This is a genomic window from Plantactinospora alkalitolerans (assembly GCF_015690345.1).
In the GTDB taxonomy this organism is placed as follows: domain Bacteria; phylum Actinomycetota; class Actinomycetes; order Mycobacteriales; family Micromonosporaceae; genus Plantactinospora; species Plantactinospora alkalitolerans.
The window spans coordinates 1-56,568 of sequence record NZ_JADPUN010000032.1 but is presented as its reverse complement, the minus strand read 5'-3'; the positions used below and the strand labels follow the sequence as shown (position 1 = coordinate 56,568).

General features: G+C 69.7%; 54 protein-coding genes and 1 riboswitch. Of the genes, 20 read left to right on the top strand and 34 right to left on the bottom strand.

Features of this window, described 5'->3' with window-relative positions; translation table 11 throughout:
• Positions 1-447 precede the first annotated feature (447 nt).
• From I0C86_RS01235 to I0C86_RS01220, 4 genes are all read left to right on the top strand, one after another.
• A complete protein-coding gene (locus I0C86_RS01235; RefSeq protein ID WP_196199291.1) occupies positions 448-1,155 on the top strand; it encodes a hypothetical protein in 708 nt (235 codons plus the stop codon).
• A complete protein-coding gene (locus I0C86_RS01230; RefSeq protein WP_196199290.1) occupies positions 1,152-1,517 on the top strand; it encodes a transcriptional regulator in 366 nt (121 codons plus the stop codon). Before I0C86_RS01235 ends, I0C86_RS01230 begins: the two co-directional genes overlap by 4 nt.
• Entirely contained in the window at positions 1,514-2,695 is a 1,182-nt protein-coding gene (locus I0C86_RS01225; protein ID WP_196199288.1) for an alpha/beta hydrolase family protein, read from the top strand. Before I0C86_RS01230 ends, I0C86_RS01225 begins: the two co-directional genes overlap by 4 nt.
• A gap of 124 nt (positions 2,696-2,819) precedes the next feature.
• Positions 2,820-3,521, top strand: coding sequence for a DUF998 domain-containing protein (locus tag I0C86_RS01220; protein WP_196199286.1), 702 nt, complete (start codon positions 2,820-2,822; stop codon positions 3,519-3,521).
• Between the two features lie 61 nt (positions 3,522-3,582).
• Here I0C86_RS01220 and I0C86_RS01215 read toward each other — a convergent pair whose 3' ends face one another.
• Positions 3,583-3,807, bottom strand: coding sequence for a helix-turn-helix transcriptional regulator (locus I0C86_RS01215; protein WP_196199285.1), 225 nt, complete (start codon positions 3,805-3,807; stop codon positions 3,583-3,585).
• Between the two features lie 248 nt (positions 3,808-4,055).
• Here I0C86_RS01215 and I0C86_RS01210 point away from each other — a divergent pair, with 248 nt between their 5' ends.
• Both I0C86_RS01210 and I0C86_RS01205 read left to right on the top strand, forming a co-directional pair.
• Positions 4,056-4,337: a hypothetical protein gene (locus I0C86_RS01210; protein WP_196199284.1), complete on the top strand. Its 282-nt coding sequence runs from the start codon at positions 4,056-4,058 to the stop codon at positions 4,335-4,337.
• Positions 4,338-4,820: 483 nt separating this feature from the next.
• Positions 4,821-5,870: a nucleoside/nucleotide kinase family protein gene (locus I0C86_RS01205; protein WP_196199283.1), complete on the top strand. Its 1,050-nt coding sequence runs from the start codon at positions 4,821-4,823 to the stop codon at positions 5,868-5,870.
• A 126-nt stretch (positions 5,871-5,996) separates the two neighbouring features.
• Here I0C86_RS01205 and I0C86_RS01200 read toward each other — a convergent pair whose 3' ends face one another.
• The 12 genes from I0C86_RS01200 to I0C86_RS01145 form a co-directional block, all read right to left on the bottom strand.
• On the bottom strand, positions 5,997-6,494 hold the full coding sequence (locus I0C86_RS01200) for an NUDIX hydrolase (RefSeq protein WP_196199282.1): 498 nt from the start codon (positions 6,492-6,494) through the stop codon (positions 5,997-5,999).
• 100 nt (positions 6,495-6,594) lie between these two features.
• A complete protein-coding gene (locus I0C86_RS01195; protein WP_196199279.1) occupies positions 6,595-8,850 on the bottom strand; it encodes a TIR domain-containing protein in 2,256 nt (751 codons plus the stop codon).
• A 38-nt stretch (positions 8,851-8,888) separates the two neighbouring features.
• Entirely contained in the window at positions 8,889-10,685 is a 1,797-nt protein-coding gene (locus I0C86_RS01190; RefSeq protein WP_196199278.1) for a B12-binding domain-containing radical SAM protein, read from the bottom strand.
• A gap of 458 nt (positions 10,686-11,143) precedes the next feature.
• On the bottom strand, positions 11,144-12,259 hold the full coding sequence (locus I0C86_RS01185; protein WP_323373399.1) for a phosphotriesterase family protein: 1,116 nt from the start codon (positions 12,257-12,259) through the stop codon (positions 11,144-11,146).
• The gene (locus tag I0C86_RS01180) at positions 12,256-13,230 is read right to left on the bottom strand and encodes a shikimate dehydrogenase family protein (RefSeq protein ID WP_230393323.1); all 975 of its coding nucleotides are present in this window, start codon (positions 13,228-13,230) and stop codon (positions 12,256-12,258) included. Before I0C86_RS01180 ends, I0C86_RS01185 begins: the two co-directional genes overlap by 4 nt.
• Before the next feature lie 28 nt (positions 13,231-13,258).
• On the bottom strand, positions 13,259-14,230 hold the full coding sequence (locus I0C86_RS01175; RefSeq protein WP_196199276.1) for an NAD(P)-dependent oxidoreductase: 972 nt from the start codon (positions 14,228-14,230) through the stop codon (positions 13,259-13,261).
• Complete coding sequence (gene xylB, locus I0C86_RS01170; protein WP_196199301.1) at positions 14,227-15,732, bottom strand: xylulokinase; 1,506 nt, start codon at positions 15,730-15,732, stop codon at positions 14,227-14,229. The genes I0C86_RS01175 and xylB overlap by 4 nt, the downstream gene beginning before the upstream one ends.
• A gap of 2 nt (positions 15,733-15,734) precedes the next feature.
• Positions 15,735-16,847, bottom strand: a complete 1,113-nt coding sequence (locus tag I0C86_RS01165; protein ID WP_196199275.1) for an ABC transporter permease — start codon at positions 16,845-16,847, stop codon at positions 15,735-15,737.
• Positions 16,844-18,400: a sugar ABC transporter ATP-binding protein gene (locus I0C86_RS01160; protein WP_196199274.1), complete on the bottom strand. Its 1,557-nt coding sequence runs from the start codon at positions 18,398-18,400 to the stop codon at positions 16,844-16,846. The genes I0C86_RS01165 and I0C86_RS01160 overlap by 4 nt, the downstream gene beginning before the upstream one ends.
• Positions 18,401-18,442: 42 nt before the next feature.
• A complete protein-coding gene (locus tag I0C86_RS01155) occupies positions 18,443-19,480 on the bottom strand; it encodes an ABC transporter substrate-binding protein (protein ID WP_196199273.1) in 1,038 nt (345 codons plus the stop codon).
• Between the two features lie 12 nt (positions 19,481-19,492).
• A complete protein-coding gene (locus I0C86_RS01150; protein WP_196199272.1) occupies positions 19,493-20,224 on the bottom strand; it encodes a glucose-6-phosphate isomerase family protein in 732 nt (243 codons plus the stop codon).
• 180 nt (positions 20,225-20,404) lie between these two features.
• The gene (locus tag I0C86_RS01145; protein ID WP_196199271.1) at positions 20,405-21,196 is read right to left on the bottom strand and encodes a GntR family transcriptional regulator; all 792 of its coding nucleotides are present in this window, start codon (positions 21,194-21,196) and stop codon (positions 20,405-20,407) included.
• 86 nt (positions 21,197-21,282) lie between these two features.
• Here I0C86_RS01145 and I0C86_RS01140 point away from each other — a divergent pair, with 86 nt between their 5' ends.
• Entirely contained in the window at positions 21,283-21,606 is a 324-nt protein-coding gene (locus tag I0C86_RS01140; protein ID WP_196199270.1) for a nuclear transport factor 2 family protein, read from the top strand.
• A gap of 18 nt (positions 21,607-21,624) precedes the next feature.
• On the opposite strand, the gene I0C86_RS01135 is transcribed toward I0C86_RS01140, so the two are convergent.
• The 4 genes from I0C86_RS01135 to I0C86_RS01120 form a co-directional block, all read right to left on the bottom strand.
• Positions 21,625-23,187: a toll/interleukin-1 receptor domain-containing protein gene (locus I0C86_RS01135; RefSeq protein ID WP_196199269.1), complete on the bottom strand. Its 1,563-nt coding sequence runs from the start codon at positions 23,185-23,187 to the stop codon at positions 21,625-21,627.
• Positions 23,188-23,358: 171 nt separating this feature from the next.
• Positions 23,359-23,949 carry a hypothetical protein gene (locus I0C86_RS01130; protein WP_196199268.1) on the bottom strand — a complete coding sequence of 197 codons (591 nt, stop codon included), beginning with the start codon at positions 23,947-23,949 and terminating at the stop codon, positions 23,359-23,361.
• Between the two features lie 11 nt (positions 23,950-23,960).
• Entirely contained in the window at positions 23,961-24,836 is an 876-nt protein-coding gene (locus I0C86_RS01125) for an ATP-binding cassette domain-containing protein (protein ID WP_196199267.1), read from the bottom strand.
• A 250-nt stretch (positions 24,837-25,086) separates the two neighbouring features.
• Entirely contained in the window at positions 25,087-25,860 is a 774-nt protein-coding gene (locus tag I0C86_RS01120) for an IclR family transcriptional regulator (RefSeq protein ID WP_196199266.1), read from the bottom strand.
• A 276-nt stretch (positions 25,861-26,136) separates the two neighbouring features.
• On the opposite strand from I0C86_RS01120, the gene I0C86_RS01115 reads away from it, so the two are divergent.
• The 3 genes from I0C86_RS01115 (at position 26,137) to I0C86_RS01105 (ending at position 29,232) form a co-directional block, all read left to right on the top strand.
• Positions 26,137-27,102, top strand: a complete 966-nt coding sequence (locus tag I0C86_RS01115; protein ID WP_196199265.1) for a MerR family transcriptional regulator — start codon at positions 26,137-26,139, stop codon at positions 27,100-27,102.
• Between the two features lie 81 nt (positions 27,103-27,183).
• The gene (locus tag I0C86_RS01110; RefSeq protein WP_196199264.1) at positions 27,184-28,311 is read left to right on the top strand and encodes a hypothetical protein; all 1,128 of its coding nucleotides are present in this window, start codon (positions 27,184-27,186) and stop codon (positions 28,309-28,311) included.
• A gap of 48 nt (positions 28,312-28,359) precedes the next feature.
• Positions 28,360-29,232: a tetratricopeptide repeat protein gene (locus I0C86_RS01105; protein ID WP_196199263.1), complete on the top strand. Its 873-nt coding sequence runs from the start codon at positions 28,360-28,362 to the stop codon at positions 29,230-29,232.
• 13 nt (positions 29,233-29,245) lie between these two features.
• Here the strand turns inward: I0C86_RS01105 and I0C86_RS01100 are convergent, their stop codons facing one another.
• Positions 29,246-30,103, bottom strand: coding sequence for a hypothetical protein (locus I0C86_RS01100; RefSeq protein ID WP_196199262.1), 858 nt, complete (start codon positions 30,101-30,103; stop codon positions 29,246-29,248).
• Between the two features lie 139 nt (positions 30,104-30,242).
• Here I0C86_RS01100 and I0C86_RS01095 point away from each other — a divergent pair, with 139 nt between their 5' ends.
• Positions 30,243-31,679, top strand: coding sequence for a hypothetical protein (locus I0C86_RS01095; RefSeq protein ID WP_196199261.1), 1,437 nt, complete (start codon positions 30,243-30,245; stop codon positions 31,677-31,679).
• On the opposite strand, the gene I0C86_RS01090 is transcribed toward I0C86_RS01095, so the two are convergent.
• The 6 genes from I0C86_RS01090 to I0C86_RS01065 form a co-directional block, all read right to left on the bottom strand.
• The gene (locus I0C86_RS01090) at positions 31,655-32,326 is read right to left on the bottom strand and encodes a hypothetical protein (RefSeq protein WP_196199260.1); all 672 of its coding nucleotides are present in this window, start codon (positions 32,324-32,326) and stop codon (positions 31,655-31,657) included. The two genes, I0C86_RS01095 and I0C86_RS01090, sit on opposite strands and share 25 nt — an antisense overlap.
• A complete protein-coding gene (locus I0C86_RS01085; protein ID WP_196199259.1) occupies positions 32,323-33,024 on the bottom strand; it encodes a DUF4352 domain-containing protein in 702 nt (233 codons plus the stop codon). Before I0C86_RS01085 ends, I0C86_RS01090 begins: the two co-directional genes overlap by 4 nt.
• The gene (locus I0C86_RS01080) at positions 33,021-33,536 is read right to left on the bottom strand and encodes a hypothetical protein (RefSeq protein ID WP_196199258.1); all 516 of its coding nucleotides are present in this window, start codon (positions 33,534-33,536) and stop codon (positions 33,021-33,023) included. The genes I0C86_RS01085 and I0C86_RS01080 overlap by 4 nt, the downstream gene beginning before the upstream one ends.
• A 202-nt stretch (positions 33,537-33,738) precedes the next feature.
• Positions 33,739-34,653 carry a cation diffusion facilitator family transporter gene (locus I0C86_RS01075; RefSeq protein WP_196199257.1) on the bottom strand — a complete coding sequence of 305 codons (915 nt, stop codon included), beginning with the start codon at positions 34,651-34,653 and terminating at the stop codon, positions 33,739-33,741.
• Positions 34,654-34,815: 162 nt separating this feature from the next.
• The gene (locus tag I0C86_RS01070) at positions 34,816-35,832 is read right to left on the bottom strand and encodes a coiled-coil domain-containing protein (protein WP_196199256.1); all 1,017 of its coding nucleotides are present in this window, start codon (positions 35,830-35,832) and stop codon (positions 34,816-34,818) included.
• 3 nt (positions 35,833-35,835) lie between these two features.
• Positions 35,836-35,967: riboswitch (cyclic di-AMP (ydaO/yuaA leader) on the bottom strand.
• Positions 35,968-36,317: 350 nt separating this feature from the next.
• A complete protein-coding gene (locus I0C86_RS01065) occupies positions 36,318-37,343 on the bottom strand; it encodes an SDR family oxidoreductase (RefSeq protein ID WP_196199255.1) in 1,026 nt (341 codons plus the stop codon).
• Between the two features lie 203 nt (positions 37,344-37,546).
• Between I0C86_RS01065 and I0C86_RS01060 the strand changes: the two genes are divergently transcribed.
• The gene (locus I0C86_RS01060; RefSeq protein WP_196199254.1) at positions 37,547-38,281 is read left to right on the top strand and encodes a polysaccharide deacetylase family protein; all 735 of its coding nucleotides are present in this window, start codon (positions 37,547-37,549) and stop codon (positions 38,279-38,281) included.
• A 34-nt stretch (positions 38,282-38,315) separates the two neighbouring features.
• Here the strand turns inward: I0C86_RS01060 and I0C86_RS01055 are convergent, their stop codons facing one another.
• On the bottom strand, positions 38,316-39,431 hold the full coding sequence (locus tag I0C86_RS01055) for a glycosyltransferase family 2 protein (protein ID WP_196199253.1): 1,116 nt from the start codon (positions 39,429-39,431) through the stop codon (positions 38,316-38,318).
• Positions 39,432-39,564: 133 nt separating this feature from the next.
• Entirely contained in the window at positions 39,565-40,098 is a 534-nt protein-coding gene (locus I0C86_RS01050) for a hypothetical protein (protein ID WP_196199252.1), read from the bottom strand.
• Between the two features lie 103 nt (positions 40,099-40,201).
• Here I0C86_RS01050 and I0C86_RS01045 point away from each other — a divergent pair, with 103 nt between their 5' ends.
• Positions 40,202-41,458, top strand: coding sequence for a GNAT family N-acetyltransferase (locus I0C86_RS01045; protein WP_196199251.1), 1,257 nt, complete (start codon positions 40,202-40,204; stop codon positions 41,456-41,458).
• Positions 41,459-41,496: 38 nt separating this feature from the next.
• Positions 41,497-41,811 (top strand): hypothetical protein, encoded by a 315-nt coding sequence (locus tag I0C86_RS01040; RefSeq protein ID WP_196199250.1) that lies wholly within the window; start codon positions 41,497-41,499, stop codon positions 41,809-41,811.
• 32 nt (positions 41,812-41,843) lie between these two features.
• On the opposite strand, the gene I0C86_RS01035 is transcribed toward I0C86_RS01040, so the two are convergent.
• From I0C86_RS01035 to I0C86_RS01025, 3 genes are all read right to left on the bottom strand, one after another.
• Complete coding sequence (locus I0C86_RS01035; RefSeq protein WP_196199249.1) at positions 41,844-42,320, bottom strand: ribose-5-phosphate isomerase; 477 nt, start codon at positions 42,318-42,320, stop codon at positions 41,844-41,846.
• A 112-nt stretch (positions 42,321-42,432) separates the two neighbouring features.
• The gene (locus I0C86_RS01030) at positions 42,433-43,686 is read right to left on the bottom strand and encodes a DUF1015 family protein (RefSeq protein WP_196199248.1); all 1,254 of its coding nucleotides are present in this window, start codon (positions 43,684-43,686) and stop codon (positions 42,433-42,435) included.
• 129 nt (positions 43,687-43,815) lie between these two features.
• The gene (locus I0C86_RS01025; protein ID WP_196199247.1) at positions 43,816-44,442 is read right to left on the bottom strand and encodes a mycothiol-dependent nitroreductase Rv2466c family protein; all 627 of its coding nucleotides are present in this window, start codon (positions 44,440-44,442) and stop codon (positions 43,816-43,818) included.
• A gap of 215 nt (positions 44,443-44,657) precedes the next feature.
• On the opposite strand from I0C86_RS01025, the gene pepN reads away from it, so the two are divergent.
• On the top strand, positions 44,658-47,207 hold the full coding sequence (gene pepN, locus I0C86_RS01020; protein ID WP_196199299.1) for an aminopeptidase N: 2,550 nt from the start codon (positions 44,658-44,660) through the stop codon (positions 47,205-47,207).
• 156 nt (positions 47,208-47,363) lie between these two features.
• Here the strand turns inward: pepN and I0C86_RS01015 are convergent, their stop codons facing one another.
• The 4 genes from I0C86_RS01015 to I0C86_RS01000 form a co-directional block, all read right to left on the bottom strand.
• Positions 47,364-47,729 (bottom strand): DUF5130 family protein, encoded by a 366-nt coding sequence (locus I0C86_RS01015; RefSeq protein ID WP_407676251.1) that lies wholly within the window; start codon positions 47,727-47,729, stop codon positions 47,364-47,366.
• 64 nt (positions 47,730-47,793) lie between these two features.
• Positions 47,794-48,090, bottom strand: coding sequence for an aa3-type cytochrome oxidase subunit CtaJ (ctaJ, locus tag I0C86_RS01010; RefSeq protein WP_456319940.1), 297 nt, complete (start codon positions 48,088-48,090; stop codon positions 47,794-47,796).
• Between the two features lie 442 nt (positions 48,091-48,532).
• The gene (kynU, locus tag I0C86_RS01005) at positions 48,533-49,828 is read right to left on the bottom strand and encodes a kynureninase (RefSeq protein WP_196199245.1); all 1,296 of its coding nucleotides are present in this window, start codon (positions 49,826-49,828) and stop codon (positions 48,533-48,535) included.
• Between the two features lie 71 nt (positions 49,829-49,899).
• Positions 49,900-50,802, bottom strand: coding sequence for a tryptophan 2,3-dioxygenase (locus tag I0C86_RS01000; RefSeq protein WP_407676249.1), 903 nt, complete (start codon positions 50,800-50,802; stop codon positions 49,900-49,902).
• Positions 50,803-50,982: 180 nt separating this feature from the next.
• Between I0C86_RS01000 and I0C86_RS00995 the strand changes: the two genes are divergently transcribed.
• The 3 genes from I0C86_RS00995 (at position 50,983) to I0C86_RS00985 (ending at position 52,975) form a co-directional block, all read left to right on the top strand.
• Positions 50,983-51,435 (top strand): Lrp/AsnC family transcriptional regulator, encoded by a 453-nt coding sequence (locus I0C86_RS00995; protein WP_196199244.1) that lies wholly within the window; start codon positions 50,983-50,985, stop codon positions 51,433-51,435.
• Between the two features lie 175 nt (positions 51,436-51,610).
• A complete protein-coding gene (locus I0C86_RS00990; protein WP_230393321.1) occupies positions 51,611-52,132 on the top strand; it encodes a hypothetical protein in 522 nt (173 codons plus the stop codon).
• 96 nt (positions 52,133-52,228) lie between these two features.
• Positions 52,229-52,975, top strand: coding sequence for a class F sortase (locus I0C86_RS00985; protein ID WP_196199243.1), 747 nt, complete (start codon positions 52,229-52,231; stop codon positions 52,973-52,975).
• Positions 52,976-52,999: 24 nt separating this feature from the next.
• Here the strand turns inward: I0C86_RS00985 and I0C86_RS00980 are convergent, their stop codons facing one another.
• Positions 53,000-53,533 carry an HNH endonuclease gene (locus I0C86_RS00980; RefSeq protein ID WP_196199242.1) on the bottom strand — a complete coding sequence of 178 codons (534 nt, stop codon included), beginning with the start codon at positions 53,531-53,533 and terminating at the stop codon, positions 53,000-53,002.
• Between the two features lie 362 nt (positions 53,534-53,895).
• On the opposite strand from I0C86_RS00980, the gene I0C86_RS00975 reads away from it, so the two are divergent.
• Positions 53,896-54,936, top strand: coding sequence for a mechanosensitive ion channel family protein (locus I0C86_RS00975; protein WP_407676250.1), 1,041 nt, complete (start codon positions 53,896-53,898; stop codon positions 54,934-54,936).
• A gap of 327 nt (positions 54,937-55,263) precedes the next feature.
• Positions 55,264-56,568: MFS transporter (locus I0C86_RS00970; RefSeq protein ID WP_196199240.1), on the top strand; the 1,305-nt coding region annotated here is incomplete at its 3' end.

Below are 56,568 nucleotides of genomic sequence, written 5' to 3'. Positions count from 1 at the left end.
GGATCAGGGGTGTGTCACGACATCCGGTGGGGCCGCGCGGGCCACCACCCGGAGGTTAGAAAGACGTCAGAATCACCCGGTGCCGGGACTGGGGAATGGTCACAGCGGTGCGGTACTGCACGGCCGGCTCCCCTCACTGGTCGTCTCGCGCGCCGTCACCAGGTGACAAGATCGCGCTTGGTTCGTGCTGAGTGTACTGAAACCCGCGCCCTCGCGTAACCCGGTTTCGGGCCGCTACTGCACCGTCCCGGCGGCGAGCCCCTGGACCAGGAACCGTTGCAGCACAAGGCATCCGGCCGCGACCGGAGTTCCATCGAACGACGTGGTCAAACGTCCGGGTGTGTCCCGTCCGTGCCTTCGGTCCGCGCTCGCCCGGCTTGTCGTGACCCCGTCGCGGCAGCGAAGTCGCCACTAGCGCCAATTGATTTGTTATGGAAACCTGTTGGCATGACTTCCGATGCGGTTCCTGCCGGCGGTGACCCCCGCCGGCTACTGACTGAGGCGCGCGACCTCGCGCACCGGGTGCGGCTCGCCCAACGGGTGACCTGGCTGCCGTTGCTGGTGCTGGGCCTGGTGACCCTCGGCGCGATCCCCGCCTACCGATACGGCCACACGGTCGTCAGCAACTGCAAGCCGATGGGCGACGGCGGCCAGGCGTGCCAGGTGTGGTTCCAGACCGCGACCTTCTACTGGTGGACGGCGCTGGTGCTGGGATACGTGGTCAGCGCCGTCGGATACCTGCGGGTCGCCCGGGCCCGGGGCCTGGAGACCCGGATCGCGCCGTACGCCATCGCGGGCATCGCGATGCTCGCCCTGTTCACCACCCTGCATGTGTTCGTGGCGCGCGAGCTCCTGCCGCCGCCGGACCTTGAGCGCCCCCTGCCCTGGGTCGTCCTCGCGCTCTTCCGCCTGACCGACTTCTCCGGCTCGGTCGGGCTGGCGCTGCTGGTGCTGGCCTGGCTGGAACGCCACCCCGCGCTGCTGCTGTTCGCCCTCGGGTACCTGGTGGTCGTGATCGTGCCGATGAACTTCGGCTGGGGGAACCACTGGGGAGACAAGTGGGGGTTCGCGCCGATGCTGGTGATCAGCGGCGGCGTGCTGCTGCTGGGCAGCGCCGGTTTCGCACTGGCGCAACGGCTGCGGCGGCCCCGGTGACCGGACCCGTCGACACCCCCGCGCCGGACCAGACCGAATCCCCGCATCCGGTCACCGGGCTCGACGACGTGGTGCACCAGCGGGTCCGGCTCGGCATCCTCACCATCGCGCACGAGGCCCGCCGGGTGGAGTTCGGCTTCCTGCGTACCCAGTTGGCGCTGACCGCCGGCAACCTCTCCCAGCACCTGGCCGTCCTGGAGACGGCCGGTCTGGTCGAGGTCGAGAAGGGCTACGCCGGGCGGCGTGGCCGGACCTGGATCACCCTCACCGCAGCCGGCAACGCCGCACTCGCCGAGGAGATCGCCCGGCTCAAGCAGCTCATCGCCCGCGTCGAGACGACCGACATTCCGGAGGACCGATGACCACCGCCCTGACCCGCCGACACCTGCTCGCCACCGCGCTCGCCACCGGGGTCGTCGTACCGCTCGGCGGCGCCGGCCGCGCGTCGGCGGCCCCGGCGTCGGCCACGCCCGGCCCGGCACGGCTCACGCTTCCCCGGCCCACCGGGCCGCACCGGATCGGCACCGTGGCGCTGCACCTCGTCGACAGATCCCGCCCGGATCCGGTCGCCGGCCCGGGGCACTACCGCGAACTGATGGCGAGCGTCTGGTACCCGGCCACCCGGGACGCCCGGCGTCATCCGGTGGCGCCGTGGATGCCCGCCGCACCGTTTCGCGCACTGCTTGAATCCGTCGGGTTCGACGCCGATGTCGCGGCGGCGCCCCCCACGTCCGGCCACCAGGGAGCTTCCGTACTGCGGACATCCGGACGGCTGCCCGTGCTCGTGTACTCCCACGGCAACGACGATCACCGCGCCGAGGCCACCATCGTGGTCCAGGAACTCGCCAGCCACGGGTACGTCGTGGTCACCGTGGATCACACGTACGACGGGTTCAGCGAGTTCCCCGACGGCCGGCTCACCGTCCCCGGCGAGCTGTCGTTCACCCCCTGGGACTCCTGCTACGACATCCGGTTCGTCCTCGACCGCATCGAGGACCTCGCCGCCGGCCGCAACCCCGACGCCGAGCACCGCCCGCTGCCGGCCGGACTCGGTGCCGCGCTCGACCTGCGCCGGATCGGCATGTTCGGCTGGTCGAAGGGCGCGACCGCGACCGCCCTCGTGATGAACGAGGACCGGCGGGTCCGGGCGGGGCTCGGCTTCGACGGCCCGATGGAGTCGAATCCACGGGTCGGCGAACTCGACCGGCCGTTCATGCTGATGACCGCGGAGTTCACCCGGGCCACCGAGCCCGTCGAGGAGTTCTGGGCGAAGCTGCACGGATGGCGGCTCAACGTGCAGGCCGACGGCGCGGCCCACGGGTCGTACATCGACCAACAGTGGCTGGTCCCGCAACTGGCCAAAGTCATCGGGATGAGCGACGAGGAACTCGCCGGCTGGGTCGGCACCCTCGACCCGGTGCGGGGGGTACGGATCCAGCAGGCGTACCCGCTGGCGTTCTTCGACCTGCACCTACGCCACCGGGGACACCTGCTCGACGGGCCGAGCCGGGCCTTCCCGGAGGTACGGTTCATCCCCTGACGCGCCTCGATCGGGACTGTCAGGTCCGGTTGCCGAGCCGGTCACCCCCGCTGCTGCCGTAGAAGGCGCTGTTTGTGGGGTGACCGGTGATGGCGGATCATGGGTCGATGGCCCCGGAGGACGCATGTCGACCCATCGCCTGACCCGGACACTGCTCGGCTGCGGGGCGGTCGCCCCGGCGCTGTTCATCCTGATATTCCTGGTCGACGGCGCCACCCGGGCCGGCTACGACCCGACGTACCACCCGGTGAGCGCGCTGAGCCTCGGTCCGCGCGGCTGGATCCAGATCACCAACTTCGTCCTGACTGGACTGTTGCTCCTCGGCTTCGCCGTCGGGCTCCGCCGCGCCCTGTACCCCGGCCGCGCGAGCCGGTGGGGACCGCTCCTGATCGGTGCGTACGCGCTCGGCCTGCTGCTCTCCGGCACCTTCGTGATGGATCCGACCCGTGACTACCCGCCCGGCGCCTCGGGCGACGGCAGCGCGGGCACCAGTTGGCACGGCGTCCTGCACGACAATCTCGGCATCGTGGTGTTCCTGTCGGTGCCGATCGCCTGCTTCGTCCTCGCCCGCTGGTCCGTCACCCGTCCGTACGGTCGCGCCTGGGCCGGGTACGACATCCTCACCGGACTCGCCGGCCTGGCCCTACTCGTCACCTTCGGTACGGCGTGGGAGACGGCTCATCCGTCGGCCGGCCTGATCCAACGAGTGATGATCGCCGTCGACTGGGCCTGGATCACAATGCTCGCCCTGCGGCTGCTCGCCGAGACCCGTAGTCGGGCCGACGAGCCGTCCACGGCAGGCCATCGGCTGTCTGAGGGTGTCTAACGCCCGGGTGGCCGTCTGGACGATCCCTTAACCGGGTAGAGGGTGTCGGGACCCCGCTCCCTCAGCCTGGCTCGTCCTCGTCGTCGGCGACTGGCGGTCGAGGCTGGCGGTGCTTCTTGATCCATGCTTCGACCTCGGCTCGGACCCAGACGGACCCGCCGATGAGTGTCTGGTACGGCTCCGGGAAGTTTCGCTGATTGATGATCTGCCGCGCCCGCGACCGCCCAACACCCAGCATCGCCTGTATTTCCGCAGGTCCGACGAGAGGACCGGGCAACTTGGCCATGGGCGCGATCGTACTCACCAGCATGGCCTACCCGATCTGCTCCGGTAGATTCATCTGACACATCGCTCTGTACACTTGCGCAGTGGGCATGACTCGCGAGACGATCGGGCTGGCCCTCGTCCGGGTAGCCATCGCAGGCGGTCGGGCGGGGTGCTGAACGGGGGCTGCCGCCGGTCCTTTCCCAGTTCCTCCGGCGCCCGGTGGCAGCCCCCACCGCCTACCTACCTACCTGCCGAGGAGGGCAGCCCGTGCGAGTGGACGCGTACAGCTCCGACCCGCCACCACCCATGACGCTCGAACAGCGAAACGAGCGACTGAAAGCTGAACTTGCCTCCTGCAAGCAGGCCCTGTGCGACCTTCAATCACGGCTGGCCGAGGCCAAGGCTCGGCTCGCGATGGTCAGCCGGATCGTCCGGGACGTCGAACGAACCAACCGCGCGCCTGGAGTGTCCTTCGCCGCCGTCCGAGCGGCGCTGTACGCCCGAACGGACCGGCTCCGCGAGTTCGGGGCCGACCTGCCCATCCTTTAAGCCAGGCAAACACGTCCACACCGAGCCGGCCCCTGCGCCGACAGCAGGCACTATCGCCCGCATGAGGGACACACATCCGGCCACCGCTAAGGGCCGCGCGACCGCGGCAGGCATACGCTGGTGATTAGCCTCGTACCCCAGAACGATGACTAATGGTCTCTACCGCGCACACGACCCGCCTGGGTGATCTGGTATAGCAGCCTTTCATCCCGATCCGGTCACTATGGCGGCGGCTAATGCGCGGACGCCAGACCCTGCTGGTGCTCGCCCACCCACAGAGCGGCCGGACCTTCACACGTTTGGTCGAGGGATCCGGGCCGGGCAGGTCACGGCGTTCCGGCATGTTCGGGGAGCCGCCAACCTGCTCGCCACACTGGCACCGACGCTGAGGAGGCCGGCTGCGGGGGTGCGGGCGCGTAGTGCTACGCCGGGCGGTAGTCTGCTTGCACAACACCAGACAACGCATCGAGCAGGGAGCGAATCATGAGCCGCCCGTACGTCTTGCTCAATATGAGCGGCCCATACGGCGTGGGCAAGGATACGATTCTGAACTCCATCTTGCGTGCGCATGCTGAGAGCGTTCACCGGGTCTCGACGGTCACGACCAGACCCTCCTCACCGGACGCCGATCCCTCCTACCGAAGTGTTTCGCAGCAGGAGTTCAACCGTGTGACGGCGTCGGGCCAATGGGTAATTACCCACCAAATAGGCGGGCAGGTTCTTTATGGCACAAGCCTGGATGAGATCGACAAGATGGCGAGTGGCGATCGGATCTCCATCCATAGCGTGTATCCGTCAGACGAGGGTGCCGGTAGCCTGCGAAAAGCATATGGCAACCGCCTGTACTCGATCGGCGTTCTAGCGTCCAAGGGCGATCATGACTCGCAAATCGCAGTGCTGCGTAACCGTTTGCTTTCGCGGGGGCGCGACGAACCAAAGGTTATTGACGCGAGATTGCGATACCAAGCTGATGCCATCGACTATCTTCTCCTTAATCCCGTTGTTCCAACGCCAGACGGTCCAATGAGGGTCTTCGACAAAATACTCATCAATGATGATATCGCCACTAGCGAAGAAGCCGTTCAAAAAATCTGGGAAGACCACATCACGCCAACTTTGAAGAGAAGTCCACTCAGGCCGGACTTCGAGATCATGCTGGCCGCGGAGACACGCGTTGACTTTGGAGGAGGGTACTTCAATTCAGCGCGTGATCTAGAGTCGGTAGGCGAGCCTATCGACATAGGCGATCTTGGGACGGACCTGGACGGATTGAACCTGTCCAACGAGGGCGAGCCCACTTACAGGATATCGAAACTATTTAGAGAACTCAATCGGTCGCTTGAGCCGTCGAAGCTTTTGTTCGGCCTTTATGAGCGCGGGATCTACAGGCTTGCGCCGTATATCTACGACGAGGAGAGGCTTTTCAACTTCGAAGAGCAGGTCGCACGCGGCACATTGAGTAGAGTTGCATACTTCGCAGTGTATCGAGATATCGCAGACGAAGGCCTCAAGCGCGACTTCATACCGGAATAGAAAGGCCGCCGTTCGCGGTCACCTGGAACCCCGCTTATGTGAGCTGTGACTCCTTGGGCATGGAACTGAGGGGCTCATCATGCAGATGAGGCATGCTCTAGCTGACGAAAACCCGCGGAACAGCGCCTAGCCTATCGTTTCCGAATCTGGCTTCATGGCGCTCGGTTCAGGTATCCATACCTCGCTGCGGAGGAGACTATAGGGGTTGGAGCGAAAACCTCGAAAGGCGACTCGGCCGTCCTCGGCCAGTGCATCAAGGAGACGACTGCGAGCAGGTTCGGCGCTTACGAGGCGTCTGGCCTCTTCAGGCAAAAACCAACGGGCTTCTTCTGAACCCACAACTTTACGCGGACCTGACCCATTGGGCTGGCATCGAAACTGAAGGACAAGCGTCTCGTCGTCAAGGTCGAAATACATACCCACGAAACCGTTGACAGCGACCGTGTAACCGGTTTCCTCCTGCACCTCCCTGACGAGGGCACTCACACCGTCCTCGCCGAACTCGATCGCACCTCCGGGGACCTCCCATCCTCGTTTCGGGTGTCTGCTCAGCAGGACATTTCCGTCGTCGTCGACGACATATCCGATGACAGAAATTATGAATCTGAAATGCTTGTTATCCATCTTTTGTGTACCTATCCAATGGTATCCTCGGGGATTGCTCACCCGGTTGACTAGCCCGCGAAGCGCCGTCTGTAGGAAATGCAGCCCGAGCTGGCTTCGGTTAGTAGCCCGGGCTTGCTTCGGTCAGTAGCAGGTCACGAGTCGCCGCGATCGCGCAAGCACGATCCGTTGACCTGTCTCCGCACAGCATACCCTTCAGCACCTCTATCTCCGTAGCGGACAGAGCATCGTTAGGCCTGCTTCTAAAGAATGACAGCAACGTCTCCATGTCCCACCATCGCAGACCCATCTCACGAACGCCGCTTGTAACGAGTCGTTCGAAGATGTGATCTCGGGTCCGTCTCCATGAGACAGAGCCCAGGTCTCGGTAGTTATGGAAGTCTCCCTTGTCGTCGTTAAAGTATATAATTTGGACAGATCGATTCAGCAGGTCCTCTGCCGGGTCAATACGTAGTCTCGTAAGGTAATCTCTCTCGATTTCCTGGTCGCCTTGCGAGATAGCGCCCAGTGCTGCACTTCGTCGGATGATTGGCGCAGTCTCGGCGGCATAAGCGCGCCGAAGAAACTTCCGGCTCGCCACTGAAGGCAGCCGCCCAATGTAGTAGACCAACTGCTCGCGCATCGCGTCGTTCTCGGCATATGACATCTGACCGCTGCCTTCGGCAAGGCGCTCGACAAGCAGCGCCTCATAACGAGTGACGAGATTCTCAAGAATGTGCGACGCTCGAACGGCCGCACGGAACTCTAAGCCACTACGCACAAACCTGTTAATGTGGCTGCCATACGTCACGGCCAGCGCCTTGTCTATCGCGTACCCACCTTGCTCAAACGCGCTGATCACGGACCTAGATATTACAAACTCTGCGAATGTCTCGTGCCGGAAAGCGATAACGACTTCGACGCCGTCGTCGTCGAGCCGGGTATCAATCAGTCCACGGAAGGCCGTATCTTCGAGAACTGCATCTAGCGAGTCGCCCATCGCTGCAGCAATGGCATCACGCAATCGAGGGGGGGAGTCGCCTCGTGTTGCATCGAGGGCTTTCGCCACCGCCACGTGGGCGCTCTCGACAGCGAGGGCGGAAACTTGGCCTGTTCCCCGATGCCGCTCTCTGTGTTGCCAGTGACGGTACACCACGCCGTAAAGGGCGTACGGGTAGGTGACCTCTTGCTGCGATATGTGGACCCTGGAGTGGAGTAGATACAAGAGCAGGGTTAGTTGCAGCGGGTTGCGCCAAAGTGGTGACGGGCTTGGAATTCTGTCAAGCAACTCGATTGCCCTTTGAAGAAGTGTGGGATCGCCAGCTTGGTTCGCATATCGCTGGGTAAACACCTCCGCATCGCTGCGTGTCCATTCCAGAAGTTCGACTACCTCACCGAAGAGTCCACTCCAGTCGTCACGCATAGCGATGTGGCGGAAGAAGAAGTCTGTACGGCATGCTATACGAATCTTGGCACCCCGTTCCCGCACCTCAGCGGCGTAACTCATGACGGTCTCAAGCCCAGATGCTCCTACCTCATCCACGCCGTCAATTAGCACGAGGTGTCCCCCTGCCATATCATCGGATTGGCTTCCGTTGGAGCCCACTCGCTTGCTGTCGGCCACGACCGTGCCTGCCGTAATGAAGTGCACCTTGTACTGCGGCGAGTAGATTGAATCATCTCGGAGAAAGAGCGACCGAAGAAGTGTCGTCTTGCCCCCTCCGGGCGCACCAACCAGCACCACTGCGCCGATGTTCCGATGCGCCGAATCCCATGCTGCGAAACGCACGGGAGGCCCGAGAGACTTGTGAGGACGCACTGTTGGGTCAATAAACCGTTCGGGCCACAGGAAGCGAAAGCTCGGGCTTCCCTGAGGGCTCCACGGAAGGACGGCGGCGTTTAGTACGCGTTCGCGATCTTGCTTGGCTGCTGACTCCGCAGAGGCTGCATGGCGCCCCGCCTCGATCGCAGCGGCCAGTTCGGCAAAAGATCGCTCGAAGTCGGACTCAGATCGGAAGTCAATGTTTCGTAGCCGGGCTAACTCATCCGGTGCCTCGCATGTTCGCAACACGATTGGCACAAGCCGCATTTGCTTGGCAGCGGGATCCCGATACAACTCGATGCTCGCTTCGAAGTTTGTCCAGTCCGATGCTATCCACTCGGGGGTCAGGACGACAACGACGCGGCGGCTTGCCTTAAGCGCGACGCTGAGGTCGCGCACGATCAGTGCTCCCGGCGGGAGGGACTCAGGCGCGAAGAAAATGCGCATTGGCCCGCCAGGTGACTGGCAACTCTGGAGCCGATGGTAAAGGGATCGGACCCAGGGCTCGTCGGCCCGATTATAACTCAAAAAAACATCAAACTCATATTCATCCATGTCATTTCTATTTCTTTCTTGGCGGATCGCGTGGCGGTCTAGAAATCGCAGGCATCGATCTCCGTCATGCGTGAGGTGGTTCGTTGAGAGGTGATTGGCGTACGAAGAGATCCAGCTCGGACTTTCCGTCCCGCCTCGACCACCCGGAGAACGACGGGGTGCTCGGCCGCAGATCGTCCGAATTGCGACACAGTATCGAGGAGTTCGGACGCCGCTTTTTCTAGAGCCGGCACGAGATGCTGCGAGTAGACCTCCGCGCAGTCCTCGCCCGACAATAGGCGGTCGACTGAAGCTTTAAGGCCGTTGAACTGTGCTTGTCGGACGTTCGCAAGGATTTCCCGAACATCATTAGCAGCGTCAGCTAGCGCTCCACGATCTCCATACCGGGTCAGCGCCTTAAGCGGGTAAACGAGATCTCGCGCCTGGCTTTGCGATCTCCGCAGGGTGTCTGTCAATTCCCGAACCCGAGGGTCGACGTAGCGGTACTGGTAGGACAGCGTATCCCGATCGAGCTGGCGGGTGTAGATGAGTTGACCTAGCCTGCTCTCTTCACGTTCAAGTAATCTCATGTACGTGGATCCATGCTGCAGCCGCATCTCGTTCGTCAAGGCAGATACGCTCGCCACAAGATTCTCAGTTCGGAGGAAGCAAAGATTTTGCTCGATCTCGGTCAGACTACACAATGGGTCGAACATGATGAAGCCGACTTCGACGACGACTCCAATTTCGCGGAGGCGGCGCACGGCGGCCGCGCAGTTCTCGGGGCGGTGCCCCTTCGCATAACGTCGCAATTGTGTAACACTGCCAGACTCGATCCCCAGAAATACCTTCCGCAGCCCTGCCTCCTTGAGACGGCCAAGGAGATCCTGTCTCAAGAGAGCTTCATCTGGACTATCTCGTAGTCCAAGGACCGAGTCGATTGTCATACTGACGTCGAAGACGAACTCGGGGGAGGTTTCGCGCAGGAAGGAAGTCAGGCCGAGGATGAATGGCGCTACCGAGTCGAGGGATCCGCCCAGGAAGTCCTCGTCCGCGAATGTCACTGTCGTTATACCAGAATTGCGTAGGGTTCGGATATCTGAGAACACCCGCGCCTGCGAGAATCGCCGATACTCGTTTGGACGACCTTTGACGTCCGTGAGTCCTCTCAGGCAAAACGTGCACGCTGCCCAGGAGCAGCCTCGACTGGATTCGATGAAAATCTGACCGCCATGTTGAGCAATCTCGCGCACATGATTTCGGAAGGGTGGTTCTGCCGCCTGAAGGTCGCCAAGTGCACGCCTTCCCGCAACTGCCTGGCCCCTCGTGCCGAGGAGTCGTGTGTTTTCGATATTGTCAAGAGGTGCGTCGTCAAGCCACGCCGTCACGAGCTTGGGAAAAGCGGCGTCACCCTCGCCTTCCACGATGATGGATTCGGAGTCTATTTCTTGGAGAAGCTCGTTGCCGAGGTAGGATGCGAGCGGCCCTCCGAAGATGACAAGAGACCGCCCACCGATGATCGCCGCCCGCATTTGGGGCAACTCGCGTTTCAGAACGGAATATGTGCCGTACTGAAGGGATATCCCAAGCACGTTCGCATTTGCGGAGCGGATGGCATCTACGGCGTCGGAGCAGTCTTCGACTCCGGTCATAACCTTATCGATCAGAGTCAAGCTCTGAAGCCGATTACCCAGCCTGCTGCGGGCCGCGCCGGCGATGGCCGATATTCCGTGGCTCTCGCCGATTGCAGGGTACCTCTCCGAGAATAGGGCGACCAATACGACTCTGGCTCTCAGCGGCTCGGGAACACCGTCAGGGTCACCCTCTTGGCTCGTCGGAGCGTGTTGCGCCGGCATATTGGGAGTGTACAGGAGCCACGCTCTATCCGCTGCCGGCTTGCCGTTCCGCCGAAATGCTCGCATGCGGCACGCATCACCGATCGGCCGTGATATCTGCCTTTATACTGACATCGACATTTAGGCACGAGATCGTCGATAACCAGCACGGGCCATCCCCGCCACTTCGGCTGCCGCCTTGCCGACATCGCCACCGCCAACGTCGGGCGGCAGCGTGGATCAAATTATTCATCGTCGCCGAGCAAAGATCGACCATCAGAAACGTGCTGGAACCGGGCCACTTACCACCGCCGCTTGGCCCGCGATTACGAAAGCCGACTCGACGGCTACACCGAGGAGATGGCCTACCCACTCATGTCCAAGGCCGAGTGCCGTTCCGGCGGCGGCGGATGGGACGGCGGCACCCCGATTCCGACCGTCGAGGTCCGGGCGAGTTCTGGCTCGAATACTGAGCGGGTTCAGCGCTGACTCCGTCGACCGTCACCTCCGCTTGCGAGTGACGGTCGACTGGTGTCCGGCTTGAGCACAACGGGCCGGTCCGAACCACGAGCCGTTGAATACGACGGTCGGCCGCTGGTGCCCCAGGTGAGTACCCGGGCCGGCGTGTCAACCAGGATCCGGCGTACGACGTCTGGGCCGAGGTGCGTACGCAGTCGGGGCAGGAAGCGGTTGGGCAGGTACGCCATCCCCGGCATCCCGCCGTACGCGACGTACCGGCTGCGGCGGGCGACGTCACCACCGAGCAGCAGATGATCGGTCATCCCCCGCCCGCACACCGCCTCGATCAGCTCGATCAGCGCGCTGTCCGGCCGATCCCGGTGCCGCGCCATCCCGTCATAACCCAGGTACGCGCCCCGCTGGGCGAGTTCCACGTGCAGCCCCGGGTCGGGATTACGGTCGGCGTGGGCGAGCACGACCCGACCCGGATCCACCCCGTCACCGCCCAGCAGGTCGAGAACCTCGTGGCCGGCGCTGCCGTGTTCCAGGTGCACCATCACCGGAGCACCGGTCGAACGATGCGCGGCGGCCACCGCACCCAGCACCCGACGCTCGAATGGACCGATCGACCAGTACCCAAGTCCCGCCTTCAACAGCCCGGCCCGTACCGGCCGACCCGACGGATCCAGCGCAATCGCCGTACCGCTGCCACCGTCACCGACGGACGGCCCGGCACCGACGTCGCGGGCCGGGCACCCGTCGACCAGGTCGGCAAGGAACCGCGCCGCGAGCTGTGCCTCCGACCAGGAGAGCAGCGGATGACCGGCGGCGTAGTGCGCGGCCCGGTGTGCGCCGGTCGTCGCCACCACCCGCATCCCGGTCGCCGCGCTGATCCGGGCGACCGCCGCCGGGTCACGGCCGAGCCCGACCGGGGTCGCCTCCACCATCCCGGTGATACCGGCGTCGAACAGCGACGCCGTCTCGGCCCGGCTCGCCGGCTCGTCGTCCAGTTCGTCCCCCGGCAGCAGCGGGCTGACCTGGAACAGGTGCTCGTGATAGTCGGTCGGTCCGAGAACGGACGGCGGCACGTCGCCGAGCACGGTCCGGACGAAGGTCACCGGACCGGCCTCGCTCACCGCACCGCCTCGGCCGCCGCCGACAGCCGCTGCACCGTCGTCGGATCCATCGGTACGTCGAAGATCTCGGCGATCGCCTGGCTCCAGCCGTGGATGAAGTACCGCCATCCGTCGACCACGGTCAGGCCACGCTCGGCGGCCTGGGCTCGGGCCTGGTGCAGGAACTCCAGGCTGCCCCGGTAGTTGAACTCCCAGACGTAGCCCTGCCGGGGCAGCCGGGCCCCGGGCGGCAGTGGCGAGCCGGGCCGGTCCTTGCCGAGCCCGGTCGCGTTGACCACCAGACTCCAGTCCGGCGCCGCGCGGAGCAGGTCGTGGACGGCCCGTGGATCGGCCGGAGTCGCCGGCACGTACTCGACGAGGTCGGCTGGTACGCCGCCCCGCTCGGCGACGGCTCGAAGGTGGGCGAGCCGCCCCGGATCGGTGTCCGTGCAGACGATTTTGCCCGGCCGGTCCTCCCGCTGGCTCAGGTACCAGACCAGGGCGGTGCCGGCGCCGCCCGCGCCGAGGCAGACGACCTCGGCACCGGTTGCCGCGAAGTGGTCCTCGGGCAGGAACTCCTCGGCGGCGAGGCCGGCGGTCAGCGGGTCCTTGGCGTGCGCCAGCAGCTTGTCGCCCCGCTTCGAGATGCTGGAGATCTCGCCGCAGAGCCGGGCGAAGTCGTCCACCTCGTCGAACAGGTCGTGCGCCGCATCGTAGAGCCGGAGTTTGTGCGTCGTCACCAGCGCGCCCAGGTGTGCCGGGTCGTCCCGGATCTGCCGTACGAGATCGCGGTACCGCTCGTCGTCCGCGTTCAACGGCAGGTCGTGCCCGACCAGTCGGTCGGTCGGCAGTCCGAGGATCTCGGCCCAGCTCGGAAAGACCTGGTTGATCGACGAGCTGCCGGTGGTGACCCCGACGAACCCCATGTAGCCGGCCCGGTCCACCGTCCCACCCGCCTCCGGCCGTCGGTCCACGCGATGCCGGCCGCTCATCTGGCTCCTCCTACGCGATGCCGGCCGCTCATCTGGCACCCCCTACCGGAACTGGATGAGCCGGACTGCCGCCGTCGAGCACGGCGAGCAGGTCGGCCACGGCGAGCGAGCCCATCCGGTCGATCGCCTCCACAGTCTGCGCCCCGAGATGAGGGGTGACCACGACCCGGTCGGCCAGGTCCTCGGCGAGCAGTGGCGAAGTGCCGCCGGTCGACTCCGTGTCGAGCGTGTCGGCGGCGTACCCGGCGACGGTACCGGCGCGCAGTGCGGCGGCGAGGGCCGGTTCGTCGACCAGGTCAGCGCGGGCGCTGTTGACCAGGACCAGGCCGTCCCGGGCACCCGCCAGCCAGTCGGCGTCGACCAGCGGCCGGCCACCTCCGGGCGCGTGCAGCGAGACCGCCGTACAGCGGGCCGGCAGGTCGGCCAGGTCCGCCGGTTCGGCGCCCGCCGCCCGGATCGCGTCGGCGTCCAGCATCGGGTCGTACGCCAGGACAGTGGCACCGAACCCGCGCAGCCGGCGCCCGACCGCGCGGCCGATCCGGCCGAAGCCGACGATCCCGATGGTCAGTACGCCGAGTTCCCGGCCCCGCGCGACGGTCCAGCTACCGGACCGGACCCGCCGGTCCCCGGCCGGGATACCACGCAACGCGGCGAGCAGCAGCCCGATGGTGAGGTCGGCGACCGCCTCGGTGTTCGCCCCCGGTGTGTTGGTAACGACGACGCCGCGCGCCGCCGCCGCTTCCAGGTCCACCGCGTCGACACCGACGCCGTGCCGGGCCAGCACCGTCAGCCGGGGCGCGGCGGACAGGTGCGCCTCGGTCACCGGACCGGTGCCGGCGATCCAGCCGACGGTGCCGGCGAGCAGCGGGCGGAGCGCATCGAGCCGGTGGTCGGCGGGACCGCGTACGACCGTCAGACCGGCCGCCGCCAGCTCGCCGAGCAGGTCCCGGGAGCCGGACGAGAACGATCGCGACGTGACGAGCACACTGCGCTCGCTCATGCCGACCCCCCGCCCCGCCCCTCGAACCAGGGCTCCAACCTCCGGTACGCGTCGAGGAAGACCGCGTGCCGCGCCCGGTAGGCGGCGTGCCGCTCCGGGTCGGGCGTGAACTCGGCGGTGACCTCGGACAGTTCCCGGGCGACACCGAAGTCGTCGACCAGGCCGAGCCCGACCGCCGCGGTGACCGCCGCACCGAGGCTGTTCGCCTCCTCCACGATGGAGCGTCGGCGTACCGGGCAGCCCCAGACGTCGGCGAGGATCCGCAGCCAGACGTCGCTCGCCGCACCACCGCCGATCGCGTCCACCCGGTCCACCGGCGCACCGTGCTCCCGGAACGCGTCGACACAGGTCAGCAGGTTGAACGCGACCCCCTCCAGCACGGCCCGGACCAGGTGCGGCCGGTCGTGGTGCCGGCGGATCCCGACGAACGCCCCGGCCGCGTCCGGATTCCAGTACGGCGACCGCTCGCCGAGCAGATGCGGCAGGAAGTACAGGCCGTCGCTGGACGCGTCGGCGGTGTCGGCCGCCTCGACCAGTCGGCCGAACCGGTCCCCGTCCCCGCCCGGCTCCAGCACGTCGGCGATCCACTCCAGCGAGGCGCCGCCGGCCTGCATCGTCGCGGTCGGCACGTAGTGCCCGGGTACCACGTGGTCGAAGGTCATCGTGCGCATCGCGGGATCGTGCAGGGGGCGCGGAGCGGCCACCGAGACCCAGGACGAGGAGCCGAGATAGCAGTACGCGCCGTCGGCCGGCGACACCACACCGGCCCCGACCGCCGCCAGTGGACCGTCGCCGCCGCCCATCACGATCGGAGTGCCGGTGCGTAGCCCGGTGGCCCCCGCCGCCGCCGAGATCAGCGTGCCGACGACGGCGGTGGCGGGGACGATCTCCGGCAGGAGCGCCGGATCCAGCCCGGCCGCGCCGAGCACCACGTCCGACCAGGTCCCCCGCTCCTGGTCGTACGCGTTCGTGGAGGAGGCGTCGGACGGGTCGGTGGCGAGCCGGCCGGTGAGCCGGAACACCGCGTAGTCCTTGGCGAGGCAGACGTGTCGTACCTTCGCGAAGATCTCCGGCTCGTGGTCCCGTACCCACATCACTTTCGTGATCGAGTACGTCGGGTTCAGCCGATGCCCCAACAGCGTGTACGCCCGCTCGGCGCCGATCCGCCCCACCAACTGCGCACACTGCTCACCGCTGCGGGTATCGGCCCAGATGATCGCCGGTCGGACCGGCCGGTACGCCGCGTCGAGCAGCACCGCACCCATCATCTGTCCCGAGATCGCCAGCCCCCGGACCTCCCCGGCGTCGACGTCGTGCCGGGCCAGGAGTTCCCGGGTCGCCTCGGTCAGCGCCCGCCACCAGTCGTCCGGATCCTGTTCGGCGATCCCGCCCGGGGCGTACCGGGTCGGATAGGTCACGGTGACCGAGCCGACCAGGGCGCCGTTGTCGGCGTGCAACGATGCCTTGTCGCCGGTGGTGCCGAGGTCGTGGGCGATCAGCATCGTCACGCCCCCCGGCGGACGAGCCGCCGCCCCTGCAACTGGTCGACGCCGACCGCGACCAGGATCAGCGCGCCGATCGCGACCTGCAACCAGAACGGGTCGATGCCGAGCAGGGTGCCGCCGTTGTTGAGCAGCCCGACGATCAGCGCGCCGACCAGGGCACCGAGCGCCGATCCCCGGGCACCGAACAAACTCGCCCCGCCGATCACACAGGCGGCGATCGCCTGTAGCTCGTATCCGGTGCCGGCGGTCGGTACGCCGTTGCCGAGCCGGGACGCCAGCAGGATGCCGCCGAGCGCCGCCAGCATGCCGGACAGGGCGTAGACGCTGAGCAGGACGGCGTTCACCGGTACCCCGGTGAGCCGGGCCGACTCCGGATTGGAGCCGACCGCGTAGATGTAGCGACCCCAGATCGTCCGGCGCAGCCCGAACCCGACGAGCAGTGCGATCAGTACCGTCAGCCAGATCAGGTTCGCGACGCCGAGGAACTCCCCGCCGGCTATCTGGGTGAACGAGCGCGGCAGCGGCTGGATGGTCCGGCCGTCGGTGTAGAGCAGGGTCAGGCCCCGGGCCATCCCGAGGGTGCCGAGGGTGACGATGAACGGCGGCATCTTCAGGATCGCCACGAGTACGCCGTTCAGCAGCCCGACCGCCGCCCCGACCAGCAGGGCGAGCACGACGGCCAGCAGCACCGGCCCGCTGCCGGCGGTGTCGAAGACCGCCTTCGCGGCGATCACTCCGGACAGGCCGACCACCGAACCGACCGAGAGGTCGATGCCGGCGGTGAGGATCACCAGGAGCTGGCCGATCGCGATGATCGCGTAGATCGAGACCTGCCGGCCGAGGTTGTCCAGGTTGGTTCCGGTCAGGAACGTGTCGGTGGCCAGGCTCAACCCGAGGACCAGCAACACGAGTACGGGCAGCCCGCCGAAGCCGCGTCCGAGCAGGGCGCCCAGCCCGAGCACCTCCTTCTCCGCCGCCGTGCCCGGCTGTCCACCGGCGGCCGGCTCCCCGTTCGTGGCCGCCGACTCGTCGGTGGCCGGTCCGGTGGGTTGTCCGGTGGCCGGCTCGGTGGGTTGTCCGCTGGCCGGGGTCGCGTTCTTGTCGAGGGTCATCGGGACTCCAGAGGGGCTTGCGCGGGCATCGGGGCCGACAGGTCCGCAGCCGACGTCGGTGGACTGGTGAGCCGGAGGATCTTCTCCTCGGTGGCCTCGGCCGCCGGCAGCTCCCCGACGATCTCCCGCTCCCGTACGACGACGATGCGGTCGCAGAGACCCAGCAGCTCGGGCAGGTACGAGGAGACGACCAGTACGGCGAGCCCGTTGCGGGCCATCTCGGCGATCGCCTGGTAGATGTCGGCCTTGGCGCCGACGTCGACACCCTTGGTCGGCTCGTCCAGCAGCAGCACCTTCGCGCCGGTGGCGAGCCAGCGGGCGAGCAGGACCTTCTGCTGGTTGCCGCCGGAGAGCGAGGTCACCGGGTCGCCGAACGAGCCGTACTTCAGGCGTAGGCCCCCGACCGCCTGCTCGACGTGCCGGCGCTCGCGGCTGCCGCGCAGCACCGAACCGCTGGAGACCTGGCCGAGGCTGGCGATGGAGACGTTCGCCTCGATCGAGAGCTGGAGCAGCAGCCCCGACTCCTTCCGGTCCTCGGTCACCAGGGCGACGCCGTGCCGGGCGGCGGCCCGGGGCGAGCCGGCGGGCACCCGCACCCCGTCGACCTTGACCTGCCCGCCCTGGACCGGATCGGCGCCGAAGACCGCGCGGACGATCTCCGAACGGCCGGCACCGAGCAGCCCGGCCAGGCCGACGATCTCGCCCCGGCCCACGGTCAGGTCGACCGGGGCGGCGAAGCCGGCGATCCGCAGCCCGCGTACCTCCAGCCGGGGCGGGCCGATCTCGTGTCGTACGCCGGGATAGAGGTTCTGGACCGGGCGGCCGACCATCGCCTGGATCAGCGAATCGTGGTCGTACTCGGCGACCGGCCGGGTCGCGACGACCCTGCCGTCGCGGAGCACGGTGACCCGGTCCCCGACCTCGAACATCTCCTCCAGTCGGTGCGTCACGTAGAGCACGGTGTGGCCGGCGTCCCGCAGCGCGCCGACCCGGTCCAGCAGCGCCGCCGCCTCCCGTTCCGACAGCGCGGTGGTCGGCTCGTCGAAGATGACCAGCTTGGCCTCGGTGCCGAGGACCCGGGCGATCTCGACGAGCTGCCGGGTCGCGGTCGGCAGCGCCCGGACCGGCTGGGTCAGGTCGAGGTCACCCAGGCCGACCCGGTCCAGGTGGTCCTGCGCGGCCCGGCGCTGCGCGCCCCGGTCGACGATGCCGAACAGCCGACGCGGGAACCGGCCCATGGTGAGGTTGTCCAGCACGCTGAGGTCCGGCAGCAGGCTCAGCTCCTGGTAGACGACGCCGATCCCGGCGTCGCGGGTCTCGACCGGTGACGGGCGCGACCCGAGAGCCCTTCCGGCCACCTGGTACTCGCCCCGGTCCCGGGCCACCGCGCCGGTCAACACCTTGATCAGGGTCGACTTGCCGGCCCCGTTCTCCCCGGCGAGGCAGTGCACCTCGCCGGGGAGCAGGTCCAGGTCGACGTCTTCCAGCGCCGTCACCGGCCCGTACGCCTTGGTGACCCCGCGCAGCCGTACCACCGGATCGTCGCTGCTCATGACACCTCCTCGAATCCTCCTCGGATTCTCCTCGGGTACGCCTCAGCCCTTGGTCTTCGGCGGGTTGAGCAGCGCCTGGAGTTCCTCGGCCTCGACGTTGCCCTTGTCCACCAGTACCGCACCCGGGTCGAGCCGCTGCGGCGCGTTGCTGCCGGCGACCGCCATCGCCGCCTCGACCACACCCTGGTACCCGAAGAAGAACGGGTTCTGTACGACGATCGCGTCGATCCCGCCGGACCGTACCGCCTCGATCTCGGCCGGGTCGGAGTCGAAGGCGACCACGGCGACCCGGTCACCGACGCCCTTCTCCTGGACCGCCTTGGCGGTGCCGACGCCGGAGGTGTTGTTGTCGGCGAAGATGCCGGCCAGGTCGGGCACCCGGGTCAGCGCGTCGTTGACCTGGCCGACCGCCTTGTTCAGGTCGTTGTCGTTGACCAGCGTCTGTACGACCGTCGCCTGCGGGCACTTCTCCGCCAGGCCCTGCTTGAAGCCCTCGAACCGGTCGATCAGCACCTGGATGCCGGAGACCGCGCTCTCGTGCAGCACCTTCCCGTTCGGCTTGCCGGCCTTGGTGATCAGCTCACAGAGCCGCTGGCCCGCCTGGGCGCCGGCCTTGACGTTGTCGGTGCCGATGAAGCCGTCGCTCTTGGTCTGCACCGCGTTGTCGACGATCACCACCTTGATCCCGGTGGACCGGGCCCGGTCGATCACCCCGTTCAGCGCGGTGGACGAGTTCGGCGCCAGGACGATCCCCTTGGCACCCCGGGAGATGGCGTCCTCGACCAGCCGTACCTGCGGTTCGATGTCGGCTTCCGAGGTGGGCCCGAACAGGTCCAGTTCGACCCCGAGATCGCCGCCGGCCTTCTTCGCGCCGGCCAGCATGGACTGCCAGAACTCGGATTCGGTCGCCTTCACGATGACGTCGATCTTCGTACCGGCGATTGCCGCCGTCGCGGCGTCACCGCCACCGTCGTCCGAGCCGGAACCGGAGCCGAAGGCCCGGCCGGCGACGACGCCGACGGCCAGGGTGACGACCGCGGCAAGCCCGGCCGCGGCGAGTGAGACGCTCTTCGTTGCCATGGGGGTCTCCTGTCAGTGGGGGCGGGCGGTGGATGCGCTGGTACCTGCCGGGGCGCCGAACGGGACGAGTTCGACGGTGGCCTCGGCTCCGACCGTCGTCTCGGCCTCGGCTCCGACCGTGGCCTCGGTTTCGGCTCCGACCGTGGCCTCGGTTTCGGCTCCGACCGTGGCCTCGGTTTCGGCTCCGACCGTGGCCTCGGTTTCGGCTCTGCGGGCCCGCAGGCCCATGCCGTGGGTGAGCACCCATCCGTAGTCGTGCCCGGCGCTGCCGGGATAGACGGCGAGGAACCGGTACGGCTCGTCGCCGACGTTGACGCTGCGGTGCGCCCAGCCCGGCGGGATGTAGCCGATCACTCCAGGGCTGATGTCCAGCCACTCGGCCCGGTCACCGTCGAAGAGCAGCAGGCCGCCGCGACCTTCCAGACCCAGGTAGATCTCGCCCTGCGGGTCGGGGTGCTGGTGTCCCTTGGTCATCCAGAACTCGCCGCCGGTGTCACCCGGAAAGATCGTGGTGATTGACTGTGGCAGCTCCCGGGCGGCCTCCGGCACCGGTGAGGAGACGACTGTGTAGACCACCGGGTCGCCGTCCGCGACGGCCTGTTCCCAGGCGCGGCGGTCCGCGAACAACCCCTCGAGGTCGGACATCCGCCGCTGAAGGGTCGGCCCCTGCGGTTCCAGGGTGCCGTTGTCGGCGCCGAACCGGATCGCGAAGGGCTGGAGCGGCGGGGTGGCGCTTGTACTCACGTCAGCTCCCGTTTCGGTCGTGTTTCCGACACTGTCGTCCTGTCATTACAGGATGTCAAGAGGTCGACGGAGATTGCCGCAGCTCCAGGCACCGCCGAGCGGGGGAACGGCCAGCCGTGGGACGGCGAGCGGATGGGACGGCCGGCCGTGGGACGGCGAGCGGGTGGGACGGCTCCGGGGTCAGGACGTGACGAGTACGAGCGGGGTGCCGGCCCCACCGCTGGCGGCGGCGCGGTTCAACTCGACCTGGAAGCGGCTGCGGTCCCCCCGGTGCAGCGCGAGGAAGCTCTCGACCGGGCGCCCCGACTCGCCAATGCTCACGCTCCGCAGCACCAGCACCGGATCACCCCGCCGGATGCCGAGCAGCCTCGCCTGGGCGGCACTCGCCACCGCGGCCTCGACGGAGCGGACGCCCCGGACCAGCCGCACCCCGTACGACGCTTCGAGCACCCGGTAGAGCGAACGGTCGGTCAGGTCCTCGTCGACCAGGCCCGGGGCGAGCGGCGCCGGAAGATGGGTCACGGTCCAGACCCACGGCTCGTCGTCGACGAACCGGAGCCGCTCCAGGTGGATCACCGGATCACCGGGCGACATCTCCAGGTCTGCGGCGACGGCGGCGTCGGCCGGCAGCACCTCGGCGCGGCGTACCTCGCTGCGCAGGTGGCCGCCCCGGGCGGCGACGTCCTCGAACAGCCCCGTCAACGACTGGACCAGCCCCTCGGCGGTCTTCGGGTGCGCGACGAAGGTGCCCCGGCCCTTGACCCGCTCGATCAGGCCCTCGTTCTCCAGGTCGGTCAGCGCCTGCCGGACGACGGTACGGGAGACGTCGTACCGGGCACACAGCTCGTGATCGCCGAGGAGCCGATCACCCGGCTGGAGCCGTCGCCGCTCGATGTCCCGGACTATCAACTGCTTGAGCTGGTAGTACATCGGCAGCGGCGAGCCGCGGTCGATCCGGTCACCTGCCTGCATGTCATGAGAGGATAACAGGGTCAGACGCGCGAACGGGGCGCGAACGGGGCTGACCGACGGCCCTCGACGGGCGTAGGTTCGCGCCCATGACCGAGGCCCTGGCGCGCGCCCACATCGACCGTTTCAACGCGGCCGTCGCCGATGGCGACTGGTCTTGGCTGACGACAAGCCTCCACCCGGACGCGGTCATGACGTTCATCGGCCCGCCGGTCGGCCCGTTCGTCGGCCGGGACGCCATCGCCGAGGCGTACGCGACGAACCCGCCGGACGACACGATGCGGGTCCTGACGGTACGCACCGACACGGCGGCCGAGGTGGTTTCCTTCGAGTGGTCCCGTGGCGGCACCGGCACGCTCATCATCCACCGCAGCGGCGACCAGATCACCAGTCTGGTGATCCAGTTCGACTGATTCCCCATCGGCTGATGCTCAGGGCGTCGATATCGCGTGCGCGACGCGGAGCACCCCGGCCTCCCAGCCCTCGGAGAGATCTACGTGGTGCAGGCTGCGGAGCGTCTCCCCCGCCCCGATCGGGTGGTCCGGCACCGGGCTCCCATCCAGGACGACGGGCAGGAACCAGCGCCGGTCACGTGGGCGCAGGCGCAGTTCCTCGATCGCGAGGATCAACTCTTCGTTCATATAAGTCCGGTCGCGGCGCGAGGACGCCGCCGAGAAGCACGCGACGAAATTAGCCCCCGCGCCGATCGCCTGCCTGATCCGGTCGGCCCACCGATCGCCCGGTACCAGGTGCGTGCGGTCCAGCCACACCTCGATGCCGTGACCGCGCAGCGCCGTGGCGAGCCGGTCGACGGCGGCCGAGTCCTCACGGACGTACGAGATGAAGACGTGGCGGTCCGGTACTGGCCCGGCGGCGGGGACGCTGGTGGCGGTGAGCCGCAGCACCGCGGTCGCCGCCGCCAGGAGCGCGGGTTCGGCACGAAGATCGGGATCGTGGACCAGCAGCGCCACCGGTGGCTCACCGATCTCGGTCCGGCTTCGGCTGTCGTCGGCCGGCGGATGGTACGGCCGGCCGAGCACGTCGCGCCAACCATCCGCCGACGCGTACGCCACGCGGAGTTCGGGGTCCCGCACCGCGCGGGCGAGGCCACGCTCCACCACCTCGGGGTTCGCGTTCTGCGCCCGGCCGACGAGACTCCCCAGGTCGGCGAAGGCCCAACGGTCGCGGAGCAATCCGAACAGGAAGCCGAACGGGAGCCCCGCGACACTCGCCCAGCCGATCACGAGGCCCATATGATCCACGAGACCCTCGGCGCTCTCGGTGCCCGTGTAGTAGGCGAGCAACCCCAGGATTCCGGTCGCCAGGATCAGCAGCGTCGCGGTGGCCAGGCCGAGCCGAAATCGCTGGGACCGCCGGCGACGTGGTCCCGCGCCCAGGTAACCGCGTAGCAGCACCAGCCACCCCAGCCCGGCCAGCACGACGAGAACGACCAGGAACACGGACCGGAGCCACAGGTAGAGGTCCGGCTCGTGGATCATCGCCAGTGGGCTCGGACCGCACCAGCCGGCACAGGCGGGAACCGCCGTCTTGGTCAGGAGCGTGAGTACGGAGGCGACCGTGGCCGTGGCGAAGGTGGTCCCCGTCAGCACGCGTTCGGTGCGGTTCTCGGCACGACCGCTCGGATAGGTGAGGAACAGATGGGTGCCGACGGCGAACTGCAGCCAGAGGGCCGGGGTGCCGACCAGGGTCAGGATCGCCCGACCCGGCAGGTCCGTGGGAGGCCGTACCCCCGTGCTGGCGAACGCCATCAGCGCCACGATGCCCATCACGGTCATCCAGAGACCGATCCGGCTACGCGGGCGGAGGGCCCACGCGGTGACGCCCGTGGCGACGTAGGCGAGGCCCACGGCGCAGCCGCTCCAGACCACCGGTCCGGACACCGTGCCATGGGCGAGTCCGAGCCACAGGTCGAACCCGGCCAGGCCGAGGCCCAGCACCGCGAGCGCGATCAGGCGCGGGTTCAGGATGCTCATGGCGGTCGCCCTCCGCGTCACGCGGGAGAAGACTGGAACTACAGTCTGGCGCGGCCGACCCCGACCGTCGATACCGTACCGAGCGCCGTCGCCGGGCTCGCCTACCTCGCGATGATCCCCGGTCACCGCGCCTGCGATCGGTCGACGCGTCAGCGCCCTCCCTGCCAGCGGTCAGTTGCCGGTGTGGTCGCGGCCCACCGCGACCATGGCGACGACGACCGCCATGACGGTCCAGCCGCCGGCAATGACGAGGCTTCGGGGGTCACCGGCGCCGGCGCCGAGGAAGGTCGAGAACGGCAGCGGGGCCCGCAGCCTGCCGACGAGACCCTCGACGAACACGAACCAGCACGCGGCACCCAGGAACAACCAGGTCGAGCGGCGGACGATCGCCGCTGTCGCGGCACCGAACACCGCCACGACGGGGAGCGTGGCCAACAGGTTCCCGTACCGGTTCGGGTCGCCGTTCAGGGCGACCGTGAGGCCGCTGACGGCCACGACCCCCACCGTCACGATCACCGCGGTGACCACCTGACCGACGAGCACCACGACACGCCTGGGCTTGGCGAGGTAGAGCAGGACGGCCGTCCGGTGCTGGTAGTGCTGGGACACGATCATGGCGGACAGCCCGTACGCCCCCATGCCAACCAACAGCGCCCAGGCGTCGCTGTTGACCGCGCCGAGCAGCAGTCCCACCACGCCGAATACGAGGATGGAGACCCAACTGGACCGGATCGTCGCTACTCGGTAGAGCTCGCTACGCACCAACGCCACCATCAGACGGTCGCCAGGTCGAGAAAGATCTGTTCCAGGTTCGGGGTGTCCACGGTCAACTCGTAGAGCGGCACCCGGGCGCCGAAGGCGACCTCACCGGCGTCCTCCGGGGTCAGACCCACCACCTCCAGGGCGTCACCGTTTCTCGTCACCCGTCCTCCGACGCTCTCGAAGACCTGCCACAGCCGCCGTTGGTCACGACCGCGCACCCGCAGCCGCTGGGCTGCGGCGCCGTAGAGGCTGGCCAGCGGGGCGGCACACCTGATCTGGCCTTTGGCGACGATCACCACGTCGTCGATGAGGTGAGCCAGTTCGGCCAGTAGGTGGCTGGAAATGAGCACTGTCCCGCCGCGCCGGGCGTGGTCGCGCAGCAGCAGCCGGAGCCACGCGATGCCCTCCGGGTCGAGGCCGTTCGCTGGTTCGTCGAGCACCAGTACCGGTGGGTCGCCAAGCAGTGCGGTCGCCACCGCCAAGCGCTGCCGCATGCCCAACGAGTAGCCGCCGCTGCGCCGGTCCGCCGCGTCGGTGAGGCCGACCTGGTCCAGCAGGGCGTCCACCCGGCCTCGGCCCGCTCCGGCGAGGATCGCCTGGGCGACGAGGTGTGCCCGACCCGTCTGTCCTGGATGGGCGATGCCCTGCTCGAGGACAGCGCCGATCTCCCGCGGCGGGTACCGGAGATCCTGAAACCGTTTGTTGTTGATCAACGCGCGGCCGGACGTCGGGCGGCTCAGGCCGAGCAGCATCCGCAGGGTTGTGGTCTTCCCGGACCCGTTGAGCCCGAGGAACCCGGTGACACGGCCGGGATGCGCCGTGAAACTGATGCCGTCCACCGCCCGCACGTGGCCATAGTGTTTGGCGAGTTCGAAGGTTTGGATCACCGGTTCTCCCGCAGCATCGACCGCGTCATCGCGTCCTCGATAGCCCCGTCGATCATCTCCTCCACCGTCCGGAGTCCCCTCCTGCGGCGCTACCGATCTTGGATCTTAGGCCGAGTCGGGTTCGAGGGTCAGACCGCGTGGGCCAGGAACCTGTTGAGCAGGTCGGGTCGGTATAGGAGCTCAGGTACCGGTTAGGAAGGGACCCTTCTTCTACAGAAAGCGATAAGAAGGGGCCCTTCCTTACAGCCGTTCAGCGGTAGAGGCTTTCGCCGAGTTCCTGTGCCGCCTCGCGAAGCGCCTCCACCGCCCGGTCCACCTCGTCCGGGCCCATCCGGGCGGTAGGTCCGGCGACGGTGAGTGAGGCGATCGGCGTACCGGTGCGGTCCGGCAGCGGTACGCCGACCGCCACCAGCCCGGGTTCACCCTCGCAGTGGTTGACCGAGTAGCCCTGGGCGCGGGTCTCCGCCAACTCCTCGAACAGGGAGGCCGGGTCGGTCCTGGTCGGATCGGTCACCTGCTCCACCGGCTCGCTCGGGTACAGCCGCTGCACCGCCTCCAGCGACATCCCGGCCAGCAGCACCTTGCCGCCGGAGGAGGCGTGCGCCGGCAGGCTCACCCCGGCCCGGGAGGCCACCCGGACCGCGTTCGTCGACTCGACGGAGTCGACGAACCGGACGTGGTTGCCCTCCAGGATCTGGAGGCTCGCCGTCTCGCCCGTCGTGGCCACCAGGCGTTCCAGGTACGGCCGGGCCTTGCGGCGGACGTCCAGCTTGGACAGCGCGCCCATGCCGACCTCGATCAGCACCGGCCCGGGATGGTAGGCCCGGGTGGTCGCGTTCTGGGCCGCGAACCCGCGGTAGACGAGCATCGCCAGCAGGCGGTGCGCGGTCGAACGGGCGACCTTCAGCTCGTTCGCCGCCTCCGCGACCCGGATGCTCGGCTTGGTCTGAAGAAGCAGCAGTAGCCGCAGGGCGTGGTCGACAGAGGCGATGTGATACGGCGGAACGGGCGCCTCATTCTTCATAGCAGAATGATAGCCGTCCATTTATCGCTGTGCAGACCCGTTCTTCAGGTTTTGGCCGAGGGAGTCATCTCGTCACGCACAATGGTCGGTCGGTGGGAGATTGTTCCATGCCACTGGCGGCCCGCTGCCGCCCGGAGTCGGCGGGAACGGAGCCGCCGGAACGGAGCCGCGGGAACGGAGCTGCGGGAACGGAGCCGGTGTCGAACGGAGTCGCCGTCGTTCTGCGGCCTCGCGCGGCTTGACCTGGACCTCGGGGTACGGGTTTAGCGTCGAGGCGTGCGAGCAGGAGAGTTGGCCCGGCAGGCCGAAGTGACGGTCCGGGCGTTGCGGTACTACGAGAAGGTCGGCCTGGTGGTTCCGGTCCGGCTGCCGAACGGTTACCGGGACTACGACCCCGTGGCGGTCCGCCAGGTACGGGAGATCCGGGAGCTGACCGGCCTGGGGCTGTCGGTCGAGGAGACCCGGCCGTTCGTGGAGTGTCTGGCCAGCGGTCACGGCTCGGGTGACGAGTGCCCGGCGTCGCTGGCGGCGTACCGGGACGCGATCGACGCGCTGTCCGCGCGGATCGTCCGGTTGACCCGGCGGCGGGACGCGCTGGCCCAGCACCTGCGGGCCGCCGCCGAACGGTCGATGCCGAGCGGCGTACGGCCTTTCGCGGCCGGCCACGGGCTCGACGGTCATCCGGTCCGGTGTGACCCTCCGATCCCCTCCGACGACGGCACGGCGGACCGCCTGGTCGGGGTACGCCTGCCCGGGGTGACACTGCCGGCCACCGACGGATCGACGGTCGGACTGGCGGCGTTGGGCCCCGGACGGACCGTGCTGTACGTCTATCCGCTCACCGGCCGCCCCGGTGTGGACCTGCCGGAGGGCTGGGACACGATACCCGGGGCACAGGGCTGCACCGCCGAGGCGTGCGGTTTCCGCGATCATCACGCGGAACTGATCGGAGCCGGCGCGGCCCGGGTCTACGGTCTCTCCTCGCAGCCCGGCCACTACCAGCGGGAAGTGGTCAGTCGACTGCGCCTGCCGTTCACCATGCTCGCCGATCCGGAGTTCGCGGTACGCGACGCGCTGCGGCTGCCGACCTTCTCCGCCGGTGGGATGACGCTGTACCGGCGGCTGACGATGATCGTTCGCCGGGACGTGATCGAACACGTCTTCTATCCGGTGTATCCGCCAGCTCAGCACGCCGGCGAGGTCCTCGGCTGGCTACGGACACATCCGGAAGGTACGCGGTGACGCGGGGCGCCGGCACGGGCTGACCGCAGTACCCGCAAATCCGGCCCGCAATCTGGCTGACCTGCGTAAAGTACGCCCTCGATGTCATCTGAGCCGGACGCCGGGCCACACCTGCCGGCCCAGGCGTCGGCACGTCAACCGGTGCTCGGGCTGGCCGGACTGGCCGTGGTCGTACCGTTCTTCTTCCTGCTCGGCTTCGCCCTCGGTGGCGCGGAGGAGTCGCTGCTGGTGCTCGGCCCGCTGGCCACCTTCGCCCTGCCGGTGATCACGACCGTCGCCTTCTGGTGGCAGGACTGGCCGGGCAGCCGACTCCGCTCCGGTTGGTCGGGCCTGACCGACACGCTGATCGTGATCGTCAGCGCGGTGGCCCTGACGATCCTCGGCCAGGCCGTGACCAGCCAGGTCGACCTGCGCGGCGTCTTCGCCGCCAACCCGGGACCGGGGCATCCGCCGACGTTCCCGGTGACCCTGGCGCTCGGCGGGGCCGCGTTCACATTTCTGCTGCATCTGACCCTCGTCGGTGAGGGTTGGCCAATGCGCCGGCTCGGCTGGTTCTGGGGTGGCACGACGGCACTGGTCGTAACGTTCGGGTTGGCCGTGGCGGCGTACCTGCTGCTGGTGAACCTCGACGACGTGCCGGCAGCGACGCGCACCGCCGAGCGGCTGCGCAACCCGGGCGGACCGGTTCCGGCGGCGCTGTACAGCGCGGCCCTGCTGAATCTGGGAGTGTGGCAGGTGGCGTTCTACGTCGCCCTGGGCGGCTGGCCGTTCACCCTGATCCGGCGGCGCGGCACCCGGATGGCTACCGGCAGCGCGACGCTCGTCGTCGGCGCCACCGGAAGCTTCCTGCTGCTCTGGTCCGTGGCCGGCTGGGGCCCGGACCGGATCAACGCCGTCGGCGGCACGACGATCGCCAGTGGACTGCTGGTCTCGATGCTCTTCGACGGTTGGCCCGCGAGCCGGCTGGCCCCGGCCGCGGCGCGGTGCTGCACCCTGCTGCTGATCGCCGTCGTCGCGGCCCTGCTGTACGCGGCGCTGTCGCGCTACGCCGGGCAACTCCACTGGCGCCGGGCGAATCCCGACGCCTGGGTCGCGCTCTCCGCGCTCAACTATCTCGCCCTCGGGATCGTCCTGCACGTCGCCGTCTGGCGGCGTTGGCCGGTGGTGCTCGCCTTCCGTGGCCGCCCTACCGTCGGATCCGGTACCTGATCGGACGGGGTACCGGGCGGCAGGACCGCGTGATCTACTCTGCCCTGCGTGACGGTCTTCCAGCATTCTTCCGACGACGACCTCGTCAAGCGGGCGTACCAGGCGTGGGACGCCGAGGAGTGGCAGCAGGCCGGGAAGTTGATGGAGACTGCTCTCCGTCGGGCACCCGACCGGCCGGGCAGTGAGAAGCTCTGGTTCGACGCGGCCCTGGCGTACAAGTTCCTCCGCGACTGGCCCAAGGCGTACGAGCTGGGCAGGGAGGCTGCCGCACGGGCGTCACGCGGGCAGCAGGACCCGGCGTTCTGGAACCTCGGCATCGCCGCCACCGTACTGCGGGACTGGTCCACCGCCCGGGACTGCTGGATCGGGTACGGCATCCCCCTCCCATCCGGCGAGGGCGAGATCCTGGTCGACCTCGGGATCACCTGCGTACGCATCGACACCGCGACGGGTCAGGAGGTGGTCTGGGCCCGCCGGCTCTGTCCGACCCGGGCCCGGGTCTTCACCGTGCCGTTCGATCCGAGCCGCCGGTTCGGCGAGGTGGTCCTGCACGACGGCGCTCCCAACGGCGAACGGATCGTCGAGGGGCAGCGCTATGCGGTCTTCGACGAGATCATGCTGTTCACCCCGTCGGACCTGGCCACGCTCTCGGTGACCGTGACGGCGGCAACGACCGACGACGTCGAGGCCCTGATCGAGGTCTTCTCCCGGCACGACCTCGGCGCCGAGGTGCTGACCAGTGGGGAGCTGCTCTGCAAGTGCTGCAGCGAGGGCTCGCTGCCCCAGGAACGGTCGATCAAGGCCGGCGAGCAGGTCGTCCTGCTCGCGGCTCCCGAGCACCGGGCCGTCGAACTGCTGGACGAGTGGCGCTCCGGCCGGCCGGACGGGCGGCAGTGGACCGGACTGCATCCGGCGACCTGACCCCGCCGCCGGGCTACCGCTGCCGCGAGTCGGATTCCTGGACGGGCTGCCGGTGCCCGGCGCCGTCCTCCTCGATTTCGCCGCCGTCCTCCTCGATCCCGCCGCCGTACTCCGGCGGAAGGTCGGCACGGAGTTGGGCCAGTTCCGTCGGGGTGCCGATGCCGGCGCGGAGCTGCGGCTGTTCGGCGTACCGGCGGATCGCCCCGGCGAGGAAGGCGGGCTGCACGTTCAGCAACCCGACCGGCAGTTCGTCGGTACGGGGTGGACCCACCGCCGGATGCCAGCCCCGGCGGTAGAGCGTGACCGATGAACCGACCCTGGCCGGCGGTGGTGGTCCACCCGGCGCCAGCTCGTCCCACGGGATGACGGTACGGTGCCGCCGACTCCTCCAGATGGTGATCCCGGTCGGGTCCAGTACGACGGTCGCGTGCCGGACGAAGGGCACGAGCACCCCGACCACGACCGTCACACCGAACAGCCCGACCGGGACGATGGCGGACTGCCAGTCGCCGAAAGCCAGCTCTCCACCGGGCGTGCGTGCGGCGCTCATGATGAAGTTGCCACCGGCCCAGAGCAGCAGGATCGACTGGGTTCCGGAGGTACGGGGAAAGGTCCCGGCCAGGAACCGACGCGCGGCGGAGTCGACAGCGAATCCGGCGGGACGCCGCCGCAGCGGACAGACGAACCGCGAGAAGACGACGTACGGGACGAGCACACTGGCCGCCGACGCCAGGAGATAGCCGAGATAGCCCAGCCAGGAGGGCTCGATCCGGTCTCGGAGCGGCTGCGCCCAGGCGGTCACCGCCATTGCCATCAGCAGAGCGCCGAAGCCGAGCGCCACGGCAGCGACCCGAACAACTCTGAGCGACATGTCGACAGCGTAGAGCAATCTGTCAATACGCTGGACCGCCGGCGGACCCTTCCATGCAGCCCGAACGCCCGAACGATGGGGGCGGCATCGCCGTGATTCCGGTCAACCTCGATCCCCTCGGAGCGTTAGCCTGTGCCGCGTGGCAGCAATCGGCGGAGGGCGATCCGCGCCCCGCTCCGCTGGTCGACCTCCCCGGCTGGGCCGGGCCTTGCTCGGTACGGGAATCGTCGTGGGCAGCGCCCTCAGGCTGCTGGCCCGGCACTGGCCGACGCTGTTCGCGCTCCACCTTGCCGGGGTGGCGGCCCGGGAGTTCATCCTGATCGCAGCGGTCCCGCTCAGCCGCTTCAACGGAATGCTGGCCGTCCTCGTGGTGGTGCTGGCCCCGATCGCCATGCTGACCGCGTTCACCCTGATGCTCCGGGTCGTACGCGGCTCGCTGCCCTACCTGGCCGCCGCGACGTCGCCGGAGGCTGTCGTCTCCACGCCGGACGGTCGACGCCGGAGCCTGCTGGACCACGTCGGCAGCGCGCTGGCGCCGTTCCTGGCCGTGTACGCCGCGATGGGCTACCTCCAGGAGGACCTGAGCCGTTACCAGTACCTGGTGGTCGTCGACGACACCTTCGGCCGGGCCGAGGTGTTCGACGGCGCGCCGAGCCAGTTGGCGGAGCGCATTCCGGCATCCGTCGGCACCACCCTCGTCTCGGTGATCGTCGTGGCGGTCGTCCTGCGCTGGCTGCTCTCCAACTGGCAGGGTCGGCTGCGCTGGCCGTGGTTGGGCGTGGTCGGGGCGTACGTCGAGGTGATCTGGATCGTCGTGGTCGCCGGCGCGCTCCAGGCGGTACAGAAGCCGGTGACCGCGTGGGCACAGGAGCGCCGGATCATCAACTGGCTGCTCGACACCGGGCAACACCTGCTCGGGTACCTCGGACCGCTCGCCGAGCCGGTCCACACCGCCGGAATCTGGCTCGCCGGCCTGCTGGCCTCGGCGGACGCGGTCATCATGGTACCGGTGGCGTGGCTGGCGGCCGGCGCCGTGGTCTACGGTCACCGCCTGACCCCACCGCCACCGGACGCCGAGCGCTACCAGCGGGCCCGCCTGCCGCGACCGATCCGGGCGGTCTACACCGCTGTCGGCACCGAACTACACGAACGGCTCGGCCCGCTGGTACATGGTCTCCGGCTGCTCACCCGGGCGGGCCTGGCGCCGATGCTGCTCTTCTGCCTGGCCTTTGTCGCGTCGCAGAACGTCCAGTACTGGCTCTGGGAGTGGGAACGGCTGCTGGTCGGCCCACGGGACCTGGAGACGGTATGGGTGCCGCTCTCCGGCCCACTCGGCATTCTGAACGAGTCGATCGGGATCGTGCTGCTGGTCTGCCTGCTCGCTGCGGCGATCGACCGGGTACTGCGGTTCCAGCCTCCCGCCCCGGCCACCGAGTCGGCGCCGGCCCCGGATCGGGGCCCGGACCGAGGCCCGGATCGGGGCCCCGACCGAGGCCCGGAAACGCCGATGCCCCGGGGCCACGCCGGGAACGCCGGGAACGCCGGGGCTGCTCAGCCGGCCGAGAGTTGGGCGTAGCGGGGCAGCATCGAGGTGGTGACCACCCGGGCCGCGACCGGGGACGACGACTCCGGCAGAACGAAGTAGAAGACCTTTTCGTACGGCCGGCCACCGGCGTCGCGCTCCGGACCGCAGCCGCCGGCCAACACCCCCGCGCCGAGCAGTTCGGCCGGACCGGCGGAGGAGAGCCGGCCGTCGCTGTCCTCCAGCCAGACCGAGCAGCCGACGACGCCCTCCGGCGTATCCGGTTCGAAGAGCACCGTCGCCCGCCAGGCCCGCACTCCGGCGGGGAGCGGGAACGGCCTGCCGTCCCGGCCGGTCAGTTCGGTCGTGGAGGTCAGCTCCGCCAGCCTCATCCGGGACCCGGCGTACGTCACCCAGCCGTCCGGGCCAGGGACCACCGCCCGTCGGGGCTCGGCCCGGGTCATCTGCTCGTAGCCCTGCCTGACGGCGGGTCCGAGTGCCAGGGCGAGGGCCGGCAGCAACGCCAGCACGCCCCACCGGTTGCGTCGCCACCAACCGCGCGCCGCCGCGTCACCGGTCGACGCCACGACGGGCCCGTCGATCCGGGGCAGCACCGCGGTCTCCGCGCCCTCCGGCGACGCCACGGCAGGCCCCTCGATCCGAGGCAACACCGCGGTCTCCACCTCGCCCGGCCACGTCACGGCGGACCTACCTTCGCCGGTGTGACGACGGCCGGGGCCGGATCCGCCGACCAGCGGTCGATTGTGGACCGTGGCACCGGAAGCAGTGGCACCTCCGCCATCGCGTCCATCCGCCGGTCGAGGACGGGCTGCGCCAACCGCAGCCAGAGCCGGGTGGCGGTGTCTCGGGGAACCTCGAAGACGATCTCGCCCTCGACCGGTATTCCCGGCTGGAGAGTACGGCTGCTGCTCGTGAGCGGCTGTTCGAGCCGGGCGGTCTGCTGATGACTGCGCTCCCGCTCGTCCCGGAGCGCGGCGTAGTTGACGGTGGTCGCCTCGTCCGTGGCGCTCAGGCGTACCCGGACCAGCACCCACACCCCGGCGGTGTCGTACACCCGGCCGCGCTGCGAGACCTTCGCCGCGCCGCGCACGCTGACCACCGTGGCCTCGAAGGTACGCACCGAAGCCAACTCGCCGAAGCCACCCTGCTGGACGAAGGGCCGCTCCCGGACGTCGCTCGTCGGGCGCAGCGCGGCGAGCGGACCGCCGACGGCCAGCGCGGCGAGCACCAGGACACCGACACCCAGCCGGGAGCCTATCCGGGCGAGCCGGCGGGGCGGCGCCTGGTGGCCGGGCACCTCGACCGGCGGCTGGGCACCGGGCGGCACCCGGAGTCCGGCGGTCTCGGCCGGCCCCTGGTCACCGGGCCAGGCTGTCATGTCCGCTGATCCTCGACCGGTGCGACGACCTCGGCCCGAGGTGCGGGATCGAGCCACGTCATCGTTCCGGTGAGGCTGTCCTGCCGCAAGGTCTTGCCGAGGATCTGCACGGTCACCGCGCTCGGGCGGCTGTCGCCGGCCCGTTCCCAGACGAAGGCGAGTTGCTCGGGCATCCCGGGATTGAGCCGGACGCGTTCCGTGTCGTCACGCATCAGTACGACGTACGCCGGCTTCTCGCTCCTGAGGCCCTCGGCGCCGGGCAGCCGGAGGACGTCCCACAGGTCGGCGCGGCTCTCCGGGGCGGTGACCTCGACGGTCGCGACGACGCCGACCCAATGGTTGCCGGCGGTCGTCGGCTTGTGTGCCGGCAGGTCGGCGATCAGTCGGACCCGCACCACCGTCACGTTCCACGGCTTGCCCCGGTCGACCGCCCCGAGCTCCACAGTGGGCAGTTTCGACCTGTCGACGGTGTCCAGCCCGCCGAAGATGCCGGAGACCGCCACCACCGTCACGCCCACTCCCGTGGCGACCCATCGCAGCGGGGCTGACATCAACCGGGCGACGGGTCCGGTCCGACCGCCGCCCGGGCCTGCCCCCGTGCCCAGCACGGAGTAGAGCCTATCCGAGCCCCGCTCTGCTCATCGGGACCGTGGCGGTTAACGGGGGACCCTTCCTCTACAGAAAGCGATAAGAAGGGGCCCTTCCTTAACTGCGTCACCACGAGCTTCCGTGACAGAGCTGCTCGGCGCTCGGCGGTTCGACCTGGAGGGTGGCGTGGTCGATGCCGAAGTCGTCGTGCAGTTGCCGGCGAGCCGCCGCCAGTACCGCCGCCACGTCGGCACCCTCGATCAGGTTCAGGTGCGCCGATGCCACGTCCATCCCGGAGGTCAGGGTCCAGACGTGCAGGTCGTGTACCTCGGTGACCCCGTCGAGGCCGGCCAGCCGCTCCCGGACCAGGGTGACCTCGACGTGCGGCGGCGCGGCCTGCACGAGTACCCGGCCGGCGGCCAGGGCCAGCTTCCAGGTCCGGGGCAGGATGAGCAGGCCGACCACGACGGCGACGATCGGGTCCGCGTACCGCCATCCGGTCGTCGCGATGACCGACGCGGCGATGATGACGCCGACCGAACCGAAGAGGTCACCGAGCACCTCCAGGTAGGCGCCGCGCAGGTTGAGGCTCTCCTTGGCCCCGCCGCGCAGCAGCAGGAAGGCCACCACGTTCACGGCGAGGCCGCCGACGGCGACGACCAGCATCGGCCCGGCCGCGACCTCGGGCGGATCGTCCAACCGGCGGACCGACTCCACCAGTACGAAGATCGCCATCCCGGAGAGCAGCACGGCGTTCGCCAGCGCGGCGAGCACCTCCAGGCGGTACAGCCCGAAGGTGCGCTGCGGATCGTTCGACGCCCGGCCGGCGGCGGTGATCGCCGCCAGCGCCATGCCGATGCCGAGCACGTCGGTGAACATGTGTCCGGCGTCCGAGAGCAGTGCGAGCGAACCGGTCAGCCAGGCGGCGACGGCCTGCACCACCATGTAGAGGGCCAGCACTCCGAACGCCAGCCAGAGCGGGCGACGGTGCCGCTCCCCGGCCCAGGTCTGCGGACTCGCGTGTGTGTGTCCGGCACCCATCGCCTGGCCCCCTTCCCGGGCCAGCCCCCGCCGTCCCGGAGAACAACGTATGCGGACATCGCTATGTATGCAAGTTGAAGATGGATGTCACAACGGAACCGCCCCGTCACCCGGAGTGGGTGGCGGGGCGGTTCCGTTCGTACGGGGTGTCGTGCGCGACCCCTACAGCATCGACATGTGCACGTGGTCGGTGTGGTCGCTCGGACCGCTGTAGGACTTCCAGCCGGTGGCCGGGAACCAGATCTCCTTGTACCAGATCACGTACAGGATGCCCAGTCGATCGGCGTTGCGGACCAGGAAGGCGGTGAGGTCGTTGCCGTACTTCATCTGGTCGTCGTTCGCGGCGCGACTGAAGCCGGAGTTCTTCAACGACCAGTCGCAGGCCCGGCCCTTGGGATGCTCGAACGGACCACCGTCGCGGTGACAACCGACGAACCGCTTGAAGCCGGCCCGCCGAACCTCGTTGTACGCGTGCAGGGTCCGCGGCGTGACGCAACCGTTGGTGGTCGGATCGGGCTTGCTGCAGGACTCGCCAGGGAAGCCGTCCGCCATGCCCGGCCCCGGCCGGGCGACCGGCGACTTGGCGTCCACGAGGCCCCGGTCGGGGCGCGACCTGCCGCCGACCAGCGCGAGCGCCTTCTCCGCCTCCTTCTGCTGCTTCTTGATGATCTGTTCCTGCGCGGCCTGCTTCTCGACCTCGGCGTCGACCGCCGCCTTGGTCTGGCTGACCTGCTCGCGCGCCTGGTTCAGGGCCCGGAGCTTCTGGTTGTTGAACAGGTTCAGCTCATCCAGCGCGGCGGCCCGATCGATGAACGAGTCGGACGAGGCGCTGTTCAGCAGCATCGTCACGGCACTGAGCTTGCCGCTGCGGTACGACTCGGCGGCGATCTTGCTGGCCTCCGGAGTGAGCGCCGCCAACTTGGCCTCTGCCCGCTTGAGGTCTTCGGCGAGTTGCGCCTGCCGCTGCTTGGACTTCTTGACCGCGGCCTTGGCTTCCGCGTACCGCTTACCGGTGGTGGCGAGGACGTCACCGAGGATCGGCGAGTCGACGTCCTCCTTCGGACCCGCCGGCTTCGGCGCGGCCGGCGCCGCCGACGCTACCGACGGAACCACGATCAGTGCCGCGGCGGTGAGCAGTGCCAGGGCAGGCGCCAGCGATCGGCGTAGGGGTGCCCTCACATGTATCCCTTCCGTCGGCCGCCGACCGGGTTAGCTGACGGGTTCGGGATGGAAGAGGTCCCTACCGCTCGCGCGGATTCACCCCACGTGCATGGGTCCCCGGTTCGCCGGGTGGCGATTAGGCGGCGATCAGCGCCGGCACCACGTGGTATCCGGCGGCTATGAACGGCAGACAGCATACCTGGTTCCACTTCCGGAATGGCAAGACCCGATTGCCGGCAAAAGGCGTTGCCACGCAACGACTATCAGTAATCACGGCGTGGCAGATCCATCGAGAACATCCTTTGCGGTAGCGATTATTAACAAGATGCTGTCGACCATTTACCTAGCGCGCGGGCGGGGTATCGCCGACCCGCCTCGGAAATGTCCAGTTTGACCGGTCGACGATTGCCGGCTGTCTGCAACAAAGCCGCAGGTCAGGCTGGTTACCCGGGGCGGGCCGGCCGGATCCGGCACCGAGACCGCCGACCTGGCGACGGACCCGGCTACCGCCGGCGGCGCGCGACGGTGCGGAGCACCGCACCGACCGTCGTGGCGACGGCCAGCCCGGCGGCGAGCAGGCCCCGGTGTTGCGACAACCACAATTGCGGACTGTGAGCCCGGGACCGCAGGTCGAACGAGCCGTGCGCGCCCGGGTCCGCCCCGCCGCCGTCGTCGACCGGATACCACAGGTTGCTCGGCCGGCGCGGATCGTCCGGCTGGTCGGTCTGTTGAGCCGAGTAACCCGAGCGGGCCAGGTAGCGATCGAGCAGACCGGGTACGCACCGGTTGGCGAGGATGGTGCCGACGGTGGACGCCCCGACCCAGTACTCCCGGCGCCGTGGCCGGTCGGCCGCGTGGGCGATCGCCCGGGCGGCGACCTCCGGCTGATAGATCGGCGGTACCGGCCGGGGCCGGTTACGCAGCCGGGACAGCCCCCAGTCGAACTGCGGGGTGTTCACCGCCGGAAGGTGCACCATGGTGATCCGTACCGGGCTGCGGTCGTGCAGAAGTTCGGAGCGCAGCGACTCGGTGAAGCCGACTATTGCGTGTTTCGCACCACAATAGGCGGACTGTAGGGGAATCGACCGGTACGCCAGCGCGGATCCGACCTGCACGATGGTTCCGGACCCGCGCGGCACCATCCGACGAAGCGCGGCCCGGGTCCCGTACACGTAACCGAGATAGCAGACCTCCGTCACCCGGCGAAACTCCTCCGGGCCGATCTCGGAAAACGGCGCGAACACCGATGCGAAAGCGTCGTTCACCCAGAGGTCGATCGGTCCGAGTATCCGGGTGGCCAGGTCCGCCGCCTCCTCGACCTGGTGGTGATCCGACACGTCGGTCTCGATCGGCAGCGCGACACCCCCGTTGGCCCGTACGTCCTCGGCGGCGGCACGCAGCCCGGTTCCGCCCCGGGCCAGCAGGGCCAGCCGCATTCCCCGTCGGGCCAGCAGCCGTGCCGTGGCCCGGCCCACCCCCGCGCTCGCTCCGGTGATCACCGCCACCCCCGGCGCAGGTCGGGCACGCATCCGTCGTCTCCTCTGTCCATCCTGGCCACCGGCCCGGCCCGGCCCGGCCTCGGGGAGGCCGCCGGCCTGCCCGGCTACCCGGGATCACGCGCGACAAACGTCGGGTGACCCGGAGCCGGCCGCGCGAATCCGGCAACGGACCCCGTCCCATTCCACCCGTCCGGGTGAGGGTGAAGGCGGCCGTCACGGGTACCCGGCCGGCGATGGTGAGGCGGGTGGAGGAACGGGTGCGGGCACGCGCGGTACCGGCGACGACGGTCGGTGCCGCGCTGGCCGTACAGGCCGTGCCGGCCCTGACCGTGCTGCCCGGCGTACGACTCCGGTTCTTTCCCCGGCTGAGCGGCCGGGGCGCCCCGGGCCACGTCGCGCTGACCTTCGACGACGGTCCCGACCCGAACTCGACCCCGCTCTTCGTCGAGGCCCTGGCCGCGCACCGGACCCGCGCGACGTTCTTCCTGCTCGGCTCCATGCTCGCCCGGGCACCGGAACTCGGCCTGGACCTGGCAGCCGCCGGCCACGAGGTGGCGGTGCACGGCTGGGCACACCAGAACCTGCTGCTCCGAGGCCCGCACGCGACCTACCGCGACCTGGCCCGGACCCGCGAGCTGATCGAGGCGGTGACCGGGCGGACGCCCCGGTTCTTCCGGCCACCGTACGGCGTGTTCAGCACCGCGGCACTGATGGCCGCCCGGCGGCTGGACCTGACGCCGGTGCTCTGGACCTGCTGGGGGCGGGACTGGACCCGTTCGGCGAGCCCCTCGTCGGTGCTCGACACGCTGCGGTCCGGTCTGGCCGGTGGCGGGACGGTGCTTCTGCACGACTCCGACTGCACCTCCGCGCCCGGCGCCTGGCGGGCCAGCCTCGCCGCACTGCCGCACCTGCTGGAGGAGTGCCTGAGCCGGGGCTGGCGGGTCGGGCCGCTCGGCGAACACGGCTGACCCGGCCCGAGGACCAGGCCGGGGCCTTGGCCGGTCAGTTCACCCGGTCGGTCAACTCGCCGGGCAACGCCTCGACCCGGGTTCCGGGCACGGATGCCGGGGACGGGCCGCTTCCGGCCGGAACCGGCCCGGTGGCCGGATGTCTGATCCGGGCGACCATGCCGATGTGGGCCCGGCGGGCGACCCGGAGCGCGGCGAACAGGCCGTAGCCGCCTCGGCCGACGATCCGGTGCTTGAGCCCTATCGTGCCACCGGGCGGCCGGTATCCACCGGTCGGAAGATGTGCGCGGTACCGGGTGACGATCTCGGCGAAGAACTCCCGGCGCCGGCCCGGTGGCACCCGCCGAGGATGACCGAGGACCTGCAGCAGGTGCCAGATCATCCGCTGGAAGATCAGGTGACGCAGTTCGGCGGGCACGGCCGGATCGGCCTCCAGCCCCGCCAGGACCCGGTCCCAGTGCGCGAAGACCTCGAAGTGGCGCTCGCTGACCGTCGAGGTGATCGCCCCGCCGGGCCGCTGCCGGTACGCGTAACAACAGCGGTCCAGCAGGCTGATCCGCTCGGCGGCGAGCATCAACGGAAAGGTGAACGAGACGTCCTCGTACCAGCCGGAGCCGAAGGTCAGTCCCGACTCGGCGAGGAACTGCCGCCGGATCACCTTGTTGCAGGTGATGTGCAGCACCGACAGCAGCTCCGGGCGTTCCCGCAGCGTGAAGGTGTCCGGCACCGGCCGGCCGGCACCGACCTGGGACAACGAATGGTGCCGGACCCCGCCGTTCGGAAAGTGCCGGGTGTACGCCGTGACCAGGAGATCCGGCGCGGTCCGGGTCAACCGGTCGGCGACCGCCGGCAGCGCCCCATCGGGCAGCCAGTCGTCGCTGTCCAGAAACCACACGTACTCGCCGGTGGCGTGGACGAGCCCGGCGTTGCGGGCCGCACCCAACCCCTGGTTGTGGTCGAAGGTCACCACCACGATCCGGGGGTCCCAGGCGGCGTACCGGGAGAGGATCCGGGCGGAACCGTCGGTCGAGGCGTCGTCCACCGCGACCAGTTGGATGTCACGCATGGACTGGCCGAGGATCGAGTCCAGGCAGTCGGCCAGGTACTTCTCCACCTGGTAGACCGGAACTATCACACTGAGCAGGGTCACCGTCGGCAACCTCCGAAGGAGGGGCGGAGACCGAATAGTAGCGTCAGGTAATTGAACAACAGGCGCAGAGTAACTATCGAGTGACCAAATTGTGATTTATCGCTTTGATCAAATGCCTGTCCCGGATCAGGCTTCAGAGTCCGGCGACCCAGTTCCACAGGTCCACGACCCACTCCGTCTGGCGCAGGTAGGCCACCCCGACACCGACCAGGAACACGGCGGTCACCAGGTGCGCACCCCGGGCCGTACGCCGGATCCGGCCGAGCTGCCGCTCCCAGACCACCCGCCCGACCAGCCGGGCCAGCGCGAAGAGACCGACCGCGACGAAGAGGGTCAGCACGAAGGTGACGACCGGACTGGTCAGGTCGCCACGCCCCGAGATGGCCCAGATCCCCCAGCAGACGAAGGCGAACAGGCCGCCGATCATGCTCCAGTGCATCCCGCGACGCAGCTGCCGCCAGTGGTACCCCGGGGGCAGCCGGTGCGGCTCCTCCTCCACCGCCGGCCACCCCGTGCCGGTCGGCTCGTGCGGCGTCACCGGCGTCGACCCGGCACCCGGCCTGGGCGTACCCACCGGTGCGACCCCACGCCGGAAACCCTCCGGACGGACACCCTCCGGCGGCATCTCGACGGTCCGCTCGGCCCACGGTTGTGTCTGCTCTGACATCTGGTCCTCCCCATCGGCTCGGGCGCGAACCCGTCCCGGTTTCGAGGGTAGCCAGCCCGTAAACAGGTCGCGGAATCAGCACCCGGTGGACTAGACAGGGACGATGCTCGACACAGAGTCACCGATCGAGGCCGCGACCCCCGCCGACCTGGACGACATCGACTCGCTGATGCGGACCCTCTTCCACAACGAACCGGACGCCACGCTGTCGGAGGTCCATGCCGGCATCGCCGAACCGGGACGGTCACTGGTGATCCGGTCCGGCGGGACCGTGGTGGCCCACGCGGGCGTGTACACCCGAGGGCTGACCGTGCCGGGCACCACGCTGCCGGCCGCGCACGTCACGGACGTGGGGGTGGCGCCGAGCCACCGGCGCCGAGGGCTGCTGAGCCGGCTGATGCGGCAGCAGTTGCGGGACGTCCGGGCCGCCGGGCGGGAGCCGATCACGGTGCTCTGGGCCAGCGAGGGCCCGATCTACCCCCGGTTCGGCTACGGCCAGGCGACCCAGCAGTTGTCGCTGCACGTCGACACCAACGCGCTACGGCTGGTCGCGCCCGTCCCGCCGGATCCGTCCGGCGGTCCGGAACCGGACGTCACGTTCCGGATCGGCGATCCGCTCCAGCTCCGGTCCGTAATCGCTCCGCTCTACGAACGGGTCCGCGTCGGCCGCCCCGGCTGGTCCGACCGGACCGAGCCCTGGTGGCGGTACGTGCTGACCGACTACCCCTCCCGCCGCTTCGGACCGGCGGACCGGCAGGTCGTGATCACCGAGACACCGGCCGGACCCGCCGGGTACGCGCTCTGGCGCAGCCGCGCCGAGTGGGACGTCCGTGGGCCGCGCGGCCAGGTGATGGTCGACGAGGTGGTGGCCGACGATCCCGCTGCCTACCAGGCGCTGTGGCGCTTCCTGCTCTCCATCGACCTGACCCGGAGCGTCAGCTTCCACCACGCCGCCATCGACGAGCCGTTGCAGTACCTGGTCGACGAGCCGCGTCAGCTCGGCGCCGGACTGAACCACGGACTCTGGGTCCGGATCGTCGACCTGCCGGCCGCCCTGGCCGCCCGAAGTTACGCCGCCGACGTCGACGTGGTGTTCGACGTCACCGATCCGCTGCTGCCGGAGAACGCGGGCCGGTGGCGGCTGACCGTGGCGTCCGGTACTGCCGAGTGCACCCGGACCGACGCGCCGGCCGAACTGGCCTGCGACGTACGCGATCTCGCCGCCGCCTACCTCGGCGGACCCTCCCTCGGCACGCTGGCCACGGCCGGACGGGTCCGGGAGGTCCGGCCCGGCGTACTGCCCCGGGCCTCCGCCGCGTTCGGCTGGCACCGGGCGCCCAGCGGACTGGGAGTGTTCTGAGCGGCGACCCCAGGGCTGTCGGGCGGTAGGGTCGATCCATGGGCGATCCGGAGCGTCGACGGCGCCGGCTGCGGCACGAGACTCCGAGCGGTAGCGGCGGACCGGCCGGCGAGGCACGCCGCGGTCCCGAGTCGGGTGCCGGCCCGGGACCGGCTGGCGACGACCGGGACGCGGAACGCGGTCTGCGCGGCCTGATCGGCTCGGGCGCCTCGCAGGTGAACGTCTCGGCAGCGATGCGGGCCCGGGACGCGGCCCGGCCGTCGGACGCCGACCTCGCCGAGGCGGCCGAGCGGCTGGTCCTGGTCCGCCGCAACTGGGTGCCCCGGGAGGACCTTCCCCGCAACGGGCGCTGACCGCCGCGCCGGTCGACGTCGCGGGTCCCCGGCTACGGGGTGGTCGGCAGCGCCGGCAGCGTCCCCGCCTGCTCGTACTCGGCGACCTGGGCGATCCGGCGTGCGTGTCGCTCGTTGCCCGAGAACGCCGTGGTGAGGAACGCCTCCACGATCGCGGTCGCCTCGTCGAGGGTGTGCTGCCGGGCACCCACCGCCACCACGTTCGCGTCGTTGTGCTGCCGGGCGAGCTGTGCGGTCTCCACGTTCCAGGCGAGCGCCGCCCGTACGCCGGCGACCTTGTTCGCGGCGATCTGCTCGCCGTTGCCCGACCCGCCGATGACCACACCGAGGCTGCCGGGGTCGGCCACCACCCGGGCGCCGCTGTGCAGGCAGAACACGGGATAGTCGTCGTCCGGGTCGAACAGGAAGGGCCCGACGTCCACCAGGTCGTAGCCCTGCTTGGCCAGGTGGTTGGCCAGATGCACCTTCAGTTCGTAACCGGCGTGATCGGATCCCAGATAGACGCGCATACCGCGCAGTCTTCCAGTTCGCCGTACCGGCCCGCCGGCAGGCGTGGCGGCAGCCGGACAGATCACAGCCCGGACGGCCGCGAAGCCGACCATCCGGGCGCCCGGCGGCCGGTCAGTCGGGCGGCAACTGCCCGCCGTCGCGGCCCAACTCGGCCAGGACGAGGCCACCCCGGGCCTTCGGGGTGAACCAGGTGCTCTTCCGGGGCATCTTCTGCCGGGCCAGGTTGACCGCGACGAAGTCCTGCACCGTCACCGGGGCGATCAGGATCGCCAGCTCCGCCCGGCCCGCGTCGACCTCGCCGACCAGCCAGGCCGCCGGGTAGTCGCCACCGACGTAGGTGATCCGCTTGTCTCCGGGATCGAGACCGAGCGCCTCCCTGAGCAGAACCCGCTCGACGAGCGCGTGGTCCAGGTTGTCCACCCCGTCCCCACCGCCCGGCGGCAGCGTGACCGCGTACGACGTGCCGGCGGCGTACAGGACGACGGTTCCGCCGGAGTCGGGCACCGCCGCCGGGCCGGTCATCGGCTCGACCCGCGCGCCCGCCCCGCGCAACCGGGCGATCAGCTCGTCCGGAGTGCTGGTCAGCTCGCTGACGAGCCGGTTGTACGGCTGGATCGCCACCGACGCGGGCGTGGTGATCACCGCGAGGAAACGTGGCAGCCCGCCGGTCTGCGCGGCCAGGCTCCGATGGTTGCCGTCCGCGACGACCAGCTCTCCGGCGCCGGCCAACGCCAGCAACTCGTCCTGGTGCCGGCCCGGCCCGACGAGCCAGATCGCGTGGGTCCGCCCCGCCTGGTCGGTGTCCGTCGCGGCGGGTGCGCCGGCCCTGTCGGTGGCCTCGGCGAGGGCCAGGTGCAGGGCGCCTGCCGGATCGCGGTCACCGGGGTCGGCGGCCCGGTTGCCCGTCTGGAGCAGCAGCACCGGCGAGAGGAGATGGCCGGTCGCCTCGGCCAGCGCCACCCGCTCCCGCACCTTGGCGATGAAGACCTCTTCGTTGCGGATCACCAGGCCGGGCTCGTCGGCGCTGGTCGAGATCTGGTCGGTGTCGACCATGGCGAACAGGCCGTAGCCGGGCTCGTCGTCCGCCGCGGTTATCCGGTACAGCACCACGACCTGCTCGGCCGGGGTGTAGCTGCCGTCGTCCCGGGCCTGCGCCAGCCGGGCGACGGCGTCGGGCAGCGACTCGACGAAGGACCGCCCGACGCTCTCCGGCGCCCGGTGCGGCATCTCGATCGCGAGTGCGCTGTGCGGATTGGACCTGATGATCTCGGTGATCTCGGCGTCGTCGGCGAACTCGTCGTAGTTCTGCGCGCCGGTGCCGCCCGTGGTGATCCAGGCCCGGGTGATCGGATGCACGACCGTCATGCCCCGGAACGCTACCGGCGGCGCCGGATCCGCCGTACGGACACCCCGCCGTGTCCACCCCGTGGGCGGCCCCGGGATCCCTGGTCGGGACCCCGGAGCCGATCACCCGATCGAAGCTGGGTGCCGCACTCAATCGAAGCTGGGCGCCTCGGTACGGCTCCGCTTCAGCTCGTAGAAGCCGGGGGTTCCGGCGACCAGGAGCACCCCGTCCCACAACCGGCCAGCGGCCTCGCCCTTCGGCGCCGGGGTGATCACCGGGCCGAAGAACGCGACGGTCTCGCCCGGCACCGGGCCCGGAGCGTGGATCACCGGCGTGCCCACGTCCTGACCGACCGGCTTCATCCCCGCGTCGTGGCTGGCCCGCAGTGCCACGTCGTACTCGGTCGAATCGGCGATCTCGGCCAGCGCCGGGTCCAGCCCGACATCGGCCAGCGCCGCCCGGTAGAGCTCCTGGCCCCGCTCCTCCTTACCGAGGTGGATCCGGGTGCCGAGGGCGGTGTAGAGGTCACGAACCACCCCGGATCCGTGCGTCTGCTCCACCGCGATGCAGATCCGGACCGGACCCCAGGCCTTCTTCAACCCCTCCCGGTACTGCTCCGACACGTCCCGGCCCTCGTTGAGCACCGAGAGACTCATCACCCGGAACCGGACATCGACCGGACGTACCCGCTCCACCTCGAGCAGCCAGCGAGAGGTGATCCAGGCCCACGGACAGGTCGGGTCGAAGAACATGTCAACGGCCGCACGTTCGGACACGGCGACTCCCTTCGTCGTAGGGGCGCCGGGCTCGGCGACACCGTTACAGATCTTCACCCCAGTAAACCCGTATCGACAGCGGGATGAGACCGTGACCTGGAGCACCAATACCACGGTCGCCGACATGAAAGACTCGGCGTGAGTCGTGGGGATGGCTCGATGCTGTCAATGACGACAGCCAGCGGGAAGATCGGATGGAGATTCACGTGCCCGGAGTGCGCAACCTGACCCAGGTCGAAGCGACGGAGCGGGGGCGTCTGCTCGACGTCACCAGCTATGACATCCGCCTCGACCTGTCGTCCGCCGGACGAGCCGCGGACAACCGCACCTTCCGCTCGACGACCGAGGTCCGGTTCCGTTGCGCCGAGCCCGGTGCCACCACGTTCATCGAACTGGCCGCGGACGCCGTCCGGGCCGCGACGCTGAACGGCGCCCCGGTCGACCTGTCGGACTGGTCCGCCGAGGCCGGGCTCACCCTTGTCGGCCTCGCCGCCGAGAACGTCCTGGTCGTCGAGGCCGACTTCCTCTACTCGTCCAGCGGGCAGGGGCTGCACCGCAGCGTCGACCCGGTCGACGGCGAGACCTACCTGTACAGCCAGTTCGAGACGGCCGACGCGCAGCGGGCCTTCGCCTGCTTCGACCAGCCCGATCTGAAGAGCGTCTTCACCTGGCACGCGACCGTTCCGGCGCACTGGCGGGCGGTGTCCAACATGCCGGTACGCGAGGAGGAGCCCGCCGGCGCGGAGAGCAAGACCATCCACTTCGTTCCGTCGGCCGTGATGAGCACCTACGTCACGGCGATCTGCGCCGGGCCGTACCACGAGGTCCGCTACAGCCACGACGGCATCGACCTCGGATACTTCTGCCGGGCCAGCATGTCCCAGTACCTCGACTCGGCGGACCTGAACCTGGTCACCACCCAGGGCTTCGACTTCTTCCACGAGCAGTTCGGCGTCCGCTACCCGCTGCCGAAGTACGACCAGGTGTGGGTACCCGACTTCAACGCCGGCGCGATGGAGAACTTCGGCTGCGTCACGCACGCCGAGGCGCACTACCTGTTCCGCTCGCAGGAGACCGACTTCGAGTACGAGCAGCGGGCCAACACCATCCTGCACGAACTGGCACACATGTGGTTCGGCGACCTGGTGACCATGCGCTGGTGGAACGACCTCTGGCTGAACGAGTCGTTCGCCGAGTGGGCCAGTCACTGGGCCAACGCCAACGCCACCCGGTTCTCGGACGCCTGGACGACGTTCCTGTCGGTCCGGAAGAACTGGGGCTACCGCCAGGACCAGCTCTCCTCCACCCACCCGGTCTACTGCGAGATGCCCGACCTGGAGGCGGTCGAGGTCAACTTCGACGGCATCACGTACGCCAAGGGCGCCAGCGTGCTCAAGCAGCTCGTCGCGTACGTCGGCGAGGGGCCGTTCCGCCAGGGCCTGCGCAGTTACTTCGGCAAGTACGCCTGGAGCAACGCCACCTTCGACGACCTGCTCACCGAGCTGGAGGCGGCCTCCGGCCGGGAACTGCGCAAGTTCGCCGCCGAGTGGCTGGAGACCGCCCAGGTCAACACGCTGCGGCCGGAGGTGACGATCGGCCCCGACGGCGCGTACCAGTCGGTCGTGGTGGTGCAGGAGGCGCCGAGCGAGCACCCCACGCTGCGTACGCACAGGATCGGGGTCGGCCTCTACGACCTGCGGGACGGTCGGCTGGTCCGGCGGGACCGGCTCGAGGTCGACGTCGTCGGGGAACGTACCGAGCTGCCGCAGCTCGTCGGCGTGGCCGCACCGCAGGTGCTGCTGCTCAACGACGACGACCTGACGTACGCCAAGCTCCGGCTGGACGAGCGGTCGATGGCGACGGTCGTACGGCACATCGACGCCTTCGAATCGTCGCTGCCCCGGGGCCTGTGCTGGGCCGCCGCCTGGGACATGGTGCGGGACGCCGAACTGTCGGCCCGGGACTACGTGGCGCTCGCGTTGACCGGCCTGCCGGCCGAGACCGACATCAACCTGGTCACCCAGACGCTCCGGCAGGCCGCCGCCACGCTCACCTCGTACGCCGCCCCGGACTGGGCGCCGACGGGCTGGCGCCAGCTCGCCGGCACCGCGTCGACCGTCCTGCGGGGGGCGGAGCCGGGCAGCGGGTTGCAACTGACCTGGGCGCGTACCTACGCCTCGGCGGCCCGCAGCGACGCGGAGCTGGCCGTGCTCCGGGGCTGGCTGGACGGCGTCGAGGTGCCGGACGGGCTGGCCATCGACACCGAGCTGCGTTGGACGGTACTCCGGGCCCTGGTCGCGAACGGGGCGGCCGGGCGGGCCGAGATCGACGCGGAGTTGTCGTCGGACCGGACGTCGAGCGGTGAGCGGGAGGCCGCGCTGGCGTACGCGCTGATCCCCACCGCCGAGAACAAGGCGGCGGTGTGGCGCGCGCTGACCGGGGACGAGATCCTGCCGAACTGGCGGCACCGGGCACTGTTGCAGGGCTTCCAGCATCCGGCTCAGGTCGAACTGACCGCCCCGTACGTCGCGCCGTTCTTCGCCTCGACCGGCCAGGTCTGGGCGAGCCGGGACAGCGAGCCGGCGCAGGAGTTCGTCATGCTGGCGTACCCGGCGTACCAGGTGAGCGAGGACACCGTCCGGGCCACCGACGGTTGGCTGGCCGAGTCGGGCCATCCGGCGTCGCTGCGCCGGCTGGTCGCCGAGGGCCGGGACGGCGTGCTCCGGGCGCTGCGGGCCCGAGCGAAGGACTCCGCCTCGGCCTGAGCACGGCACCGGTCGGCCATTCCGCCGGGCTGGCGGGTGATCCGGGAGACGGGCTGCGGGTGCCGGGCGGCAACGCGGTCCCGTCCACCGAGGTGGAACAGGCCGAGCTGCCGTTTCCGGTGCGGGTGGCTCCGGGCGGCTGGCTCGGCTGACCGGTCAGCCGGTCCGGCCGGCGCGGGTGGCGAGCTGGTCCAGGCCGCTGACGATGCCGCCGGTCAGGTCGCCACCGCCGAAGGCGGCCACCATCGAGAGCGCGGCCAGCTTGGCGTCCCGGTCGGGGATCCGCTTACGCGCCTCCGAGCCGGTCACCACCTCCAGCACCCGCTGGTTGGGCGAGAGCGCGATCAGCACGGCTCGGGCGGGGTCGGTCAGCTCGGCGTGCAGCCGCTGCGCGTGCTCCCGGACGGGGTCGGTCAGCGGCCCGACGTAGACCGTGAAGACCAGCCCGGTGGAGCCGTCGGCGACCCGCAGCGCCTCGTCGATGCGCAGCAGTTGGCGGGTGGTGAAGGGACCGTCCAGCACGTTGGGCCGCTCGGTGGTGTCGGGTCCGGCCGAGGTCTCCGGCCGGTCGGTCGTCGCCACGCTCTTACCAGCGGTCACTTGCGCCCCCTGTCACGCCGGCGCGCGTCGGCGCGCTGATGGTCTCGATCTCGCCGCTGGTCAACGCGCGGGCCTCCGCGCCGGCCGGCAGTGCGGTCCGCGCGGACTCGCTCAGGTGCTCGGGCGAGGAGAGGAACCAGACCGGCGTGAACTCGAACGGCCGCCCCGGCCGGTATCGCCGGGCGTTACGCCCGCTCTTGCCGGCCCGCGCCAGCACGGTGATCACCAGTATGGCGCCGAGCGGGATGGCGACAAAGATCAGCAACGTCTCGGAAACAGACAACCTGAACGCCCCCAGACGAAAACGGGATCATCGTGCTCGGTCCGGGCAGTTGACGATCTTGTCAATCCACCCGATCCGGTCGCCGTTCACGGTATCGGAAAGCGACGCCCGGCAGATCTCGGGGGGCCGATCCAGCGGCGACGGGCAGCGGATCCGTTCGCCGACGGCCGGTCGGGCACGGCGAGGCGGGTGTGCCGGGCCCCGCCGTGCCCGTCGAACGCGACCAGTGTCGGTCCGCCCGGTGGGGCCGGCTCCCACGGCATCGGCCCCACCGGGCGCGCCATTCACCAGTTCGATCGCGACCCGACCCCCGAAGGACGGCGTGATCGCGGCTTCCTTCGCCGGCTCTGACGTGTTGCCCGCAACAGTAGGAAGACCATCGACAGGGACGAAAGGTTTCGTCGGATTCCGTACCGGTCGATCCGCAGCCGGTAGGAGCCGGTCACGGCAGGGGCTGACCGGTTTCGTCGACGAGTCCGGCCAGCGCCTCGACCGCCCGCCAGCAGTCGTGGTACGTCGAGTAGAGCGGCACCGGGGCCAGCCGGATCACGTCCGGCTCGCGGTCGTCGACCAGCACCCCGTACTCGGCCCAGAGGCGCCTGGTCAGCGCGGCGGCGCCGCCCTGGCCGATCCGCACCGAGAGCTGGCAGCCGCGCCGGGCCGGATCACGCGGGGTGATCACGGTGATCGGGCGGGTCGGGGTGATCTGGTCCAGGAGTTGCTCCAGATAGCCGGTCAACCGCTCGCTGCGGTCCCGCAGCGCGGCCATCCCGACCTCCTCGAAGATCCCCAACGCGGAGCGCATCGGCGCCATCGCCAGTACGGGCGGATTGGAGATCAGCCAGGCCTCCGCCGTGGCCGGTGGCCGGGAGACCGGGGCCATCTCGAACCGGGTCGCCTCGTCCGTGCCCCACCATCCCTCGAACCGGTTGACCGTCGGGTCGCCGAGATGCCGCTGGTGTACGAAGATCCCGGCCAGCGCCCCGGGGCCGGAGTTCAGGTACTTGTACGTGCACCAGGCGGCGAAGTCGACGTTCCAGTCGTGCAGGGCGAGCGGCACGTTCCCGACCGCGTGCGCGAGGTCCCAGCCGACCAGGGCACCCGCCCGGTGGCCCGCCTCGGTGATCGCGGGAATGTCCAGCACCTCGCCGGTCAGGTAGTTGACGCCGCCGAGCAGGACCAGCGCCACCCGGTCCCCCTCGCGGTCGAGGTACGCGACCACGTCCTCGGTCCGTAGGGTCTCCTCGCCGGGGCGGGGACGCAGCCGTACCACGGCCTCGTCCGGATCCAGCCCGTGGTGCCGGGCCTGACTCCGTACCGCATAGCTGTCCGACGGGAAGGCGGCGTCCTCGATCAGGATCCGGTTCCGGGCGCCCGCCGGCCGGTAGAACGACACCATCAGCAGGTGCAGGTTGACCGTCAGCGAGTTCATCACGACGGTCTCGTCCGGCAGCGCACCGACCAGCGACGCACTCGGGCCGGTGAGCGAGCGGTAGGACGGCACCCAGGGCCGGTCACCGGAGAAATGGCCGGACACGCCCCGGGTGGCCCAGGCGTCCAGCTCGGCCAGCAGGTCGGACCGGGCGGCCCGGGGTTGCAGGCCCAGGGAGTTCCCGACCAGGTAGGCCGCCTCCGGATACCGGCCGCCCTCGGCCGGCGGTACGTGGAACAGGTGCCGGTGGCCGGGATCGGCCTCGTCGCGGCGCCGGGCGGTCGCCTCCGCCTCCGGGGTGGTCATGCGGTTTTCCGCTCCTTCCTGCATCACCCGCGTCGCCGCGGGATCCGGCCGTACGGCACGGCCGGTCTCCGCTACATCTCGGTCCGGGCGGCCCACAGCTCGGGGAAGACCTCCCGGGCCATACTCCGGCGCAGCCACGCCGCGCCGGCCGATCCTCCGCTGCCGACCTTCGCGCCCATGGTCCGGCGTACGGCCTTGAGGTGCTGGTGCCGCCAGTCGTCGAACTGCTCGACGATCTCGCCCAGCGTCTCACCCAGGATCCGGAGGTGGTTGTCCGGACCGGGGTCGGCGTAGATCTCGACCCAGGCCGCGGTGACCTCGGCGCTCGGCTCGGTCTCGACCGAGAAGTCCCGGTCCAGCAACCCCGCCGGGATGTCGAAGCCCCGCCGCGCCAGCACCGCGGTCACCTCGTCCCAGAGGCTCGGCGCCCGCAGCGTCTCGACCAGGTCGGCGTACACCTCGGGTTGCCGGTGGAACGGGCGGGCCAGGGAGGCGGACTTGAGCCCGAGCAGGAACTCCAGGTTCCGGTACATCGCGGACTGGAACCCGGAGCCCTCGCCGAGCAGGTTGCGGAACCGGTTGAAGTCGGCCGGGGTCATCCAGCGCAGCCCGCGCCAGGCGGCGTTCAGCCCCTCCAGGTGCAGGGCGGCGCGGCGCAGCGGGGCGAGGGCGGCCCACACGTCGTCGTCGCGCAGCCGCTCCCGCGCCTGGCGCAACTCGAAGCAGGTCAGGCCGAAGTAGAGCTCCATGATCTGGCTGACCATCAGGAAGGACATCTCGCCGGGGTCCCGGCTCAGCGTCTGCTGGAGGCTGTGCAGGGTACTGGCGTGCACGTACGCCTCGTACGGGGTCCGCTCGGCGAGTTCCAGGGTGGGCTCGCCGCCGTTGGCCGCCGCCCGGGCCGCGCGCTGCTGGGCGTTCGCCGGCCGTACGCGGGGCCGCTCGGGCAGCCGCTGCCGTTGATCGCTCTTCACCAGTTGCCTCCGTTCCGTGACCCGACACCGTCATGATCTCGTTGTTCGACCGGTCGACGGAATGCCGGAACGACGGCACTTGGCCGGCAGCTTCCATGGTTGTGGGGTTGATTGGCGAGATGACTTAACGTTTGAAAGGTCCTTTCGAGGCTCGCGATGAATTACGGAGAGTCAACAACTATGGATGACATGGACTGGGCGCTGCTGCGGGAACTCCAGGCCGACGCCCGGCTCTCGTTCAGCGAGCTGTCCCGGCGGGTCCACCTCTCGCCGCCGGCCGTCGCCGAGCGGGTACGGCGGCTGGAGGAATCCGGCGTCGTGACCGGTTACCACGCGCACGTGGACCTGGCGCGGGCCGGGCGGGCCGTGGTGGCGATGATCCGGATGTCCTGTTACGGGTCCCGGTGCATCCTTCGCGACCCGGCGGTGCCCGGCTGGCCGGAGATCCTGGAAATCCACCGGATCACCGGGGACGCCTGCAGCATGCTGAAGGTGGCAGCCGGGTCGATCGAGGCGTTCGAGCAGGTCATCGACAGACTCGCCCCGTACGGGCAGCCGTCGAGCACGATGGTGCTGTCCAGTCCGCTCGGCTGGCAGCCGGTCGTCCCGATCGCGCCCGCACCGGCCGACTGACAAGCGCCCGTACCGGCCGACCGAGGCGTCCCACCCCCGGTCGGGACGGGTACCGGCCATCCCCGGTTGACCCTGCCGGGCGCCGGGCGCGTGTGTGCTCCGAGTCGATGGGAACACCGATCCCGACGACGGTCGTGCCCACGACCGGCCGGGAGAACCGGCGGGAGGGAAAGTCATGCTCACTGCGAAGATTGTCGGCCGCACGATCGCCGCCGGCATCACCGTCGCCGCCCTGGTCCCGGGGCCGCTGAACGGGGCCGTGTCGGCCGTACGGGCCGGGGCGAACACGTTCGTGGAGGTGACCCCGAACACCGCCCAGGTGGGTAGCCGGGTCAACCTCCGGGCGAGCTGCGAGAACGGCAACAACCAGCAGGCGACCGTGCAGTCCGAGGCCTTCGGCCGGGTCATGCTCCGCCCCGACAACGGCTTTCTCACCGGTTCGGTGACGATTCCGGGCAACAAGGCACCCGGGCCGTACGCCGTCAACCTGAGCTGCCAGAACGGCAACACCGCCACCACCACGCTCACCGTGGTGAACATGAGTCAGGGCAGCCAGGGACCGGCCACCGGTGGTGGCGGTACGGCGGGCGGACCGGGCGGTGCGCTGATCCTCGCCGGCGGCATCGGTGTGATCGCGCTCGGCCTCGGATTCGGGCTGGCCGGGCGGAACCGTCGGCGCACCGAGCCGGGTAGCTGATCCGGACCGGCGATGGTCCGCCTTCCTCCGGCCGGCGGCGCGTGGCGGGATCGGGCGGGCCGGTGGCGGGACCGGGCAGGCCGCTGGCGACACCGCATGGCCCGACTCGTCCGGCAGGCCACCGCGGCGAGCATCACCAGCCCGGACCCGACCGACGGCACTCCGCCCGGAACGCTGGGCACGGTGCCTCCGAAGCCGACCCGCCGGACGGTACGCCGGGGTGGGCGGATCCGGCGGCCCGGCCCGGTGGCCGTGATCATGGTGCTGCTCGGCCTGTTCATCGCCCTCTTCGGGGTGCAGAACCTGACCGGCCTCACCGTGCTGCCGACCGGGCTGAACTTCGGTGCCCCGGCGCCGCCCCGCAAGTTCCCGGTCCTGGAGTCGAGCCCACCGGTGGGAATCGGCATCCGGGCGCTCGGCCTGACCGCTCCGGTACATCCGGTGGGCGTGGCCGGGGACGGCACGATCGACGTGCCGGCGTCGGACCGCCGCGACGAGGCCGGCTGGTACAGCCAGAGTCCCACCCCCGGCCAGTACGGGCCGGCGGTGATCGTCGGTCACGTCGACACCCGTACCGGGCCGGCCGTCTTCCACGACCTCGCCGGACTCCGGCCCGGTTCCAAGATCGAGGTCAACCGGGAGGACCAGTCGGTGGCGGTCTTCGAGGTCAACTCCGTCAAGCGGTTCAACAAGTCGCAACTGCCGGTCGAGCGGGTCTACGGCGACTTCAGCCGGCCGTCCCTGCGGCTCATCACCTGCGGCGGGCGCTGGGTGGGCGGCTCCACCGGGTACGCCGACAACGTCGTCGTCTTCGCGTCCCTCGTCTCCGCCCGCCGGTCGTGACCGGCGGGGGCGGGACGGGTCGGGTCAGGCCGCTTCGGTCTCGCGCAGGTCCAGCCAGTCCGCCCAGCGCGGGTCCGGTGCCCGGTGGCCGAGCACCCGCCAGGCGGTCCCCTTCGGCGCGGCGGGCAGCGCGTGCAGCCGCCAGCCCAGCTCCGCCGGCGTCTTGTCGCCCTTGGTGTGATTGCACTTCGCGCAGGCCGCGACGACGTTCTCCCAGGCGTGCCGGCCACCCCGGCTACGCGGAAAGACGTGGTCGATGGTCTCGGCCGGGCCACGGCAGTAGACGCACCGCCAGTTGTCCCTGGCGAAGATCGCCCGCCGGGACAACCCGACGTGGGTCCGGTACGGCACCCGCACAAAACGGGTCAACCGCACAACCGACGGTACGGGAAGGGCGTTGCGGGCACTGTGCAGGATGCCTTCCCCGTCGGCCACGCAGACGGCCTTCGACGACAGAACCAGGATCGCGGCTCGACGCACTGAAACGACACACAGCGGCTCATAGGTGGCATTGAGCACCAACGCTCCGGAGCCCACCGTGGGTCGTATGTCAGGCATCGCGCTCACCCTCTCGGTCGTGTCTCGTCCGCTCCCTGTCGCCCGCCGGTGCCGACCCCGCTCCCGGTGGCCACAGTCGGCCCAGCACGCACCGACAGACCGCCACGACCGCGGCCGACGCCGGCAGATCACCGGCGTCCGTGCGCCAATAGTCCCCGATAGGTGCCCCGATTGCACGCACTAATCGGGGGTCCCGCAGAAAGCTTTCACGTCCCGTGGCAAGATGACCGGTTCCGTCCCCTCGCCCTGGCCCGGCCGGAACCCTTCCGAGGCCACGGCGGCCTCGGCCACGAGCCGGCGGGTCGGCCGACGACAGTCGCCGGCCGTGCGGTACGAAGACAGTCGTGAACCCCGCGAACCTGTTGACCGCCGTCGTCCTCGGGCTGCCTTCGCCGTCGACCCCGGCCCCCGAGCCGAGCTGCCTCGACAACCCGCCCTGCAAGCTGGTGTACCAGGTGACCGACTCGGTGTGGTTCGCCGAGGGCAGCAACTACCTGCTGATCAAGCCGGCGACCATCGTGCTGATCCTGCTGCTGGCGATCCTGCTCCGGTACCTGCTGAACCGGACCATCAACCGGCTGGTCCGCAGCACCTCCGAGAGCAGGATCCCGGCCGTGCTCCGGCCGCTGCGGGAACGGATCCCCGCCGCCGCACCCGACCCGCAGGCCGTCGTACCCGAACGGCGCCGCCAGCGGGCCGAGGCGATCGGTTCGGTGCTGCGCAGCCTGACCACGGCGGTCGTCTTCGCCATCGCCACCCTGCAGATCCTCAGCGAACTCAGCCTCGACCTGGCACCCCTGCTGGCCAGCGCGGGCATTGCCGGCCTGGCCCTCGGCTTCGGCGCCCAGACCCTGGTCAAGGACCTCATCGCCGGCCTCTTCATGCTGCTGGAGGACCAGTACGGCGTCGGCGACACGGTGGACCTCGGCGAGGCCACCGGCGTGGTGGAGGCGGTCGGGCTGCGGATCACCACCGTGCGGGACGCCCGTGGGGTGGTCTGGTACATCCGCAACGGCGAGATCATCCGGGTCGGCAACAAGAGCCAGGGCTGGGCCATGGTCGTCGTGGACATGCCGATCGGCTTCGCCCGTACCGAGGAGGCCACGGCGGTGCTGCGGACCGCGGCGGCCTCGGTCGCGGTCGATCCGGAACTGGCCCCGGAACTGGTGGAGCCGCCCGAGGTGGTCGGGGTCGAACAGATCACCGTGGACGGCTCGGTGATCCGGACCATCGCCAAGACCACGACGGAGGGACAGTTCGCGGTCTCCCGGGAACTGCGTCGCCGCCTGGCCGAGGCGCTGGAGAACTCCGGAATCACCGCCGGGATGGCGGCCACCCGGATGTTCCCCCGGCCGGCGACACCGCCGGCCGAGGGCGAGACCGGCCAGGGTGGAGCGACCTGACCGACCGACGGGCCGGCGTGCGGCGGCCCGATCCGTCGGGCGGGCGGGGCGCGGACCGGACGGCTGCCTCCGCCGTGCCGGACGGCCCTCGGCGAGGCGCCGCGTGGCAGGGGTCGCGTACCGCGCGGGCGGTCGGGTATCGTCCGTTCGACCAGTCGGAGATGCGACGATCTATCCGTTCGCCCTAGCCAGTTGTCATACGATCGGGCAGAATCCAGAACAAGCTCCCTCCCGGAGCGTAATGAAGACCTCGCTGATCCGAACGTCTGACGTTCCCGGCAGCCCCATCACATTTGGTCAGCGGTCGAGAACGATGGAGGCCCATCGGTGTCCGAAGAGACACACGCGCCCGAAAGGCCGGCAACCTTTCGGGAGGTGTTCGCCGAGCGTGAATATCGGGCGATCTTCGCGGCTACCGTACTGACCTGGACCGGTGACTATCTCGCCAAGGCCGCCGTCACGCTGCTGGTCTACCAGCAGAGCCAGTCGGTCGCGCTCTCGGCCGCCGCGTTCGCGACCAGCTACCTGCCCTGGCTGATCGGCGGGCCACTGCTCACCACCCTGGCCGACCGGTATCCGTACCGGACGGTCATGGTCATCTGCGACATCATCCGGCTGCCGCTGTACGCGGTCATCGCGATCGACGGCCTGAGCACCGAGATGATCCTCGTGTTGCTCTTCGCCGCCACCCTGGTGAGTCCGCCGAGCCAGGCCGCCCGGTCCGCGACGCTGCCACTCATCCTCGCCGGCGACCGACTCGTCGTCGCCCTCGGTCTGAACGCCAGCACCGGCCAGGCGGCGCAGGTCGTCGGCTATCTCGTCGGCGCCGGCATCGCGTTGTACAGCCCGACCCTCGCGCTACTGATCAACGCCGGCACGTTCGGGCTCTCCGCGTTGATCATCTGGTTCGGGGTCCGGCACCGGCCCGCCGCGGTGGCCGACGGCGGCCGCCGTCACCTGCTGCGGGAGACCGCCGCCGGCTTCCAACTGGTGTTCGGCACCCCGGTGCTGCGGGCAATCGCGATCATGGTCTTCTGCGCGATGCTGTTCGCGATCGTTCCCGAGGGACTGGCGGCCGCCTGGGCCACCACCTTCGCCAGCGAGGGTGCCGACCGGAGCGCCACCCAGGCCCTGATCATGATTGCCGCGCCGGCCGGCTTCATTCTCGGTGGCCTGCTGATCGGCCGGGCTGTCCGGCCGGACCGGCGCCGGGCCCTGGTCCGGGTGTTCGCGGTCCTCGCCCCCCTGGCGCTGGTACCCACCCTGCTGAACCCGTCGCCACTGCTGGTGGCGCTGCTGGCCGCGGTCGCCGGCTTCTCGGTCGCCGGCCTGCTGCCGGTGACCAACGGCCTGTTCGTGCAGGCACTGCCGCACGGCTACCGCGCCCGGGCGTTCGGGGTGATGAACACCGGCGTCCAGGTGATGCAGGGCGGCGCGGTCCTGATCACCGGGGTACTGGCCGAACGGTTCCCGATCCCCCGGGTGGTGGGGCTCTGGAGCGTCGCCGGGGTGCTGCTGATGCTGCTCCTGGCGATCCGCTGGCCGCGTTCCGAACGGTTCGACGCGGCGATCGCCCGGGCTCAGGAACGCAGCGCCAGCCCACCCCAGGTCGTGCCCGAACGGGCCGGCGGC

Bases quoted from the DNA above. Each gene is read 5' to 3' on its own strand.
- I0C86_RS01235 (WP_196199291.1), top strand. From the start codon at position 448: ATGACTTCCGATGCGGTTCCTGCCGGCGGTGACCCCCGCCGGCTACTG.
- I0C86_RS01225 (WP_196199288.1), top strand. From the start codon at position 1,514: ATGACCACCGCCCTGACCCGCCGACACCTGCTCGCCACCGCGCTCGCC.
- I0C86_RS01220 (WP_196199286.1), top strand. From the start codon at position 2,820: ATGTCGACCCATCGCCTGACCCGGACACTGCTCGGCTGCGGGGCGGTC.
- I0C86_RS01215 (WP_196199285.1), bottom strand. From the start codon at position 3,807: ATGGCCAAGTTGCCCGGTCCTCTCGTCGGACCTGCGGAAATACAGGCG.
- I0C86_RS01205 (WP_196199283.1), top strand. From the start codon at position 4,821: ATGAGCCGCCCGTACGTCTTGCTCAATATGAGCGGCCCATACGGCGTG.
- I0C86_RS01200 (WP_196199282.1), bottom strand. From the start codon at position 6,494: ATGGATAACAAGCATTTCAGATTCATAATTTCTGTCATCGGATATGTC.
- I0C86_RS01195 (WP_196199279.1), bottom strand. From the start codon at position 8,850: ATGGATGAATATGAGTTTGATGTTTTTTTGAGTTATAATCGGGCCGAC.
- I0C86_RS01190 (WP_196199278.1), bottom strand. From the start codon at position 10,685: ATGCCGGCGCAACACGCTCCGACGAGCCAAGAGGGTGACCCTGACGGT.
- I0C86_RS01180 (WP_230393323.1), bottom strand. From the start codon at position 13,230: ATGAGCGGCCGGCATCGCGTGGACCGACGGCCGGAGGCGGGTGGGACG.
- I0C86_RS01175 (WP_196199276.1), bottom strand. From the start codon at position 14,230: ATGAGCGAGCGCAGTGTGCTCGTCACGTCGCGATCGTTCTCGTCCGGC.
- xylB (WP_196199301.1), bottom strand. From the start codon at position 15,732: ATGCTGATCGCCCACGACCTCGGCACCACCGGCGACAAGGCATCGTTG.
- I0C86_RS01165 (WP_196199275.1), bottom strand. From the start codon at position 16,847: ATGACCCTCGACAAGAACGCGACCCCGGCCAGCGGACAACCCACCGAG.
- I0C86_RS01160 (WP_196199274.1), bottom strand. From the start codon at position 18,400: ATGAGCAGCGACGATCCGGTGGTACGGCTGCGCGGGGTCACCAAGGCG.
- I0C86_RS01155 (WP_196199273.1), bottom strand. From the start codon at position 19,480: ATGGCAACGAAGAGCGTCTCACTCGCCGCGGCCGGGCTTGCCGCGGTC.
- I0C86_RS01145 (WP_196199271.1), bottom strand. From the start codon at position 21,196: ATGCAGGCAGGTGACCGGATCGACCGCGGCTCGCCGCTGCCGATGTAC.
- I0C86_RS01140 (WP_196199270.1), top strand. From the start codon at position 21,283: ATGACCGAGGCCCTGGCGCGCGCCCACATCGACCGTTTCAACGCGGCC.
- I0C86_RS01135 (WP_196199269.1), bottom strand. From the start codon at position 23,187: ATGAGCATCCTGAACCCGCGCCTGATCGCGCTCGCGGTGCTGGGCCTC.
- I0C86_RS01120 (WP_196199266.1), bottom strand. From the start codon at position 25,860: ATGAAGAATGAGGCGCCCGTTCCGCCGTATCACATCGCCTCTGTCGAC.
- I0C86_RS01110 (WP_196199264.1), top strand. From the start codon at position 27,184: ATGTCATCTGAGCCGGACGCCGGGCCACACCTGCCGGCCCAGGCGTCG.
- I0C86_RS01100 (WP_196199262.1), bottom strand. From the start codon at position 30,103: ATGTCGCTCAGAGTTGTTCGGGTCGCTGCCGTGGCGCTCGGCTTCGGC.
- I0C86_RS01085 (WP_196199259.1), bottom strand. From the start codon at position 33,024: ATGACAGCCTGGCCCGGTGACCAGGGGCCGGCCGAGACCGCCGGACTC.
- I0C86_RS01075 (WP_196199257.1), bottom strand. From the start codon at position 34,653: ATGGGTGCCGGACACACACACGCGAGTCCGCAGACCTGGGCCGGGGAG.
- I0C86_RS01065 (WP_196199255.1), bottom strand. From the start codon at position 37,343: ATGCGTGCCCGACCTGCGCCGGGGGTGGCGGTGATCACCGGAGCGAGC.
- I0C86_RS01060 (WP_196199254.1), top strand. From the start codon at position 37,547: ATGGTGAGGCGGGTGGAGGAACGGGTGCGGGCACGCGCGGTACCGGCG.
- I0C86_RS01050 (WP_196199252.1), bottom strand. From the start codon at position 40,098: ATGTCAGAGCAGACACAACCGTGGGCCGAGCGGACCGTCGAGATGCCG.
- I0C86_RS01045 (WP_196199251.1), top strand. From the start codon at position 40,202: ATGCTCGACACAGAGTCACCGATCGAGGCCGCGACCCCCGCCGACCTG.
- I0C86_RS01040 (WP_196199250.1), top strand. From the start codon at position 41,497: ATGGGCGATCCGGAGCGTCGACGGCGCCGGCTGCGGCACGAGACTCCG.
- I0C86_RS01035 (WP_196199249.1), bottom strand. From the start codon at position 42,320: ATGCGCGTCTATCTGGGATCCGATCACGCCGGTTACGAACTGAAGGTG.
- I0C86_RS01030 (WP_196199248.1), bottom strand. From the start codon at position 43,686: ATGACGGTCGTGCATCCGATCACCCGGGCCTGGATCACCACGGGCGGC.
- kynU (WP_196199245.1), bottom strand. From the start codon at position 49,828: ATGACCACCCCGGAGGCGGAGGCGACCGCCCGGCGCCGCGACGAGGCC.
- I0C86_RS00995 (WP_196199244.1), top strand. From the start codon at position 50,983: ATGGATGACATGGACTGGGCGCTGCTGCGGGAACTCCAGGCCGACGCC.
- I0C86_RS00990 (WP_230393321.1), top strand. From the start codon at position 51,611: ATGCTCACTGCGAAGATTGTCGGCCGCACGATCGCCGCCGGCATCACC.
- I0C86_RS00985 (WP_196199243.1), top strand. From the start codon at position 52,229: ATGGCCCGACTCGTCCGGCAGGCCACCGCGGCGAGCATCACCAGCCCG.
- I0C86_RS00980 (WP_196199242.1), bottom strand. From the start codon at position 53,533: ATGCCTGACATACGACCCACGGTGGGCTCCGGAGCGTTGGTGCTCAAT.